62 protein-coding genes and 1 other RNA gene are annotated in these 56607 nt (G+C 47.9%); 36 read left to right on the top strand and 27 right to left on the bottom strand.

Annotated elements, in window-relative coordinates:
- Positions 1–19: 19 nt before the first annotated feature.
- Positions 20–448, top strand: coding sequence for a 50S ribosomal protein L13 (rplM, locus tag J3369_RS04690; RefSeq protein ID WP_070123948.1), 429 nt, complete (start codon positions 20–22; stop codon positions 446–448).
- Between the two features lie 12 nt (positions 449–460).
- On the top strand, positions 461–853 hold the full coding sequence (gene rpsI / locus J3369_RS04695) for a 30S ribosomal protein S9 (RefSeq protein ID WP_119500166.1): 393 nt from the start codon (positions 461–463) through the stop codon (positions 851–853).
- A 130-nt stretch (positions 854–983) separates the two neighbouring features.
- On the opposite strand, the gene J3369_RS04700 is transcribed toward rpsI, so the two are convergent.
- Entirely contained in the window at positions 984–2423 is a 1440-nt protein-coding gene (locus J3369_RS04700) for an amidohydrolase (RefSeq protein ID WP_349584364.1), read from the bottom strand.
- Between the two features lie 491 nt (positions 2424–2914).
- Here J3369_RS04700 and petA point away from each other — a divergent pair, with 491 nt between their 5' ends.
- The 8 genes from petA (at position 2915) to J3369_RS04740 (ending at position 9109) form a co-directional block, all read left to right on the top strand.
- Complete coding sequence (gene petA, locus J3369_RS04705; protein WP_119500168.1) at positions 2915–3544, top strand: ubiquinol-cytochrome c reductase iron-sulfur subunit; 630 nt, start codon at positions 2915–2917, stop codon at positions 3542–3544.
- A 2-nt stretch (positions 3545–3546) separates the two neighbouring features.
- Positions 3547–4812 (top strand): cytochrome b, encoded by a 1266-nt coding sequence (locus J3369_RS04710; protein WP_119500169.1) that lies wholly within the window; start codon positions 3547–3549, stop codon positions 4810–4812.
- On the top strand, positions 4809–5543 hold the full coding sequence (locus J3369_RS04715; protein WP_349584366.1) for a cytochrome c1: 735 nt from the start codon (positions 4809–4811) through the stop codon (positions 5541–5543). The genes J3369_RS04710 and J3369_RS04715 overlap by 4 nt, the downstream gene beginning before the upstream one ends.
- A gap of 112 nt (positions 5544–5655) precedes the next feature.
- Positions 5656–6288, top strand: coding sequence for a stringent starvation protein SspA (gene sspA, locus J3369_RS04720; protein ID WP_119500171.1), 633 nt, complete (start codon positions 5656–5658; stop codon positions 6286–6288).
- Positions 6285–6743, top strand: coding sequence for a ClpXP protease specificity-enhancing factor (locus J3369_RS04725; protein WP_502877410.1), 459 nt, complete (start codon positions 6285–6287; stop codon positions 6741–6743). The genes sspA and J3369_RS04725 overlap by 4 nt, the downstream gene beginning before the upstream one ends.
- 177 nt (positions 6744–6920) lie before the next feature.
- Positions 6921–7595: a spondin domain-containing protein gene (locus tag J3369_RS04730; protein WP_349584573.1), complete on the top strand. Its 675-nt coding sequence runs from the start codon at positions 6921–6923 to the stop codon at positions 7593–7595.
- A gap of 8 nt (positions 7596–7603) precedes the next feature.
- Positions 7604–8308, top strand: a complete 705-nt coding sequence (locus J3369_RS04735; protein ID WP_349584369.1) for a spondin domain-containing protein — start codon at positions 7604–7606, stop codon at positions 8306–8308.
- A gap of 63 nt (positions 8309–8371) precedes the next feature.
- Complete coding sequence (locus J3369_RS04740) at positions 8372–9109, top strand: response regulator transcription factor (protein ID WP_349584372.1); 738 nt, start codon at positions 8372–8374, stop codon at positions 9107–9109.
- Positions 9110–9161: 52 nt separating this feature from the next.
- Here J3369_RS04740 and mgtE read toward each other — a convergent pair whose 3' ends face one another.
- Both mgtE and J3369_RS04750 read right to left on the bottom strand, forming a co-directional pair.
- A complete protein-coding gene (gene mgtE / locus J3369_RS04745; RefSeq protein WP_303573685.1) occupies positions 9162–10520 on the bottom strand; it encodes a magnesium transporter in 1359 nt (452 codons plus the stop codon).
- A 140-nt stretch (positions 10521–10660) separates the two neighbouring features.
- A complete protein-coding gene (locus J3369_RS04750) occupies positions 10661–11416 on the bottom strand; it encodes a helix-turn-helix domain-containing protein (RefSeq protein WP_349584376.1) in 756 nt (251 codons plus the stop codon).
- Positions 11417–11530: 114 nt separating this feature from the next.
- Between J3369_RS04750 and J3369_RS04755 the strand changes: the two genes are divergently transcribed.
- The 3 genes from J3369_RS04755 to yiaA are packed head-to-tail and all read left to right on the top strand — an operon-like array spanning position 11531 to position 13053.
- Positions 11531–11872, top strand: a complete 342-nt coding sequence (locus tag J3369_RS04755) for a hypothetical protein (RefSeq protein ID WP_303573682.1) — start codon at positions 11531–11533, stop codon at positions 11870–11872.
- Positions 11869–12642 (top strand): DUF2145 domain-containing protein, encoded by a 774-nt coding sequence (locus J3369_RS04760; RefSeq protein ID WP_349584378.1) that lies wholly within the window; start codon positions 11869–11871, stop codon positions 12640–12642. The genes J3369_RS04755 and J3369_RS04760 overlap by 4 nt, the downstream gene beginning before the upstream one ends.
- 18 nt (positions 12643–12660) lie before the next feature.
- A complete protein-coding gene (yiaA, locus tag J3369_RS04765) occupies positions 12661–13053 on the top strand; it encodes an inner membrane protein YiaA (protein ID WP_303573680.1) in 393 nt (130 codons plus the stop codon).
- Between the two features lie 17 nt (positions 13054–13070).
- On the opposite strand, the gene J3369_RS04770 is transcribed toward yiaA, so the two are convergent.
- From J3369_RS04770 to J3369_RS04825, 12 genes are all read right to left on the bottom strand, one after another.
- Entirely contained in the window at positions 13071–13814 is a 744-nt protein-coding gene (locus J3369_RS04770) for a substrate-binding periplasmic protein (protein WP_349584381.1), read from the bottom strand.
- A 53-nt stretch (positions 13815–13867) separates the two neighbouring features.
- Positions 13868–14140 carry an HPr family phosphocarrier protein gene (locus tag J3369_RS04775; RefSeq protein ID WP_303573678.1) on the bottom strand — a complete coding sequence of 91 codons (273 nt, stop codon included), beginning with the start codon at positions 14138–14140 and terminating at the stop codon, positions 13868–13870.
- On the bottom strand, positions 14140–14985 hold the full coding sequence (gene rapZ, locus J3369_RS04780) for an RNase adapter RapZ (protein WP_303573677.1): 846 nt from the start codon (positions 14983–14985) through the stop codon (positions 14140–14142). Before rapZ ends, J3369_RS04775 begins: the two co-directional genes overlap by 1 nt.
- Positions 14986–15032: 47 nt before the next feature.
- Positions 15033–15476 carry a PTS IIA-like nitrogen regulatory protein PtsN gene (gene ptsN, locus J3369_RS04785; protein ID WP_119500182.1) on the bottom strand — a complete coding sequence of 148 codons (444 nt, stop codon included), beginning with the start codon at positions 15474–15476 and terminating at the stop codon, positions 15033–15035.
- An 8-nt stretch (positions 15477–15484) separates the two neighbouring features.
- Positions 15485–15772 (bottom strand): ribosome hibernation promoting factor, encoded by a 288-nt coding sequence (gene hpf, locus J3369_RS04790; RefSeq protein ID WP_119500183.1) that lies wholly within the window; start codon positions 15770–15772, stop codon positions 15485–15487.
- Between the two features lie 32 nt (positions 15773–15804).
- Positions 15805–17289 (bottom strand): RNA polymerase factor sigma-54, encoded by a 1485-nt coding sequence (locus tag J3369_RS04795; protein WP_303573676.1) that lies wholly within the window; start codon positions 17287–17289, stop codon positions 15805–15807.
- A gap of 95 nt (positions 17290–17384) precedes the next feature.
- Positions 17385–18110: an LPS export ABC transporter ATP-binding protein gene (lptB, locus tag J3369_RS04800; protein WP_303573675.1), complete on the bottom strand. Its 726-nt coding sequence runs from the start codon at positions 18108–18110 to the stop codon at positions 17385–17387.
- Between the two features lie 5 nt (positions 18111–18115).
- A complete protein-coding gene (gene lptA, locus J3369_RS04805; RefSeq protein ID WP_349584388.1) occupies positions 18116–18685 on the bottom strand; it encodes a lipopolysaccharide transport periplasmic protein LptA in 570 nt (189 codons plus the stop codon).
- Positions 18654–19217 carry an LPS export ABC transporter periplasmic protein LptC gene (gene lptC, locus J3369_RS04810; protein WP_119500187.1) on the bottom strand — a complete coding sequence of 188 codons (564 nt, stop codon included), beginning with the start codon at positions 19215–19217 and terminating at the stop codon, positions 18654–18656. Before lptC ends, lptA begins: the two co-directional genes overlap by 32 nt.
- Positions 19214–19768, bottom strand: coding sequence for a 3-deoxy-manno-octulosonate-8-phosphatase KdsC (gene kdsC, locus J3369_RS04815; protein WP_349584391.1), 555 nt, complete (start codon positions 19766–19768; stop codon positions 19214–19216). Before kdsC ends, lptC begins: the two co-directional genes overlap by 4 nt.
- A complete protein-coding gene (locus J3369_RS04820) occupies positions 19768–20739 on the bottom strand; it encodes a KpsF/GutQ family sugar-phosphate isomerase (protein WP_303573672.1) in 972 nt (323 codons plus the stop codon). The genes kdsC and J3369_RS04820 overlap by 1 nt, the downstream gene beginning before the upstream one ends.
- A complete protein-coding gene (locus tag J3369_RS04825; RefSeq protein WP_349584394.1) occupies positions 20740–21696 on the bottom strand; it encodes a calcium/sodium antiporter in 957 nt (318 codons plus the stop codon).
- Positions 21697–22206: 510 nt separating this feature from the next.
- Between J3369_RS04825 and J3369_RS04830 the strand changes: the two genes are divergently transcribed.
- From J3369_RS04830 to murA, 7 genes are all read left to right on the top strand, one after another.
- The gene (locus tag J3369_RS04830) at positions 22207–23007 is read left to right on the top strand and encodes an ATP-binding cassette domain-containing protein (protein WP_303573670.1); all 801 of its coding nucleotides are present in this window, start codon (positions 22207–22209) and stop codon (positions 23005–23007) included.
- A complete protein-coding gene (gene mlaE / locus J3369_RS04835) occupies positions 23004–23780 on the top strand; it encodes a lipid asymmetry maintenance ABC transporter permease subunit MlaE (protein ID WP_119500193.1) in 777 nt (258 codons plus the stop codon). The genes J3369_RS04830 and mlaE overlap by 4 nt, the downstream gene beginning before the upstream one ends.
- Positions 23781–23789: 9 nt before the next feature.
- Positions 23790–24272 carry an outer membrane lipid asymmetry maintenance protein MlaD gene (gene mlaD / locus J3369_RS04840; RefSeq protein WP_119500194.1) on the top strand — a complete coding sequence of 161 codons (483 nt, stop codon included), beginning with the start codon at positions 23790–23792 and terminating at the stop codon, positions 24270–24272.
- A gap of 83 nt (positions 24273–24355) precedes the next feature.
- The gene (locus tag J3369_RS04845; protein WP_303573932.1) at positions 24356–25015 is read left to right on the top strand and encodes an MlaC/ttg2D family ABC transporter substrate-binding protein; all 660 of its coding nucleotides are present in this window, start codon (positions 24356–24358) and stop codon (positions 25013–25015) included.
- On the top strand, positions 25012–25320 hold the full coding sequence (locus tag J3369_RS04850) for an STAS domain-containing protein (protein ID WP_119500195.1): 309 nt from the start codon (positions 25012–25014) through the stop codon (positions 25318–25320). The genes J3369_RS04845 and J3369_RS04850 overlap by 4 nt, the downstream gene beginning before the upstream one ends.
- Before the next feature lie 30 nt (positions 25321–25350).
- Complete coding sequence (locus J3369_RS04855; protein ID WP_119500196.1) at positions 25351–25608, top strand: BolA family protein; 258 nt, start codon at positions 25351–25353, stop codon at positions 25606–25608.
- 14 nt (positions 25609–25622) lie between these two features.
- Complete coding sequence (gene murA / locus J3369_RS04860; RefSeq protein WP_349584401.1) at positions 25623–26885, top strand: UDP-N-acetylglucosamine 1-carboxyvinyltransferase; 1263 nt, start codon at positions 25623–25625, stop codon at positions 26883–26885.
- Positions 26886–26928: 43 nt separating this feature from the next.
- Here murA and J3369_RS04865 read toward each other — a convergent pair whose 3' ends face one another.
- The 4 genes from J3369_RS04865 to J3369_RS04880 all read right to left on the bottom strand — a co-directional run bounded on the left by J3369_RS04865 (position 26929) and on the right by J3369_RS04880 (position 30107).
- Positions 26929–28158 (bottom strand): ATP-binding protein, encoded by a 1230-nt coding sequence (locus tag J3369_RS04865; RefSeq protein WP_303573667.1) that lies wholly within the window; start codon positions 28156–28158, stop codon positions 26929–26931.
- A 1-nt stretch (position 28159) separates the two neighbouring features.
- On the bottom strand, positions 28160–28864 hold the full coding sequence (locus J3369_RS04870; protein WP_349584404.1) for a response regulator: 705 nt from the start codon (positions 28862–28864) through the stop codon (positions 28160–28162).
- Positions 28864–29151, bottom strand: a complete 288-nt coding sequence (locus J3369_RS04875) for a DUF3019 domain-containing protein (protein WP_349584407.1) — start codon at positions 29149–29151, stop codon at positions 28864–28866. Before J3369_RS04875 ends, J3369_RS04870 begins: the two co-directional genes overlap by 1 nt.
- Before the next feature lie 92 nt (positions 29152–29243).
- A complete protein-coding gene (locus J3369_RS04880) occupies positions 29244–30107 on the bottom strand; it encodes a MipA/OmpV family protein (protein WP_349584410.1) in 864 nt (287 codons plus the stop codon).
- A gap of 530 nt (positions 30108–30637) precedes the next feature.
- Between J3369_RS04880 and J3369_RS04885 the strand changes: the two genes are divergently transcribed.
- A complete protein-coding gene (locus J3369_RS04885; RefSeq protein WP_150154233.1) occupies positions 30638–30862 on the top strand; it encodes a hypothetical protein in 225 nt (74 codons plus the stop codon).
- Positions 30863–30924: 62 nt separating this feature from the next.
- Here J3369_RS04885 and J3369_RS04890 read toward each other — a convergent pair whose 3' ends face one another.
- From J3369_RS04890 to J3369_RS04900, 3 genes are all read right to left on the bottom strand, one after another.
- The gene (locus tag J3369_RS04890; RefSeq protein WP_303573931.1) at positions 30925–31929 is read right to left on the bottom strand and encodes a trypsin-like peptidase domain-containing protein; all 1005 of its coding nucleotides are present in this window, start codon (positions 31927–31929) and stop codon (positions 30925–30927) included.
- Between the two features lie 240 nt (positions 31930–32169).
- On the bottom strand, positions 32170–33540 hold the full coding sequence (locus J3369_RS04895; RefSeq protein ID WP_349584413.1) for a DegQ family serine endoprotease: 1371 nt from the start codon (positions 33538–33540) through the stop codon (positions 32170–32172).
- Between the two features lie 80 nt (positions 33541–33620).
- Positions 33621–34061, bottom strand: a complete 441-nt coding sequence (locus J3369_RS04900; protein WP_119500202.1) for a ZapG family protein — start codon at positions 34059–34061, stop codon at positions 33621–33623.
- A gap of 396 nt (positions 34062–34457) precedes the next feature.
- Here J3369_RS04900 and zapE point away from each other — a divergent pair, with 396 nt between their 5' ends.
- The 4 genes from zapE to J3369_RS04920 all read left to right on the top strand — a co-directional run bounded on the left by zapE (position 34458) and on the right by J3369_RS04920 (position 38705).
- A complete protein-coding gene (zapE, locus tag J3369_RS04905) occupies positions 34458–35555 on the top strand; it encodes a cell division protein ZapE (RefSeq protein ID WP_349584416.1) in 1098 nt (365 codons plus the stop codon).
- Positions 35556–35678: 123 nt separating this feature from the next.
- Positions 35679–36401 (top strand): YebC/PmpR family DNA-binding transcriptional regulator, encoded by a 723-nt coding sequence (locus tag J3369_RS04910; RefSeq protein WP_349584419.1) that lies wholly within the window; start codon positions 35679–35681, stop codon positions 36399–36401.
- A gap of 105 nt (positions 36402–36506) precedes the next feature.
- An RNA gene (gene rnpB, locus J3369_RS04915) (RNase P RNA component class A) lies at positions 36507–36855 on the top strand.
- 227 nt (positions 36856–37082) lie between these two features.
- A complete protein-coding gene (locus J3369_RS04920) occupies positions 37083–38705 on the top strand; it encodes a PKD domain-containing protein (protein ID WP_349584422.1) in 1623 nt (540 codons plus the stop codon).
- A gap of 51 nt (positions 38706–38756) precedes the next feature.
- On the opposite strand, the gene J3369_RS04925 is transcribed toward J3369_RS04920, so the two are convergent.
- On the bottom strand, positions 38757–39215 hold the full coding sequence (locus tag J3369_RS04925) for a hypothetical protein (RefSeq protein WP_303573659.1): 459 nt from the start codon (positions 39213–39215) through the stop codon (positions 38757–38759).
- Positions 39216–39632: 417 nt separating this feature from the next.
- Here J3369_RS04925 and J3369_RS04930 point away from each other — a divergent pair, with 417 nt between their 5' ends.
- The 5 genes from J3369_RS04930 to J3369_RS04950 are packed head-to-tail and all read left to right on the top strand — an operon-like array spanning position 39633 to position 45900.
- A complete protein-coding gene (locus tag J3369_RS04930; protein ID WP_349584425.1) occupies positions 39633–40385 on the top strand; it encodes an RNA polymerase sigma factor in 753 nt (250 codons plus the stop codon).
- Positions 40378–40989 (top strand): hypothetical protein, encoded by a 612-nt coding sequence (locus tag J3369_RS04935; RefSeq protein WP_349584428.1) that lies wholly within the window; start codon positions 40378–40380, stop codon positions 40987–40989. The genes J3369_RS04930 and J3369_RS04935 overlap by 8 nt, the downstream gene beginning before the upstream one ends.
- A 3-nt stretch (positions 40990–40992) precedes the next feature.
- On the top strand, positions 40993–42468 hold the full coding sequence (locus J3369_RS04940) for a peroxidase family protein (RefSeq protein ID WP_349584431.1): 1476 nt from the start codon (positions 40993–40995) through the stop codon (positions 42466–42468).
- A gap of 6 nt (positions 42469–42474) precedes the next feature.
- Positions 42475–42942 carry a hypothetical protein gene (locus J3369_RS04945; protein WP_119500210.1) on the top strand — a complete coding sequence of 156 codons (468 nt, stop codon included), beginning with the start codon at positions 42475–42477 and terminating at the stop codon, positions 42940–42942.
- Positions 42943–42963: 21 nt separating this feature from the next.
- A complete protein-coding gene (locus tag J3369_RS04950) occupies positions 42964–45900 on the top strand; it encodes a CHAT domain-containing protein (protein ID WP_349584434.1) in 2937 nt (978 codons plus the stop codon).
- Here the strand turns inward: J3369_RS04950 and J3369_RS04955 are convergent.
- Both J3369_RS04955 and J3369_RS04960 read right to left on the bottom strand, forming a co-directional pair.
- Positions 45897–47060 (bottom strand): O-antigen ligase family protein, encoded by a 1164-nt coding sequence (locus J3369_RS04955; protein ID WP_349584437.1) that lies wholly within the window; start codon positions 47058–47060, stop codon positions 45897–45899. The two genes, J3369_RS04950 and J3369_RS04955, sit on opposite strands and share 4 nt — an antisense overlap.
- A 188-nt stretch (positions 47061–47248) precedes the next feature.
- Positions 47249–47893 carry a hypothetical protein gene (locus tag J3369_RS04960; protein WP_349584440.1) on the bottom strand — a complete coding sequence of 215 codons (645 nt, stop codon included), beginning with the start codon at positions 47891–47893 and terminating at the stop codon, positions 47249–47251.
- A gap of 885 nt (positions 47894–48778) precedes the next feature.
- On the opposite strand from J3369_RS04960, the gene J3369_RS04965 reads away from it, so the two are divergent.
- Genes J3369_RS04965 through J3369_RS04980 form a run of 4 tightly spaced genes read left to right on the top strand, consistent with a single transcriptional unit; the run spans position 48779 to position 52612 of the window.
- The gene (locus J3369_RS04965) at positions 48779–50176 is read left to right on the top strand and encodes an undecaprenyl-phosphate glucose phosphotransferase (RefSeq protein WP_303573652.1); all 1398 of its coding nucleotides are present in this window, start codon (positions 48779–48781) and stop codon (positions 50174–50176) included.
- A 45-nt stretch (positions 50177–50221) separates the two neighbouring features.
- Entirely contained in the window at positions 50222–51895 is a 1674-nt protein-coding gene (locus J3369_RS04970) for an ABC transporter ATP-binding protein (protein WP_349584443.1), read from the top strand.
- A gap of 1 nt (position 51896) precedes the next feature.
- A complete protein-coding gene (locus tag J3369_RS04975; protein WP_303573650.1) occupies positions 51897–52160 on the top strand; it encodes a PqqD family protein in 264 nt (87 codons plus the stop codon).
- 5 nt (positions 52161–52165) lie between these two features.
- Positions 52166–52612: a lasso peptide biosynthesis B2 protein gene (locus tag J3369_RS04980; protein ID WP_303573649.1), complete on the top strand. Its 447-nt coding sequence runs from the start codon at positions 52166–52168 to the stop codon at positions 52610–52612.
- On the opposite strand, the gene J3369_RS04985 is transcribed toward J3369_RS04980, so the two are convergent.
- Positions 52609–54297, bottom strand: a complete 1689-nt coding sequence (locus tag J3369_RS04985) for an asparagine synthase-related protein (protein ID WP_303573648.1) — start codon at positions 54295–54297, stop codon at positions 52609–52611. The two genes, J3369_RS04980 and J3369_RS04985, sit on opposite strands and share 4 nt — an antisense overlap.
- A 376-nt stretch (positions 54298–54673) precedes the next feature.
- Here J3369_RS04985 and J3369_RS04990 point away from each other — a divergent pair, with 376 nt between their 5' ends.
- Positions 54674–55321: a PEP-CTERM sorting domain-containing protein gene (locus J3369_RS04990; RefSeq protein WP_303573647.1), complete on the top strand. Its 648-nt coding sequence runs from the start codon at positions 54674–54676 to the stop codon at positions 55319–55321.
- 11 nt (positions 55322–55332) lie between these two features.
- Positions 55333–55488, top strand: a complete 156-nt coding sequence (locus J3369_RS04995) for a lasso RiPP family leader peptide-containing protein (protein WP_119500220.1) — start codon at positions 55333–55335, stop codon at positions 55486–55488.
- 92 nt (positions 55489–55580) lie between these two features.
- Here the strand turns inward: J3369_RS04995 and J3369_RS05000 are convergent, their stop codons facing one another.
- Complete coding sequence (locus J3369_RS05000) at positions 55581–56546, bottom strand: hypothetical protein (RefSeq protein ID WP_349584448.1); 966 nt, start codon at positions 56544–56546, stop codon at positions 55581–55583.
- Positions 56547–56607 lie beyond the last annotated feature (61 nt).

Below are 56607 nucleotides of genomic sequence, written 5' to 3' on the forward strand. Positions count from 1 at the left end.
TTTTTCGGGTGATTTTGAAATGAAAACTTTTGTTGCTAAACCAGAAACGGTACAACGTGACTGGTACGTGGTAGATGCCACTGACAAAACTTTAGGTCGTCTTGCGACTGAAATTGCACGCCGTCTGCGTGGTAAACATAAAGCTGAGTACACTCCTCACGTTGACACTGGCGACTACATCGTTGTTATCAATGCAGAGAAAGTGACTGTAACCGGTAATAAAGCGAAGGGCAAAATGTACTACGCGCACACTGGTTACCCTGGTGGTCTGAAAGAGACAAACTTTGAAAAACTGATCGCTCACAAGCCAGAAATGGTTATTGAGAAAGCAGTTAAAGGAATGTTACCAAAAGGCCCTCTGGGTCGTGAAATGTTCCGTAAAATGAAAGTTTACGCTGGTGCAGAACACAAGCACGCAGCTCAGCAACCACAAGTTTTGGACATCTAAGGAGCATTTGACATGGCAGATACTCAATACTACGGCACAGGCCGCCGCAAAAGTTCTACTGCTCGTGTGTTCCTGCGTCCGGGTACAGGCAGCATCGTAGTTAACCAACGCGCGCTGGATACGTACTTTGGTCGTGAGACTGAGTGCATGGTTGTTCGTCAGCCTCTCGAGCTGGTAGAAATGACTGAAAAGTTTGACGTTTACGTTACTGTAAAAGGTGGCGGTTCAAACGGTCAGGCTGGTGCAATTCGTCACGGTTTGACTCGTGCTCTGATGGAGTATGATGAAGCGTTACGTCCTGCACTGCGCAAAGCTGGCTTTGTTACTCGTGACGCTCGTCGCGTTGAACGTAAGAAAGTTGGTCTGCACAAAGCACGTAAGAAGCCACAGTTCTCCAAGCGTTAATTCGCTTACTACTGTTATCAAAAACCCGGTCATCGACCGGGTTTTTTTATGCCTGTATTTTATTTACTGATAAGTTTGTCCGGTGTTTCTGCTGCACGCTGAAACACCGGAAATACTCTGATTAGTCGCGTTAATCTCGGTAATTCAGCGCCGGCTTACGATCACCCAGCAGAGCTTCATATTCCACGTCTGATGCACGACGGTCAAATTCTGCTTTTGCTTCTTCAATGACAGCAGGTTGTTCGAATAATTTTATCGCAGTGAGAGCCAGTGTGCTGGCCGCAAGCGTCATACCTTTCTTGCCGATGGACATGCCTCCGGCAGCAACCGCCTGCCAGCTGTGGGGTGGTGTACCCGGAACCCAGGTTGCTGCACGCAATCCGGCTGTAGGTACCTGCCAGCTTACATCACCCACATCTGTTGACGCAGACCAGACAGGGATATCCTCTGAAAACTCAGCAACCTCACTTTGCTGGCCTTTCGCTTTCATGGCCGGTTTACCCAGTGACGGACGAATTTTATCAGCGAAGTTCTCTTCTTCAGCGCTGTAACTGATCCCGCCGAATGCGTGCATACTGCTATCCATCTGGCGGGCCAGCGTCAGATTAGGCAGAATGTTCCATGTGCCGCCAACAACTTCCTCTTCCATTTCTGTTTCCGTTCCCAATGCTGCGGCTTCTGCTATTTTCTCCAGACGTTTCCATAAAGACAGTACCACTTCAGGTTCAGGGGAGCGGACGTAATAATAGACTTCAGCAAAATCGGGCACGATGTTCGGAGCAGCACCACCATTTGTGATCACGTAGTGGATGCGGGTGCGGTCAGGTACATGTTCACGCATCATGTTCACCATCATGTTCATTGCCTCTACTGCATCCAGCGCGGAGCGGCCCCGTTCCGGCGCAGCCGCAGCGTGAGCTGCAATACCACGGAAACGGAACTTTGCACTCTTGTTGGCCAGGGTGGAAGAGGCTTCGGCAGAGTTTCCGTCTCCCGGATGCCAGTGAAGCGCCACATCAACATCATCGAATAAACCTTCACGTGCCATATACACCTTTCCGGAACCACCTTCTTCCGCCGGCGTACCATATACCCGGATTTGACCACCGGTACCGGTGGCTTCCAGCCAGTCCTTTACAACCAGCGCAGCACCCACTGAACCACCGGCAAACAGGTGGTGGCCGCAGGCATGACCGTTGTGCATGCCGCTTTGTGGTTTTTTCTCAGGAATCGCCTGCTGGGACAAACCGGGTAGAGCATCCATCTCTGCCAGCATGCCGATGACCGGACCATCGCCACCCCAGGTGGCTACGAAAGCGGTGGGCATGCCTGCTACGCCGGCTTCAACGTTAAAGCCGTGCTCACGGAGGACAGTCTGCATCAATGCTGAGCTTTGTGTTTCTTTATAGCCAACTTCGGCCCAGTTCCACAAAGAGTCTGAAATGTTCTCCATTTGAGATTGATGATCAGCAATGGCGTTTTTTACAAATGTTGCGTCATCTTGCGCAGCAAAAGTGAAGTGTGTGCAAAAGGGCAGGGTGACCCAGAGAATTTTACTGAGTGTTCTCATGATATTAGTGACGCTCCTTGCTTTAATTAACCGGTTAATTGTGAATTTCGGGGCGGAGGTTTAATTATTATTAAATTCCCGCCGGAAAAACGGTTTTCCGAAACTGATAGACTATACTGAAGTCCGGCTGAAGATTTGACTCCGGTTCCGGCTTATTATTGAAATTGAACGGCAATCCGTTCGTGTTTCATCATTGTGTGACAATCACCATACATCATGTCACTTCAATGATAATAACAGGACAGGAATCATTAAATTTTTAAAAGGTCTTTGATTAAGCGCAGGTTATCGTTTTTTAATCGTTGATAAAACCTTGTAACAATAAGGGCTTTTCACTTATCATCTTTGGTCGAAATAATTATAAAGCATTGTAACGCTCACAGCAGACGGGCGCTGACAGTGCAAATCAAGACAGGCCGACTGATACCGGTACGTAACTTTAATGTTAAAAAGTTGCTCCGGTATCAAAATCCAAATCTGGAGAATTGTGGATGAGTAACGTATCAGTAGATGCAAAAGACTCTGCACTCAACGGAAGCCAACCGGACAACACCCGCCGCCGTTTTTTAACGGTAGCAACTTCGGTGGTTGGTGCTGTTGGTGTTGCAGGTGCAGCGGTACCTTTTGTTACTTCCTGGAACCCGAGTGCGAAAGCCAAAGCCGCCGGCGCAGATGTTGAAGTGGACATCAGTGCGATTGAGCCGGGTCAGTTAATTCGTGTTATGTGGCGAAGCAAACCGGTCTGGATTGTACGCCGTACCCCGGAAGTGCTGGAAGAACTGGCCACTCACGAAGACAGTCTCCGCGATCCTGAGTCTGAAACAGAGCAGCAACCTGCATTTGCTAAAAACCGTTACCGTTCTCTGAAAGAGGAATACCTCATTCTGGTAGGTATTTGTACTCACCTTGGCTGTTCTCCGCAATACTTGAAAGACGGTGCCTTCGAAGAAGCCGTAGAGGGTGTACCCAGCGGATTTTTCTGTCCTTGTCACGGTTCCAAATTTGATATGGCCGGTCGTGTATTCCAGGGGGTGCCTGCACCGCTTAATCTGGTGGTTCCGCCTTATCAGTATGTTAACGACACCACCGTTATCATCGGTTCAGAAGCGGAGGCAGTTTAATTATGAATGCTTTTTTAAACTGGATTGAAGAACGTATCCCGATGATGCGGGTGGCGAATATGCACGCCATTCAATATCCTGCTCCACGTAATATGAACTTCTGGTACGTATTTGGTTTTCTGGCCACCATCGTGCTGGTCAACCAAATCGTAACCGGTATCTGGTTAACCATGAACTTTAACCCGACGGCGGAAGGGGCTTTCTTCTCTGTCGAGTACATCATGCGAGAAGTCGATTTCGGCTGGATCATCCGTTACATGCACAGTACCGGCGCGTCTGCGTTCTTTATTGTGGTGTATATGCACATGTTCCGCGGCATGATTTACGGCTCCTATCAGAAACCCCGTGAGTTGCTGTGGGTTTTCGGTATGTTTATCTACCTCGCGTTAATGGCTGAAGCCTTCATGGGCTACGTACTTCCCTGGGGCCAAATGTCTTACTGGGGCGCACAGGTTATCGTGTCTCTGTTCGGTGCGATTCCGGTGATTGGTCCTGACCTGGTCATCTGGATTCAGGGCGACTATGTTATTTCCGGAGCTACGCTGAACCGCTTCTTTGCCCTGCACGTTATTGCCCTGCCACTGGTCATCGTCATTCTTGTGTTCCTGCATATCATTGCACTACACGAAGTGGGCTCTAATAACCCTGACGGTGTGGCAATCAAGCACAAGAAGGGCTCTCTGCCTGAAAGTGAAAAGACTAAATACGAAATCCACGAATACTACACCAGTAAATACGACATCGCAGATGATGTGGTGCCCTTCTTCCCGCACATCGTGCTTAAGGATTTAGTGGCGTTCAGTATCTTCCTTTTCGTATTCTGCTACATCATGTTCTTTGCGCCGGAAATGGGGGGCAAGTTCCTTGAACATCCAAACTTTGAAATTGCTAACCCGCTGAAGACGCCGGAGCATATTTTCCCTGTGTGGTACTTCACGCCTTTCTACGCCATCCTCAAAGCGGTACCGGATAAGCTGTTTGGTGTTATTGCTATGTTTGGTGCCATCGCGGCCCTGTTCGCACTGCCGTGGCTTGACCGTGGACGGGTGAAGTCATGGCGTTACCGCTGTGGCCTGCACAAAGTCAACTTGCTGCTTTTCGCTGCGGTATTCGTATTCCTGGGTTACCTGGGCGGTACACCACAGGAAAACTGGAAAATCATTGCTTCTCAGGTGGCTACCGTGTTGTATTTTGGTTTCTTCGTGGCACTGTTCTTATACAGCAAAAATGAAACAACGAAGCCTGTACCAGCGAGGATCCCGAAATGAGAAAACTAATGTTGTTACTGGCATTCCTCGTACCGGGTATGGCGATGGCTGCCAGCGGAAATGTCCATCTGGACAAAGCGCCTGTTGATTTAACCGATAAAGCGTCGTTACAGCGCGGTGCCAAAATCTTTATGAATTACTGCCTGGGTTGCCACTCTATGCAATACCAGCGCTATCAGCGTACCTTCACCGATTTAGGTATTCCTGATGAGATTGGTCAGGAAAACCTTCAGTTTACCGGTGAGAAGGTGACGGATTACATCACCCGCTCTATGCCTGAAGAAGCTGCTGCTACCTGGTTTGGTGCGGCGCCGCCTGACCTGACGCTGGTGAACCGCGTCAGAGGTTCCGACTGGATTTATACTTACCTGCGCAGTTTTTATGTTGATGAAAGCCGTCCGTTTGGTGTGAACAATGTGGTATTCAAAGATGTAGGCATGCCTCATGTCCTTCAGCCGCTTCAGGGCACGCCCCGTTTAACCCATGAAGAAACCATGGTTGACGGTGAAATGAAAGAGCAGTTTGTGGGTATTAAAACCGATGGCGACGGTGCGCTGAGCACAGAAGAGTATGATCAGGCGATTGCCGACCTGGTTAACTTCCTGGCATACAGTGGCGAACCGTTCCGTCTGCAATCCGAAGCTATCGGAAAGTGGGTACTGGTGTTCATTATTGTGCTGTTCATCTTCGTTTTCTTACTGAAGAAAGAATACTGGAAGGAAGTGCACTAATTTCTGTTAATTTGTGTATAATACGCAAGGGGGCATTCCGCCCCCTTTTTTAGCATTTGTTTCTGGTCGCAATACGGCCGGGCAAGGTAACACTCTCGACGGAGGAAAATGAATGGCCGTAGCCGCGAATAAGCGTTCAATCATGACGTTGTTCTCAGATACTATTGACATATATAGTCACCAGGTTCGTATTGTTTTGGCGGAAAAAGGTGTGGGTGTTGAAATTAGCTACACTGATCCAACTAACCTGCCTGAGGATCTGATTGATCTGAACCCCTACGGTACTGTGCCAACCCTCGTTGACAGAGAGTTAGTGTTATATAAATCCCATATCATCATGGAATACTTAGATGAGCGCTTCCCTCATCCTCCATTGATGCCGGTATACCCTGTTTCCCGTGGTCAGAGCCGCCTGATGATGCACCGCATCGAACAGGACTGGTATTCTCTGGCTGCACGTATTTTCCGTAATGAAGGTGATGTAGAAGCTGCCCGTAACGAATTACGTGAAGCGTTACTTTCATTAGGTCCTATTTTTGCTGAGATGCCATTCTTCATGAGTGAAGAGTTCAGCCTGGTTGATTGTTACCTGGCACCGCTGTTGTGGCGCTTACCTGCGTTGGGGATCACCCTGACCGGTAATGGCAGTAAAGAAGTGAATGCATACATGAACCGCATTTTCTCACGCAGTTCTTTCAAAGCTTCTCTGACTGATCAGGAACGCGAAATTCATAATCCGTTATGAGTAAAATGACATCCAATCAGCCGTATTTGCTGCGTGCATTTTACGAATGGATTGTAGACAACCAGTTAACGCCATACATTGTGGTAGATGCCACGGTGGAGCGTGTTGATGTTCCGCAGGAATTCATTAAAGACGGCCAAATTGTGCTGAATGTTTCTCCTGCTGCGTGCGTTAACTTCTCGCTGGATCTGGACGCTATTTCATTTCAGGCTCGTTTTGGTGGGCAACCCCGCCAGATCTATATGCCTTGTCACGCTGTGCTGGCAATTTATGCCCGTGAGAATGGCGCAGGAACTGTTTTTGCCGTTGAAGATGAAATGCAGGCGCCTGAACAGTTGAGCGATGACGATACTGACACGCTGAACGGACCGTCTTCCGACGTTACCGATGGCGATTCTGAGAACGCGCCGGTGCCGCCGAAGAAAGGCAAACCTACGCTGAAAATCATTAAATAAAAAATCCGGCCTACGCGCCGGATTTTTTAATTCTGTTTAATACTGTTTCTTAAAAGTACTGCTGTTGTGATCTGGCCGTGAGCAAACCGGGAGGATCCTGCGCCAGGATAAATTCTCCATATAACAACAGAGAGCTTTATCATGGCAAACAGAACCCTTCGCTACACAACCCTCTGCATGGCCACCCTGCCGGCATTTACTTTAAGCGCCGCTGAAGTCGAAATATCAGTGGAAAACCTCACCCGGGGTATCGCATTCACACCTTTATTCATAGCAGCACACAGCAGCGACACCCATCTGTTCGTGACCGGTGAAACAGCAAGCACAGAATTGCAGGCTATGGCGGAAGGCGGTGATATCTCAGGGCTGGAAACAGTGGCGGCCGGAGCGTCTGCTGATATAGTCAGTAATCCTGCTGGCGGATTACTGATGCCGGCAATGACCACATCTGCCATGGTGACCACCACTGACGGCAATACCCAACTGAGTCTGGTAGCCATGTTGTTGCCCACCAATGATGGCTTTGTCGGTTTAGACAGCTGGACCATACCGGAAACTCCCGGCACCTACATGATTTACCTGAATGCCTATGATGCCGGTACCGAGGCCAATGATGAAGTTCGCGGGAGCGGCGTACCCGGTGAAGCAGGTATGCCGGTTCCTCCTCCTCTGGAAGCGTTAGTAGGTACGGACGGCACCGGGATGAATGCCACTATCACCAATGCGACCGTTCATATCCATCCCGGCAATCTGGGAGACGATATGCTCAGCGGTGGCATGAGTGATGTTCAAAACAAGGTACAGCGCTGGCTCAATCCCGTAGCCAGAGTGGTTGTTACGGTAAGTGAATAGGAGTGGATATGATGAATCAACGGATAACTCGCCTCAGCGCACTGACCGTCGCTTTATTCACCCTGGCGGCGTGTTCAGATGACGATGATGAAACCATCGTTGAACCCCGGGCACCTGAAATGCGGACTTATGAAATAACCGTAACCAATCTGACAGCTGCACAACCATTCTCGCCGGTCGCGGTGATTGCCAGTGACTCTGTGACTCTGTGGCAAACCGGAAGCGCTGCATCGGACGGACTAGCCATGCTCGCCGAAGGAGGAGACAGCAGTGCACTGACAGAACAGGGTGAGACACTGGTTGCAGAAGCCGGTACTGAGGCATTGCTGCCCGGAAGCAGTGAAACCTTTATGCTTACCATGGAAGCCAGTGATTCTGCTTTGTTGAGTGTTGTCACTATGCTGGTAAATACCAATGACGGATTCACAGGAATAACCGGGTTGGATTTATCTGCGCTGGTGACAAATGACACGCTTACCATGTTGCCCCATGTCTACGATGCGGGTACAGAAGAAAATACGGAGTCGGCGGGCACTATACCCGGTCCGGCAGATGGCGGGGAAGGTGTCAGCGACGGCAGAGAGGCCCTTGATGCTGTCACATTTCACGGCGGCGTTGTCAGTGCAGAGGGTGGACTGACAGACTCTGTTCTGGGTTCAGAACACCGTTTTGACAATCCGGCGATGAAATTAATTATCACCCGGATGGAATAAAATACAGGCACCTCCGGTCTGTTTCTATGCGAGTCATTGCATATGAAAACAGCCGGAGGGAAGATGATTTTGTTAACTCAGCATGATCAGGCTCAGTCACAGCGGATCCGCAAGTGTCTGGAGGCACTGGGACACCAGTGTGTGACGACGCTTAACGACCCCTGTGAGGCAATCGCGGCAAATCAGTTTAGTCTGGTGGTTCTGGATATTGTATTGCCCGGCCGCTGCGGACTGGACGTCTGCCGTCAAATCCGCCGGCAATACCCTCTGCTGCCTGTCATTATTGTTACCGCATCTCAAAGTGAAACTGACCATATCCTCGCGCTGGAACTCGGCGCCGACGATGTGGTGATGTTGTCGTGCCACGACAGGGTTTTACAGGCAAGAGTGAAAGTGCAGCTACGCCGCTATCGTCCTGATGATGAGAAAAAGCCGTCGGGTTGCCATCTTTTGCAGTCTGGCAGGTTATCTCTGGATATCAGATCCCATCAGGCAAGGATTGGCGAAAGTGCTCTGCCGCTTACCGCTACGGAATTTACGTTGCTTACGCATTTTGTCCGTCACCCCAATCAGGTATTCAGCCGTAATCAGCTACTGGAAACAGTGTGGGGTCATCAGCTCGACTGCTATGAACATACTGTGGTGTCACACATTAACCGGCTCCGAAGTAAGCTGGCTGCAGATAAGAGCGTGGCTGCTATGCTGGAAACCGTCAGGGGAGTAGGATACCGCTTTACGCCCCGGCCGCCGGTGAGTAGTCGCCGGCTGCATCATGTGCCGGCTGCATCATGTGCCGGCTGACAGATATCCGGCAGCCACATTTTAAGACGTGGCTGCCGGGCCGTGAATATGCTCAGGTTAAAAGCAGTGACGCAGTTCCCAGGAAGGCAAATATACCCACTACATCAGTAATGGTTGTCAGAATAACGCTGCCGGCCAGGGCAGGGTCGATTTTCAGACGTTTCATGATCATGGGTAAGGTTGCACCGGATAGCGCAGCGGCAATCATGTTGACGAGCATGGCGAAGGCGATAACGAGGCCAAGCATAAGATCCTGCTTCCACAGACCTATTACAGAAGCGATAAGTACTGCCCACATCACGCCGTTTAACAGGCCGATTGCCAGCTCTTTATTAACCAGCCACTTTGCGTTACTGCCATTAACATGGCCCAGTGCCATACCACGGATAACCAGTGTGAGTGTCTGGTTACCGGCTACACCACCCATGCTGGGAACGATGGTGTTCAGAATAGCAAGCACGGCCATCTGGCTCAGTGTTGCTTCAAATAAGTCGCTGACCGCTGCGGCGAGGAGGGCGGTAACCAGATTCACAGCCAGCCACACGGAGCGGCGCTGGGTAGATTGTAACACCGGCGCGAAAGTATCTTCTTCGTCATCCAGACCGGCCATACTCATCATCGAGTGTTCCGCATCTTCGCGGATAATGTCGACCACGTCATCGATGGTAATACGACCGGCAAGGCGATTTTTCTCGTCCACAACAGGGGCTGACAGCCAGTTGTAACGTTCAAACAGACTGGCAACCTCACCGTCAGGCATATTAACAGGGATCGCTTCGGGATCATCATCCATCACCTCTGACACTTTATCGTCGGGATCCGCTGTCAGCAGGCGTGCTACCGGCACAATGCCCACCAGATTATCTGTGCGGTTGACCACGTAAAATGTGTCTGTGTTTTCCGGTAAATCCCCTTTCAGTCTGAGATAGCGCAATACCACATCAACGGTTACGTCAGGGCGCAACGTAATGGTGTCGGTATTCATGATAAAACCGGCGGTTTCTTCACCGTAAGACAGTGCCTGTTCTGCCCGGTGTCTGTCCTGAGTATCCATAGACTGCAGAATATCCTGCAATACTTCATCCGGCAGACTGCTTAAAGTCTCCGCCAGGTCATCGGTATCCATTTCTTCAAGGGCATCAACAACCTTCTCAGGCACCATCTTGCTGATAATACCGTTACGTACATCTTCTGACAGTTCTTCTAAGATATCGCCGTGAAAATCGCCGTCTATGAGGTCCCAAAGTTCATCACGGGTTCGGGTCGGGCTGGATTCAAGGATCAGGGCAACATCGCTGGGTGGCAGCTCATGCAGCATTTTGCGCACAGAAACAAAACGGCCGTCATTTAACGCCGCATTAAGAGCCCATAGCTGGCTTTGTGCTGATTTGCTTTCGAGTGCTTCTGCCACGGAAATCCTTTGAGAAACAAACAGGGAGGTAGATAAAGAATACCTTACCCTCCGGAAACTGTCATCGGGAAAGCGGCGTATATCTGCCTGCGAATCGCCACAAACCGTCCGTTTGCGCAAATTGTGAGCATCGGGGCGATTTATTGCTGTTGCGCTTCGCTTTGCTCTCTGCGCATCTTTTCAAACAGCGAGGGTTCCCAGGGGCGTACCGCCAGCAACATACCAATATGCGTTCGTTCTGAAACCGGTAAAGACGAGTCAGCATCGTTTAATTCTGCCGCTTCCGTTGACAGTTGCTTCAGGCGCTTTTCAATGATCCGGATGGATTCCTCTGAATAGCGGCCACGGATGTATAACCTGAACAGCCAGGGTTCACCCCGCTTCGGCGCCATGAACTTCACCATAACTTCCTGTTCCATAAACTGTGCTAGCGGTCCTCCCGGGATCCAGCGGAAATTCTGGCCAATGCGCAGACGGTACCGGTTGCCGGGCAAAAGTTCTATCAGCCTGAGTTTATCGAGCTTTGCCAGCAGCCTGACACCTTCCAGCGGGTCTATCGCATAATGCCCGGTGATATCGTCAAACTGCCATCCGTCCCTTACCAGCACGGCCATAAGCAAAAGCTTCGGGTTAGCCAGTAACTCTTTTTCCTGTTCTTCAGTTAACTGGGACAGGGCAGGCTGTTCCCGTTCGCTGAGTTGGAACAGTTCACTGAGGGTCAGGTCCATCACATCGCAAATTTGTGCCAGTCTCTCCAGAGTAAAGGCTTCCTGTGCAAAACATCTTTTCATGCTTGCCTCACTCAGGTCAAGGCGCTCCGCCAGTGATTTATAAGTAAACCCCCGCTGCTTCAAACAGCGCTTCAGGGTACCGATGAGTTGCTTAATCTGCTGCATAGTATTAATAAGTGATACTTTTGGTGTTGAAATAGTCTACATCAATTATTTGAGTTTATTAATGTTCTTCTCCGGACTACTGTGAATACACAGTCACTACTGAGGAACTGAAAAATGAAACATGGATTGATATCAGGTTTAGCAATACTGACACTGAGTTGCGGTGTAATGGCCGACGACTCAATACAACACAGCGGTCAGGCAAGTAAACACAGTGTGCTTGCAGCAACGGAAAGTGTGCAAACAACAGCATCAGTGGCCAGCGCGGTATCGGTTGCACCGGTCGTGTTAAGTGTGGGAGTGGCAGTGATTGCGGCAGATTCAGCGCACTCCGTTCACCATAGCATTGAGAAAAGCAATAAACCTTTACCGGTGACAAAACGGGTGATTACTGCAGACCCTGCACCTAACGTGGTGATAAACCAGACTATCGTGACACAGGGGAAAGCTCAATGAGGTCCGCGATAGCAATGCTTGCGTGTCTGGCGTTGCCTGTATTTGCCGGCAGTCAGGAAGAAGCACCCCGCCGGTATGCGCCGGAGGCGATTATAAAATTTGCAAAGCAAACTGAGCATTACCTGGCTGAGCAGGGAGCCTATGCGGCCATTATTGCGCGGGTTGGACGGGCGCCTGAAGACTTGCCTCAAGGTATTTCATTTACCCATACGGCAATTGCGCTGTATTCCGATATTACGCTGGATGACGGCACGGTAGAGCAAGGATATGCAATACACAATTTATATCAGCTGGCAGATAAGCCGGGTACAAGTGTACTGAAAACGGATTATCCGGTGGATTTCTTTTGGGGAGCAACGGAGTTAAAAGCCGGCATAATTATTCCCGATTGGGAAGTGCAGCAGAAAATCGTTGCCCTGTATGCGCAGGACAAAGCGAAATTGCTGCACGAACCGGCCTATTCCGTTATTGCGAGTCCGTTTACGGAAGGAAAGCAAAATTGCACTGAGTACACCCTTGATGTGCTGAATGCTGCTATTTACGGCACCACTGACAGTCATCGCCTTAAAAACAATACGCAGGCATGGTTTAAAGCACAGCCGGTGAAGGTTAACAAAATGAAGTTGCGGTTAGGCAGTTGGGTGAGCAGCGGTGTGTCTTTAAGCGACCACCCGGGCGCGATACAAACCGCTACGTTTACCACTATTGCAAATTATGTGGAAAATAATCAACTGGTGGCACATCAAACCGTGCTGTATGCCAGTCACTGATACAAAACGGAGATCATCATGAACGCAAATAAACCTACGAAAGCCTTTTTTATTGCTTCTGTTATTGCACTGCTGACAGGATTTGCCGCTTATATCACCGGACTCCTGAATGCCGATATGCCACTTAATGAAAAAGGCTACTACTTTGCCGTATTTCTGTTTGGACTGTTTGCTGCTGTGTCTGTTCAAAAAACAGTGCGGGACAAAATGGAAGGCATACAGACAACGAAAATATACCTGATGTTGTGCTGGTTTGGCCTTGGTGCTGCTATTGCACTGTTAGTGATTGGTCTGGTAAACGCCAACCTGTTGCTAAGTGAAAAAGGATTCTACGGGATGGCTTTCGTCCTGAGTTTGTTTGCCGCGATAACGGTGCAAAAAAATGTCAGGGATAATACGGCAGCAGAATAAGGTGTGAGGTTGAAGGCTCAGATCGCAGGATCCGGGTCTTTAACATAGCCAGACAGGACGTGATTGAATTTATCGATGAAGCCCGGGTCCACAGATTGTTTACTGAACATGAAGTGGACGTCCTGTACGTTCACGGGATTATCACTGATTTCCAGTTCGAGATGCAGCAGTTCAGCATTAAAGCTAATCACTCTGATATCGTCCAGCACCAAATCGACACGGCCTCTGTCCAGAAATTGTAGCCGCCGGTTAACGGAATCCAGATGAATAAGCTGTGCGCTGTACTGTTCAGTGACTGTGTTATTAAACCAGTCGCCGTACCATCCGCCGGTGTTTAACGCCAGGGTTTTGCCTTCCCGGAGTAACGTTTCAAGCGATTTGCCGGCATATTCGTCTAGGTGGGAAGGGTGAAAGGCAAAGCTGATGGTTTCTTTGCGGTAGGGAACAGAAAAATAGTTTTTCAGCGCTCTCGCCGGTGTGAAAGCCGCACCGGTGACTACATCAATTTGCCCCAGTCCTAATTGCTGAGTAACCCGTCTTTCAGGCAGGATCTGGCTTTCCAGTGCATAATCCAGCTTGCCTAAAACCGACTTTAACAATTGGTAGTCTTCACCGGCCGGCTGATTATTGTCTGTTATATACAGGTAAGGAGGCCAGGCTGTACCACCGGTTATCAGACTTTTTTTGTGCTCAGCACACCATACAGAGCTTTGATAAGCCATCGCTGTCAAAAAGATGATTAAACTGATGAAACGTTTCAACGGGTTTGCCTTTAAGCCTTCGCCGGCACTACACACTCAGTGGAGTGCAGGCGTTATTCATCTTCGTTAAATCTGCCTGCAATTAATGCCTCAACGGCATCCATTGCAGCTTCAGCATCAGGACCTTCAGAGATCACAGTAACCTGTTCCCCCTGATGACTTTCCATCATCATCAGTCCCAGCACACTATTGGCATTCGCCTGCTTATCGCCTTTTTGTAAAAGAACTTCGGCATCGAACTGATTCGCCAGTTGCACCAACTGCGTTGCAGCTCTGGCATGCAGCCCCAGTTTATTAACAATAGTCAGAGATTTCTCTATACGCATTATTTACTTTGCTCCCTGTGGCGGAGCTGGACATCAGGATGAGATTCCCGGAAATTTTTCGCCAGTGATTCCGCTACATAAACTGAACGGTGCTGTCCGCCTGTACATCCGATAGCGACTGTCACGTAACTGCGGTTGTTCCGTTCAAGATGTGGCAGCCAGGTCGTGATGAGGTTCTGAATCTGCCAGATAAATTTGGTCACTATAGGTTGGGAACTGAGGAAAACCTGAACCGGTGTATCCAGGCCTGTCAGGTGTTTTAAATCCGGCTCCCAGTGAGGGTTTGGCAGAAAACGGGCGTCAAACACATAGTCTGCATCTTTGGGAATACCATGTTTAAAGCCGAATGATTCAAATACCAGAACAAGTCGTGAGCTTTTCTTACCGAGGATCCGCTCGCGAATTAATTCTGCCAGCTGGTGAATGCTCAGAGAGTCGGTATCAATATTCAAATCCGCTCTTTCTGCTACGGGGGCCAGTAATTCCCGTTCTGTCTGAATGGCATCAGACAATGACTTATTCAGTTTAGCCAGCGGGTGTAACCGGCGGGTTTCACTGAACCTGCGCACCAGCATATCGTCACTTGCGTCAATATATACGATGGTGACAGTCCATGACTGAGGCAGGTAGTCGAGAATTTCAACCAGCTCAGAAGGCTCTTTAGGCAAGTTCCTGACATCAATACTCACAGCCACCTGCTCGTATTCATCGGCGACAGTGTGTGTCAGGGCTGGTAAAAGATTAACCGGAATATTATCGACGCAGTAATACCCCAGATCCTCTAGGGCACGAAGTGCTACTGATTTTCCTGAACCTGAACGTCCGCTGATGATGATTAACTTCACGCCCGTTTCTCCTGAAGTCACATGTTGTCGGTGCGTATTACACTAAGTTACTGTAATGCGCGAATAATATCATCACTTGTCTGAGCTTTGCGGATAGTTTTTATGGTTTCTTTATCACTGAGTTTACCGGCAACCATGGCCAGAGTTTGTAAATGTCCTTCGGTTTGTTCTTGAGGGACAAGCAAAGTAAAGAAAATATCCACAGGTTTATTATCGATAGCATCAAAATCGATGGCGGGCGTGCTGGTAACCACAATGGCAATGACTTTTTCCAGTCCGGCCAGACGGCCGTGGGGGAGGGCAATGCCGTTACCTATACCTGTGCTGCCCATTCGCTCACGGGCCAGCAGGCTACTTAACACGGTGGCTTCATCAACATCGGGGTTATTTTTAGCTGCAATCCCGCTGATGATTTCGAGAATGCGTTTTTTGCTATTGCACTGGACCGCACACTCGGTGCGGTCCAGGCTGACTATGGCTTGTATATCCATGAATTCAATTAATGCTTTTTAAGCTTTTCCTTGTGTTTCAGGACCTGCCTGTCGAGCTTATCGACCATGCTGTCAATGGCAGCGTACATGTCCTGATTTTCGGAAGAGGCGAAGACTTCCGCGCCGCTAAGATGAACCGTTGCTTCTGCTTTTTGGCTAAGCTTTTCAACATTTAAAATAACGTGCACATTTGATATGTGGTCAAAATGACGTTCCAGTTTGCTGAACTTAGTATCGACATAATTACGCAAAGAATCAGTGATCTCAATGTGATGACCAGAAAGGTTGATTTGCATATTTCGTCTTCCTTATTTTGAGCAGCCTTAAGTTAGATAAGGCTTTTGCGTTGGTTAGACGGCGGGATCGATAAGGATTCCCGGTACTTTGCTATTGTTCGCCGGGCAACCATAATGCCTTGATCGGCCAACAACGAAGCAATCTTGCTGTCACTCAGCGGCTTGCCTGGATTTTCAGCGGCAACCAGCTTCTTAATCAGGGCGCGAATCGCTGTAGATGAACACTCACCACCTGATTCAGTGGCAACGTGGCTGGAGAAGAAATACTTCAACTCGAAAATACCACGGGGCGTGTGCATGTACTTCTGCGTTGTTACCCTGGAAATAGTAGATTCGTGCATATCTACCATTTCTGCGACATCATTCAGCACCATTGGTTTCATCATTTCAGGGCCATGCTCAAAAAAGCCCATTTGTTGCTGAACAATACAATTTGCTACTTTCAGCAGTGTATCGTTCCGGCTCTCAAGGCTCTTAATAAACCATTTGGCTTCCTGCATGTGAGAGCGGATAAATTGTGAATCACTGCTGTTTCGTGCTTTACGGCTCATTGCAGCGTACTGCTGATTAACACTGAGCTTAGGCAAGCTGTCGGGGTTTAATTCTACTACCCAACGGCCATTTTTCTTAGCAACCGATACATCCGGAATGACATATTCGGGCTCTTTCGTAATTAATGCACTGCCCGGACGGGGATTCAGCGTTTGCAGCAAACGCATCGCTTCCCGTAATTGATCTTCTTTCAGGCGGGTTTTACGCATTAATGTACGGTAATCTTTGCTGCCTAACAGATCGGAATGCTCTCTGAGCAGCAGTTTCGCTTCTTCCAGCCACGGTGTTTCCGGTGCAAATTGCGCCAGTTGCACCAGCAAGCATTCCTGCGGTGTGCGGGAGCCGGAACCGAGAGGATCAAAGAGCTGAATACGTTTGAGTACGCACTCAACCTCATCTTCTTCAACGGGCTCTTCCATATCGTCACTGTTTACGCTTTGCAGAATGTCGTCAACGGTAACCGTGAGATAACCGGACTCATCAATGGAGTCAATAATCGCCAGTGCGATGGCGCGGTCTATGTCAGAAAAAGGTGTCAGACGCATTTGCCACAGCAGATGGTCCTGAATATTTTCGGTGGTTTCACCCTGAAAGATTTGTTCGTCATCGCTACCGGAAGGGCCGGGCGCGGGGGCTGAAGACGCAGAAATGTACTCATCCCAGGTACTGTCGATGGGCAACTCGTCCGGTAAATCATTCTTTTCCAGTGCTTCACCGGTATCCATGCTGTCAGAAGATGATGCTGATGCAGACTCCTGCATGCTGTCATCATTATCGATGTTATTTTTCTCAATTACATCGTTGTCGGAGCTGTCGTCGACTTCCAGCAAAGGATTAGAATCGAGGGCTTCCTGAATTTCTTGTTGTAAGTCCAGCGTAGACAACTGCAATAGCTTGATCGCCTGCTGAAGCTGAGGCGTCATTGTCAGTTGTTGGCTAAATTTTAACTGTAAAGATGGTTTCATCTACGTCTTATATAAACTCTAAAAAGGACATCCGGTTGTAGCGGTGTGAGTGCCGGTGGCGAAATCTCCGTTAAATGCTCATCCCGATATCTTAACTATAGCCTGAATTGCTCACCAAGGTATACATCACGAACTTTTTGATTACTTAATACCTGTTCTGCGGTGCCCTGAGCAATCAGTTCTCCATGACTGACGATATAGGCCTCTTCACACACATCAAGGGTTTCCCTGACATTGTGGTCGGTGATGAGGATACCGATACCTCTGTCCCGTAAGTGCTGAATGATCTTCTTTATATCATTAACCGAAATCGGGTCAACTCCGGCGAAGGGTTCATCGAGCAAAATAAATTGCGGATTGGCTGCCAGTGCGCGGGCAATTTCAACCCGGCGGCGTTCGCCACCCGACAAACTCATACCTGTACTATTACGTATATGGTTAATATTAAATTCATCAAGTAGTGCATCCGCTTCCTGTTCACGTTGATGATTTTTTAAGTCTTTACGCGTCTGCAATATCGCCATGATGTTTTCATGTACGGTCAGCTTTCGGAAAATGGATGCCTCCTGGGGTAAATAACCAATTCCCCGGCGGGCACGCTCATGCATTGGCTGGTGCGTCAGCTCCTGCTCATCAATGAGGATCTTGCCTTTATCGAGCGGCACAAGACCCACAATCATGTAAAACGTTGTGGTTTTACCTGCGCCGTTAGGACCCAGCAGACCTACTATCTGTCCGGTAGAAACCGATAAACTAACGTCACGGACGACCTGGCGTGATTTATACGACTTTGCCAGGTGAGTCGCACTCAGGGTTGCCATGTAACTTAGTTACCCTCGTTTTCGTTTCTGTCTGAAGACTTGTTGTCTTCCTTCAGCTCTTTAACTGTGTCAGGACGGAAAACCGTGGTTACACGGCCGTTGCTGTTACTTTCTCCGCCGGTTGCCAGAAGTTGCTCTTTTGACATGTCATAGGTGATGCTATCTCCCTGGACCATGCTGGTATCTTGCTGGATTTTTGCATCACCTTGCAAGGAAATAAGTTGTTTAGCTACTTCGTAGCGAATTTCATTTGCACTGGCTTTTACTTTGGCCCCGTCATCCAGCGTTTGAGAATAACTGGCTGGTTTTCCGCGGGCGATAAAAATCTCTTTCCCTTCACCATCACTGGCGATGGCTTCCACTTCATCTGCGGCAATAATGAGAGAACCCTGGGTTATCTTCACATCGTCTTTAAAAACCGATTTCTTCTTTTTACCGTCGATAAACTGTGACTTGGCATCCACGGTAATCGGCTTTTCAAAATCACCGGAGCCGGCCATTGCCTCACCGGCAGCAGCAAGCAGCGCTATTGCTGCGAAAAGGCTAACTGCCCGGGGAATAAATTGTCTGCACATGATCAATTAACTCATATTGTTGGGTACGCAGGTTTGCATTGAAACCGTTACTTTTAATGATGGTCTGTACACCGCGTATATCTACCGGCTGATCTGAAGTCATGGTTTTGTCATCCAGATTTACCTTAATAAAATTGGTTGTAATGGTCTGGATAAACTCTTCAGGATTCAGGCTTTTTATCAGCACATTGTCTTCCAGCTGGATCAGATCATCGTTGTAGAGTGTGCCTTCATCAGCGGTGACTTGCCATGGGGCCTCGTCATCATTCACATAGACAGTGTATTTGGGTTGGTCGAATAACACAAAGCCTAGTTGGTCGTAATGCTCCATAGAGGCGGCAAAGACTTCGTGGTTGAGTTTGCCTTCTTCGTTATACAGTGTGGTTGTCAAATTCTTTGCTTTATAGGCAGGGCGTAAGGCGTCTGCACCGGCTTTTTTCGCCGGAGCCTGCTCTTCTGCCATCCAGACCGGAAGGTACATCAGCAGCGCCATAACAAACAGCGCAGAAATACTGATCCCTAAACGGTTCATATACTGGCTCCGTGTATGGTGTCCAGCGTGCCGAGCGCTTGTAATATCACATCGCAGACTTCCCGTACTGCCCCGAATCCACCATTTTTTGTGGTGATCCAGTTCGCTTCACGGGTGACGGCCGGATGGGCATCTTTCACCGCAATCTTTGTTTCGGCAAACCGGTACATGCCAAGATCCGGCATATCATCACCGATGGCAGCGACCTCTGATGGCGCCAGGTTCAACTTTTCGCACAACTCCGCCATAGCAGTGGCTTTATCTTCCTGACCCTGAATAATGTGCTTCACATTCAGGGCGATCATGCGATTCTTTACAATGGCCGAGTCGCGGCCGGTAATGACAGCAACGTCCAAACCACTGTTAATTAATGCCTTAACGCCATAGCCATCGCGGGTGTGAAAGGCTTTTAACTCTTCACCATTGTTGCCAAGATAAATTCTGCCGTCAGAAAATACGCCGTCGATATCACAAACGAGCAGTTTCAGCCCTTTGAGTTTTTCAAACCGCTCTTCACTGATCACGCCGTAAAAAGTGACTTCATGTCCCATCAGAGAACTCCTGCTTTAAGCAACATATGCATGTTGAAAGCGCCCACGGGGTGATCATCTTCATCCACCACCATCAGCGCACTGATCTTGTGTTTTTCCATTAAATTTAACGCTTCCACTGCCAGAGTACCGGAGCGGGTAGTTTTACCGCCGCGGGTCATAACATTGGCTACCGGAGTGGTATGAATGTCGGTTCTGGCGTCCAGGATTCGTCTCAGATCGCCGTCGGTAAAAATACCGCTGAGTTTGCCGCTGTTATCTGTAATACCTGTCATTCCCAGACCCTTAGAAGATATTTCCAGCAAAGCCTGTGAAATGGTTGCCCCGGACGATACAAGGGGAAGAGCGTCGCCGGTCAACATGATATCGCCCACTTTGAGTAACAGTTTCCGGCCCAGACTGCCGCCCGGGTGAGAGAGGGCGAAATCATCTGAGGTGAATCCTTTAGCATCCAGAAGTGCAATAGCCAGCGCGTCACCCATTACCAGCGTTGCCGTAGTACTTGAGGTCGGTGCAAGCCCCAGCGAACAGGCTTCTTTTTCCACACTGATATTGAGTACCACATCTGCATGCTGGCCAAGGGTGCTTGATTCGCTGTTCGTCATTGCGATGACAGGCACAGACAGCCGCTTGACCACGGGAAGCAGATTCACCAGTTCGCCGGTTTCTCCGGAATTTGAAATGGCCAGCAATATGTCTGTCTGACTGAGCATACCGAGATCGCCATGATTGGCTTCGCCCGGGTGCATGAAAAAGGCCGGTGTGCCTGTACTGGCAAGAGTCGCAGCAATTTTACGCCCGATGTGGCCTGATTTCCCCATGCCGCACACGACTACTTTGCCTTTGCATTCAGACAACAAGGTGCAGGCTTGCTCAAATTTACTGTCCAGCCGGGATGCCAGTGCACTTACTGCGCTGGTTTCAATTTCTATGACCCGTCTGGCTGACGCGATATACGGTGAATTACTCATTTAACCAAATAACCAGAATTGATACGCCAAAAAGCATAGTACAAAGATGCCACCTTCCAGGCGGCCTAACTGGCGTTTGCCGATAAAATTAAAGCTCAGGAAAAATAATAACACTGTGAGACCAAACATCACCCACATGTCTCTGTTATACACATTCTCGTCCAGTAGCCCGGGAGCAATGAGTCCAGGCATACCTAATACTGCCAGCAGATTAAAGATATTCGAGCCGATAACATTTCCCAGTGCCAGGTCGCTTTCACCTTTCAGTACACCGGCCACACTGGCGGCCAGCTCCGGTAAGCTGGTGCCCAGCGCTATGATTGTCAGACCGATCACCAGGTCGGACACACCGAAGAAATGGGCGATATCTACTGCTGCATTCACCATAAAATGGGCGCTGAGAGGCAGTAACACAATACCCACGCCAACCCACAACACCGCAGAACCGGTATTTACACCGTCAGGGATTTCTCCGTCGGTTTCTTTCACCAGCGGATCTTCCTTATCCACTTGTAACGATATCCACGCCATACCTGCGAGTACAAATACAAACAGGCCGAGGAGAATCATGCCTTCCAGGTGAGCCAGTTTGCCGTTATTAAGAAAGAACATGGCAAGCACGGTTACACCAAGGAGAACCGGAAATTCACGTTTTAATGTAGAGGATGAGACGACGAGCGGTTTTACCAGGGCCGTGATACCCAGCACGAGAGCAACATTGGTAATATTCGAGCCCAGCGCATTACCTACCGCTGTGTTCATATTGCCATTTGAAGAGGCGATAGCCGATACAACAATTTCCGGTGCTGATGACCCCATAGCAACAATGGTTAAACCAATCATCATGGGGGAGATTCCGATATTTTTTGCCAGTGCGGAAGCGCCATAAACGAAGCGGTCGGCACTCCAGCTAAGTACAGCAAGACCCAGCAGGAAAATACAGATAGAAAGTATCACAAGTTACCATTCGTCCTTTGTTTTTTCGGATTGTCGCAAAAAGTACAGCATTTGCATACGGTTTAGATAGAATACCTGCTAATACGGTTGCAACTGGTTATAAGTGCAACAGTTGCTGTTGCTTTTCCGCTATCTGCAAGCATATTTCTGCTCTGTATCAACAACATCAATGTGATAAATCATCCGGATTGTCAAAAACTGTCAGCATGATGACAAAAGTGTAATCGCGCTGAGACGGGTATTTTTACGTACCAAACGAAGTGGTCAATCTTGAGGCTGGCTCTGATGGCATGATTCTAGCTGACAAGCTTGCCGGGACCGGAGAAATTTGTGCAGACAGTGGCAATAAAAGCAAGCGTAAAGTTTTCGAAAAATGCGAACACACCTTGTAACTTTTTCGTTTTGGCGGCTGTCCTCAAATGAAGATACAATGGTGTATGTAAAATCGGGTAGTAGCATTTTCTGCTACCGCCGGCAAAGAACATAAAGGGAAGGCGCGTCTTCAAGAATATGGGAAATTTAGTGGAAATAGACAACATGACATTCCGGCGCGGATCCCGCGTTATCTATGACGGAGTGTCGATTGTTGTTCCCAAAGGCAAGATTACAGCGGTAATGGGCCCGAGCGGAATCGGCAAAACGACGTTGCTGAAATTGATTGGCGGGCAGCTCCCGCCGGATGAAGGCGATATCCGCTTCGATGGCGACAGTATTGTTTCTATGAGTCGCAGCGAGTTATATAAAACCCGTCGTCGCATGAGCATGTTGTTTCAGAGCGGAGCGCTTTTTACTGACATGACGGTACGCGACAACGTGGCGTTTCCGCTCAAAGAACATACAAAACTCAGCGATGATATTATCAACACCATTGTCGCACTTAAGCTACAGGCTGTAGGGTTACGTGGTGCGGCAGACATGATGCCCAGTGAACTGTCCGGTGGTATGGCCAGACGTGCGGCATTGGCCCGTTCCATTTCTCTGGATCCGGATCTCATCATGTTTGACGAGCCTTTCGCCGGCCAGGACCCCATCTCTATGGGGGTGCTGGTGAAATTGATTCGCGAGCTGAATGATGCCCTTGATGTCACCAGTATCGTAGTGACACACGATGTCACGGAAGTGCTTACCATTGCTGATTACATCTACATTCTGGCGGATAAACGCATTATCGGTCAGGGCACTGCCGAAGAGATTAAAAACAGCGATTCTGCGCTGGTGCAGCAGTTTCTGAATGGTGAAGCCGATGGTCCGGTGCCATTTCATTATCCGGCGAAAGACTTATCCGAGAGTTTGTTCGGGGGTAAGTCATGAAGTTTCTTCAGCAAACCGGCGCTGCAACCATCGCCAAAGTAGCAGCAATTGGCCGTGCAGGCATCATGCTTTCCGGTGCCTTATTTGCAGCTCCCAAAGTTAAGAATATCTCACTGACCATTCGCCAGCTTTATGTTGTAGGTGTGCAATCACTGCTGATTATTCTGGTATCAGGTCTGTTCATAGGCATGGTAATGGCTCTGCAGGGTTATACCATTTTGGTGGGCTATGGTGCCGAGGGCAGCCTGGGGCCAATGGTCGCACTGTCATTGTTACGGGAACTGGGACCGGTGGTCACCGCATTACTATTTGCCGGGCGCGCAGGTTCTGCATTAACTGCTGAAATCGGGTTAATGAAAGCCACAGAGCAATTATCCAGTCTGGAAATGATGGCGGTGGATCCTCTTCGCAGAGTGGTTGCTCCCCGTTTCTGGGCCGGCATGATTGCTATGCCGTCACTGGCAATGATATTCAGTGCGGTTGGTATCCTGGGTGGTCACCTGGTTGGTGTCGACTGGCTGGGTGTTGATGGCGGTAGTTACTGGTCGTTGATGCAATCAACGGTTGAATGGCAAAAAGATGTGGTCAACGGCGTCATAAAAAGCCTCGTGTTTGCCCTGGTTGTGACCTGGATTGCCATATTTAAAGGATATGATTCGGTTCCGACCTCAGAAGGCATCAGTAAAGCCACGACGGAAACCGTTGTTTTTTCATCATTAGCTGTATTGGGGTTGGACTTCGTACTCACTGCCCTGATGTTCGGAATTGAGTAGAGGATAGAAATGAATAAGTACAAAACGGAAGTGATGGTTGGTGTATTTGTGGTGCTGACTATTGCAGCCACCTTATTGCTGGCTTTAAAAGTGGCAAACCAGACCATGACCAACGCAGGCGACACGTATAACCTCTACGCCAAGTTCGATAATATTGGCGGCCTGAAAGTGCGCTCTGCGGTAAAAGTGGGCGGTGTGACAATTGGTCGTGTAACAGATATTCATCTGGATAAAGAAGACTACACGCCGGTTGTGACGCTGAGCATTTCTACCAGTTACGAAGGATTTCCTGATACCAGTTCGGTATCCATTCTGACATCCGGCCTGCTGGGTGAGCAATACGTCGGATTTCAGCCCGGTTTTTCCTTCGACGGGGTTGAAGAGCTGAAAGACGGTGACTATTTACAAGACACCAAGTCTGCGCTGGTGCTTGAGGATCTGATTGGTCAGTTCCTGTTCAACCGCGGCGGCAGCAGCGACAGTAACGAATAATTGAAACAAATTCCGTGATGCGGGGGTCTGATTCTTTAAGGCTGCCGCACCACAACAAGGACACAATTTTAGGAGACTTAGTGTTGAAAAAGCTTTTATTGATTGCCGGCTTACTGGTTGCAAGTGTAACTGGCGGGGTGCAGGCCCAGGAAGTTAACGAACAAAACCCGTACGCACTGGTTCAAGAAGCCGGTCAGAAAACTTTTGATCGCATCAAAGCCAGTCAGGCGCAGATCGAGAAAGATCCTGAAGAACTGCGCACCATCATGAAAGAAGAGCTGTTGCCTCATATCGATTATCAGTTCGCGGCTTTTAAGGTGCTGGGTAAATACTTCAAGTCAGTACCCAAAGATAAATTATCTGAATACGTTCAGGTATTCAGACAGTACCTCATCACGACTTATGCGGTAGCAATGGGCTACTACGATAATCAGAAAGTGACTTTCGAGCCTGAAGGAGACTTTTCAGATAAGAAGTCTGTGACTGTGCGCGCTGTCGTTCAGGATGCCGGTCGCCCGGACATTAAAGTGGCATTCCAGGTTCGTAAGGACAGCCGGACAAACGAATGGAAAGCCTATGACATGGTCGCTGAAGGCATCAGCCTGCTGGACAGCAAGCGCAGTGAATTCGAACCTATTCTGCGTCAGGAAGGCATTGATGCCGTGCTGAAATTAATGCGTGAGAAAATTGAACAGCCTGTGGGCGAGCAAGTTAAGCAGGCACAAGATAAGGATGCTGCGTGAGTCTTTTTCAGCTAGGTGAAAATGGTATTGTGCATATTCACGGTCACCTCGACCGTGATACACTCGCTAAAAATTGGTGGGACATGTTAAGTTCCGCTGAAAAATCCGCTCTGGCAAAGCAGGGGCGCTGCATACTCGATTTAGGGGATGTAGAGCGAATCGACAGTGCCGGTCTCGCCTGGTTGATAAACGCTGTGCGTGACGGCAAAGGCAATCACGTAGATGTAGTACTGGCACAGGTGCCGGAGAAGCTACTGAAACTGGCTAAAATCAGCGACGTCGATACCCTGTTGCCCGTAGAATAATACGTTTCCAAATCTAAGAGTTAGCAGACCATGGAATTATCTGATATTGAAACTTTGCTGAAAGACAAGCTGGGTTTAACTGAAGTACACGTTAAAGGCGAAGGTTCACATTTCACAATTATTGCTGTCAGCGACAGCTTCAATGAAATGAGCCGTGTGCAGCGCCAGCAGGCTGTTTACGGTCCGCTGCAGGACAAAATTGCTGATGGCTCAATGCATGCTATTTCTATTAAAACCTTCTCTGAAGCAGACTGGCAGCGTGAGCGTCAGTTCCACGTACCTCAATAACGGTAAATACATCTGTGGATAAACTCGTAATAAAAAAGAGCCCGCCACTGAATGGCGAAGTACGTATCAGTGGTGCTAAAAACGCTGCGCTGCCGTTATTATTTACCCCGCTTCTTACCTCTGACACGTGTCGTTTTACTAACGTACCTGCACTCAGAGATATCAATACCACCACGGCTTTATTGAAAGAACTGGGTGCAGAAGTCTCCCGGCCGGCAACGAATGAAGTGGTTATCTCATCTGCATCGTTGAACAGTGTGACTGCATCGTATGATCTGGTAAAGACCATGCGTGCGTCCATTCTGGTTTTGGGGCCTTTACTTGCGAAGCAGGGAAAAGCGAATGTTTCCTTACCCGGAGGCTGTGCTATCGGCGCACGTCCGGTGAATTTGCATTTGTCAGGTTTGGAACAGATGGGTGCAAAAATTGAAGTCGACGAAGGTTATATTCGCGCTGAAGTAGACGGCCGCCTGAAAGGGGCGCGTATCTTTATGGATATGGTCAGTGTCGGGGCCACAGAAAACCTGATGATGGCAGCTGCACTGGCAGACGGTACCACTGAGCTGGAAAACGCGGCCCGTGAACCGGAAATCGTCGACCTTGCTAACTGTCTGAATCAGATGGGGGCAAAAGTTAAAGGTGCAGGGACCGATCATATCACCATAGAAGGCGTGGAGCGCTTAAACGGTTGTGATTACCGTGTACTGCCGGACCGTATTGAAACCGGAACGTTCCTTGTCGCTGCTGCGGTATCAGGTGGCAAAGTTAAATGCCTGGATGCTGCGCCGGACACGCTGGAAGCCGTACTTAATAAGTTACGACAGGCTGGTGCCGTCATCACCACAGGTGATGACTGGATTGAACTGGATATGCAGGGCAGAAAGCCTAAAGCGGTGCAGGTGAAAACCGCCCCTCATCCGGCTTTCCCGACAGATATGCAAGCGCAGTTTGTCACGCTGAACTGCGTGGCAGAAGGTTCCGGTGTGATTACTGAAACCATCTTCGAGAACCGTTTCATGCATGTGCCCGAGTTACAACGCATGGGCGCTGAAATCGCGCTTGAAGGTAACAGTGCGCTGACGAAAGGGGCATCGCGATTAAAAGGTGCACCGGTGATGGCCACTGATTTACGGGCATCAGCAAGTCTGGTAATTGCAGGTTTGATTGCTGAGGGTGAAACCCACGTGAGCCGTATTTATCACCTTGATCGTGGCTACGAAGGCATTGAAGAAAAGCTCAGTGGTTTAGGGGCTAACATTACCCGCGAAAAAGAATAATCAGACAAGGACGTCGTTACAGTTTACCTGTTTACGATTGCCCTTACCGGATCTTCGGAAAACGTAATAAAAAGTCAGCGCCACCAAGCTGACTTTTTTGTACCTCACATTCCCCGTCATGCCACAGCATAATGCGCCTGACGATGGCCAGACCCAAACCGGCACCGCCACGCTCACGGCTTCTTGCTGCATCAGGCCGGTAGAATGGGACAAAAATCTTCTCTATGTTTTCTTCGCTTACCCCGGGCCCGTCATCTTCTACATGCAAAACAATGTGGTTACGGTTGTCACTTACCCGGAGCCTCACTTCCGTGCGGGCGTAGCGGATGGCATTTAGCAGCAGGTTTTCAATAGCCCTGCCAATGTAATAATCGTCTCCCAGAACCACTAAACCGTCATTTTCCGCAGTAACTGAAACTGAGATGGCGGTATTTCCGGCAGTACGTTCTGCTAAATTTTCCGCCATTGCCCTTAACGGGATCTGACTGACATTCAGTTCAGGCTGACGTCCGTCGTGGCGCAAATAGTCCAGCATTTCCTGCACCATACGCTCAAGTTCATTCACGTCTTCCCGCATCGCCTTCCATCCTTCCTCATCAGCGGGACGTTCTGTTGCCAGCGCAAACTTAAGCCGCGCCAGCGGGGTACGCAGTTCGTGCGCTACTGCACCGGTCATTTCTTTATGCCGGTTAAATAATTCGGTTACCTGTGCACTGAGCTGATTTAACGCTTTAGCGATAGGCGCAACCACCGAGCGCTTAGGCAGCCATATTTTCCCGAAAGAGCCATCGGCATTAACGTTGCTCAGGCCGCGGGTAATGGTGGTGAGATCCCGCCAGAGAGGCCAGAGCCAGAGTGCAATCAATGCCCCGAGCAGAACGTAGAAAACCGTTGAATACCACAGGGCACGTGAAAGAGAGCCGGTAACCGGCAGGGTCAGTTCATACAGCGTGGCGTCGTCTGCGCGGGCGTATAACTGTATTGAGTCCTGATAGAACAGGGGAACGACTTCGCCGTTTTCCAGCGCCTGTTCCGATGCCGGACTGAAAGCCAGTGAGGCGGCAGGGATCACTCTGGGTTCCAGTTTTGCCCCGGCAAGCCAGGCGGCTCTTTCCTCCGGCTTCCTGGCTACAGTTTCCAGTGCCCTGACAATATCAGTTGCCTCATCACTCAGGCCTTCGTCTGATGTAAAAAATAACGGCTCCAGCGCGGCACTTAACCCCGCCAGGGCAAGCGCGATAAAAAGATAAAGGCTCAGGAAAAGGCGGGTCACTTTAATCCCACGCGTCTGCAACGAAGAAGAAGCCTTTACCCCAAATCGTTTTTATACGGTAAGGGTTGCTGGGATTATCGTGAAGCTTTTTCCTGAGCCTCGACACCCGTACGTCAGCGGAACGGTCGAGGCCATCATATTCTCTGCCGATGATCTCTTCGTAAATGGTGTTCCTGTCCACCACTTCAGAGGGGTGACTGGCGAGCAGCCATAGCATATCGAATTCGTGACTGGTCAGGGTGATTTCTTCACCGTGTAATAATACCTGTCTGGCCGCTTTGTCGACGGTAAGGTTTCCATAAGTCAGAACCGGTTCTCGACCTGCTTCATTGAGCCGTCCGGCAGATTTGATACGACGCAGGAGTGCATGAACACGCGCAAGCAGAACTCTGGGTTCAATGGGTTTGGTGACATAATCGTCTGCGCCGATTTCCAGTCCCAGCACCTGGTCGAAGTCATCATCCCGGGCGGTCATAAACAGCAACGGGCCTTCATAATGACGTCTCAGATGCTTGCAGAGTGTAAAGCCATCATCACCCGGTAACATCACATCCAAAATGACCAGTGACGGCTTTTGCAGCTTTACTGTTGAAATAAGCTGACTACCGTCAGCCATTGCAGTAACGTCAAAATGATGCTGCTGAAGAAAATCTTTGACCAGCGTGCGTAAACGGGCGTCATCTTCCACCAGGACAATATGTGACATCAGAACAGACTCCATGGATCACGAACCCGTTTTCGCTTTTCTTTTTGTTTCCATTTCACCAGCAATTTTTGGGAATAGACAACATCGCCACGGGTATTTTTTATAAAAATCCAGCTGTCCTGCTTTAGCAGGACAGTCTGAGGCGGCAGGATCCCTGTACCGCAGAAAAGCTGCTTCTCATCTGCATAAACACAAAATTCATTATCAACGGCATGCTGTGGTACATGAATAGTGATGCGCATTTCACAGGGCTCTGTTTGTTGTTCTCCAACACATATCTGGGGCATGATCTCCCAACTTTCTCCCTGTGCCGTGTTGCAGAGCAGAAAAGTAAGTAGAAATAATATTGTTATGATCTTCCCTGACACACCCGGCTCCGCTAAAACTGGTATGTCAGGCCGGTGAAGACCGTGAGAATATCATGACCGGTCAACAACGGGCTTTCCGTAACCGCGTCGGGAAGATACTGATAACGGGTAAAGGCCAGTAAGCCCCAGTGTTTGTTAAACTGCCTGGTTACCGCTACATTGACACCCGGCCTGAATCCGCTGCCGGCACTGTACCAGAGCCGCTTATCTGGAGTGTCCTTTCCATCAATACCATAGTAATAGTCGTTAAATGTCCTGTTGTTCCATACCAGTTGCGGACTGATACTGAACAGCCATTTCTGCCAGCGGTGACTGAAACGCCAGGCAATACGGGCCTTTACACCCTGGTGGATCCCTGCGATGTCTTTCTCTACAGAAAATTGCCACTCGTTGGCTGGTGAGCTTCCGGCGTGGAGCCGTACTCCTGCATGTCCGCCATTTCTGCGATCTGCAATACTGTCTACGTTGATCTCTGTATTGGCTTCGGCGGCGGGAGTGACAGCAAGCTGCTCACGGGAAAACAGCTCTGCCGGGGTGGCATCGAAACCTTCATAGGAAAAGAAAGGACGGGCTTCACGATCGATAACCAGATAGGCATCAACAGACAAAACCGGCTGGTTGCTTTGCCATTGATAACCGAGTTCAAAATTATCAAAATAAAAGGACTCAGCGTACCAGGCTATATCGCCAATCAGAACGAGTGACTGTGTACTGCCGCCCCTCAATGGATTAGTCCGGCCGCCAGCACCAACAGCCGCGGCTACCCGCCACTGACCAGTATCAATGCATTCACCTTTACTGTTGCATCCGCTCGCTGCGAGGGCCGGGCCTGTGAAAAGGGTGCAAATAAGAATGAACAAACGAATTTTCAACAAACAAAACTCTTCAGGTGACGTACCGGTAATCTGATGCAGCCAACAGATTAGCCTGCCGGCGGATTGCAAGAAAGGGGCAGTTACAATTTAAAACAAATCTGTACGCTTTGGATCTGACGAAGTGTGTCAGGGCAGGTATGCTGGCTGCACATTTTCTCAAACAGAATTAACAAGTGGTTTACATCGTCAGTAAACGTTACGGGATAGTTCGGGAAAATCACTGAAAAGAATATTAAATAATACTGAATTGCTTTTGCCGGCTGTCAATTTTTTGCAATCTGTGGTACATATACTTTTGTCTGAGTTGACAGTTATCTTTTTAATCTGTCTCCCGGTCGAAAAAGACAAAAAAATAACAAGTCCATAGGCATTTCTGGTTTGTATTAAGAGGTAACTGATTACCCGGCTAAGCATTTCAGAGATTGACCTGACGAATCCATCTCAATTTGTTTGTATAGACACAATACAAGTATGTGATTCAGGGAAATGTCAAAATTAATGGATAAGATTGAATTTATTGGGGTTCGCGCGTGAGTAATGTGATTTCAGTCCGGCAACAGTTCCGGCGGGTACTGAGTACTGATCCAAAGGATGCTATACCAGCAGTGTTGTTCAGCCTGATGGTGGCCACTATCGTATTTATCGGTGAGCCGCCATATGCACTGGCTAAAGAGCCTGATTTAGAAAAAACAGCACAGACAGAGAGGCATTGTCCTGACAATCTTCCCTGCCAGACAATGAAAAACCGGAGTTAAAGCTCCGGTTTTTTGTTTAAGACGAACATCTCCGGCAACAACCGGAAAGCATCAGGGGGTCTTTATGATGCCGGTTGCCCCAGCTCTGCCACTGTTGCTGAAATCATCATATTTTCCCCGCCACGGCTGACGTTCAGTTCGAGTGTTGTACCGGGATCTGTTTCGGCAATCATATCCAGTGTTTTCGATGCACTTTCCAACTGTATGCCGTCAATGGCCAGAATCACATCTCCGGCCCGCAAACCGGCCTGATCTGCAGGGCTTCCGTTGGCTACTGCCGTGACTTCAATACCGGGCGTTCCACGATATTCGCTTCCAAGGAAGCCCAGTTGTCCACGGATCACCTTGCCATTCTGGATGATGTCATCCATTACCCGTCGCGCCAGTTCATAAGGGACAGCAAAGTTGATACCGTCCACGTTACGCACGCCGTTACGGGAATCCCTGACCTGGAAGTTGGCGTTGGTAATGCCTACCAGAGTACCGTTGCTGTCAACCAGTGCGCCGCCGGAGTTACCCTGATTCAGTACCGCATCTGTCTGAATAAAATCGACGTAATTAGACAGTCCGTTGCGTCCTGCGCGGCTGACAATACCATGGGTAATAGTTTGACCGAGATCGAAAGGGTTGCCGATGGCCATGACCATGTCGCCTACGTGCAAATCAGGCTCGTCCATCTGAGGAATAACATGCAGGCTGTCCGCATTCACTTTAAGCACGGCAAGGTCAGTAAGCTGATCAGTACCAACAATCTGGGCTTCCAGAACCCGTCCGTCCTGCACAGCAACAAAAATGCTGTCGGCATTTTCAACGACGTGGTTACAGGTTAACAGATACCCATTTTCTGTCATGATGACGCCGGAACCCAAACTGGCCCGTTCACGTGCACGGTTACGGAAAATACCGGTGTCGTTTTCAATGCTTACACTATAGATGTTTACAACAGCAGGCGCGGAGCGGCTTAATGCAGTGTAATGAGATTGCCTTGCCGGACGGGTAGTGTTACCGGAGAAAAAGTTGTCACCAAAGCCTGTACCGCTTCTTAAATCCGGCATGAAGACCAGCATAAGCGCTGCTACTACAAGGCCCAGTACGATAGATTTGATGATAAATAAAAAGAATTGCTTGCCTGCCACGCCTGACTCATTCCATTTTGCCTCTTAACATTATGAACGAGGCGGGGTTCATTAATGTTAAGGATATCACCTAAATGATTGAATACCAATCAGGTCATCGGTTTAGCAAAAACAAAACGGGCCGGCAGTATTCTCTGCCGGCCCGCTATATCTTCACTGCATTTTTATTGCTTAGCGAATGACCAGATAAATGGTGGCAGTGCCCCGCCTGACATTCAGCGCAATGACATTTTCACCGGAATCATCCAGTTTCTCACGGAATTCCGCGACAGTGGTCACCCGTTGGCGGTTAACACCAATGATCACGTCTTCAGGCTGAAGGCCAATGCGTGCTGCAGGCGTATTGCGCTCGATTTCAGACACTTTCACGCCGTCGTTGCCGGCTTCGTCTTTTCCGTTCACCAGTGTTGCACCTTCCAGCGCAGGGTGAATAGTTGCGGCAGTCACTTTGCTGTCAGCAGCATCGTCGAGCACCACGTTCACGGTTTTTTCTTCGCCGTCACGAATAATCGTCAGATCAACTTCAGCGCCGGCACCCATACTGGCAATTTTGGCAGCCATTTCACGGAAACTGTGAAGACCACGACCATTCACTTCAGTGATAATATCACCGGCTTTCAGGCCGCCTTTTTCAGCCGCAGACTCCGGCGTTACTTCACGAACAAAGGCACCGCGGTTAGCACTTACGCCCATCGCTTTTGCCAGTCCGGCATCCACATCATTGCCGGTAATTCCCAGCAGTCCGCGACGCACTTCACCAAACTCGGCAATCTGATCCACGAGGTTTTTCATCATATTGCTTGGAATAGCAAATCCGATACCTACGTTGCCACCGTTAGGCCCGAAAATGGCTGTATTGATACCCACCAGCTCACCACGCAGGTTCACCAGCGCACCACCGGAATTACCACGGTTGATGGCAGCATCGGTTTGGATGTAGTCTTCATAACCGCCAATGTTCAGGCCGGAGCGGCCCATGGCAGAAATGATACCGGAAGTAACGGTTTGTGACAGACCGAACGGATTACCGATAGCTACTACATAGTCGCCCACGCGCATCTCATCTGAATCTGAAACAGGTAATGCCGTGAGTTTTTCCGCTTCAATTTTCAAAAGTGCGATATCACTTTGTTCATCAGCACCCAGCTTTTTGGCCTTAAATTCGCGGCCGTCACTCAGTTTTACGGTAATCTCGTCGGCGTTTTCAACGACATGGTTATTCGTTACTACGTAGCCTTTTTCCGAGTCGATAATGACGCCGGAACCTAACCCTTTAAAAGGTCTTTCCTGAACCTGCTCCTGCGGGCCGCCAAAGAAGTAGCGGAACATTTCCGGTACCTGCCGCGTGGCAGTTTGAGTACCTTCAACGGAAATGCTCACCACAGCCGGCATGGCTTCTTCAAGCATGGGTGCCAGTGAAGGCACTTCCTGTTTCTTATCATCGCCGAAGAAAGGTAACGCAGCGCCTGCCGTGGCAGACATACCCAAAGTACTGGCGACAACACTGGAGACAACCAACATCTGGCGTAGAGATTTCTTCATATTCGCTTACACTCCTCATGTTTCATGCGATATGGTTACTATCACTGACAGACTCAGGTAAGTGAGAAAAAGTTCCTGAATCAGTCCTTTTCTGCGGTAGAACGACCGGCGTTGCCGACAAACAAACCGGAACTTGCGTTAGCAAAGTCTTTAGGCTGAGTGTCAGAAACCGGTGCAGGTTTGGACTTTTCTCTCCCCTGCATATTGTTACGTAAATAGGTAGTAGCCTGCTCACCATAGAAAGGTACGCCCGGCGCATCACCGTCTTCGCCCTGAGTAAGCAAGGTTTCATAATCAGCAACCTGTTGCTTCAATGCCTGGCATTGCTTTTCAATAGACTCAACCGCCTGACGGGTTTGGTGAATGTGATGTGTCGCTTGCTGTGACATCAGTTCCTTAATGTTTTGCTCTGCCTGTTTTGCCGAACCGGAAGCGCCGTCACGGGTATACATATAGCGGGCAACAAAGAAGCCGATAATCAGGCCCGCAATCAGCAGGGCAACAGGAATTAAAACGTCCATTCATTTCTCCAAAAATCTCTGTGTTCATAACTATTTGAGTTAAGCACAGTAAAACAATCACTCATGCCGACTATAGCAAGTAATGAGCGTGAATGCGCATTGCGAATTGTTGCAAAATGCGGATAAGACGATAAAGTTTGATTTCGTCGTTTTTTTCGACGATTCAAAGCAAATCATTGCCTGTAAACCTTATCTGCAGCCCGGCATTGCGTTATGATAGTGTCTTATTCAGGTTTATACGGTATTTGGTTTTACTTCGACCAATACCACCCCGCATAACACACAGCGCTGCGATTCTACCTGTATTTATACGGAATTTAAGATCAGATTTTGTTTTTTCAAGGAGGTCGGTGCAGCGGACCTTCTGCCTACCTTCTATCGGGAGTAGTTTCGGCGATGACGCCATGGGAAAAATATCAGCAAGATTTGCAGTTGCCCACGTTTAAACATGATCCTGCGCAGGAAAATGCAGTCAGAGCGCTTCAGCGGTTATACGATGATCTCATCAAAGCGCCGTCATCTTCCGGATTCGGTGCAAGTATCAAAAAACTGTTCGGCAAGCAGCCAGTATCAAAGCCGGTAACCGGTATTTATTTTTACGGCGGAGTAGGCCGGGGTAAAACGTATCTGGTCGATACCTTTTTTGAATGTCTGCCATTCAGTAAAAAATCACGGGTGCATTTTCACCGCTTTATGCACCGCGTTCATGACGAGCTGAAAACCCTGCCTAATGAACCGGATCCTCTGAAAATTGTGGCTGACAGACTGGCCAGTGAAGCCCGCGTGATCTGTTTCGATGAATTCTTTGTGTCCGACATCACCGATGCCATGATCCTTGGCACCCTGATGGAGGAGTTGTTTTCCCGTGGAATAACCCTGGTGGCGACATCGAATATTGTGCCTGATGAACTGTATAAAAACGGCTTGCAGCGTGCCCGCTTCTTACCGGCTATTGATCTCATTAATAAACACACTGAAGTCATTAATGTGGACAGTGGTATTGATTACCGGCTTCGTACTCTGGAACAGGCAGAAATTTTTCATTCACCGCTGGATGCCGATGGCGATAAGCACCTGCATGAGTATTTTGAGCAACTGGCACCGGAAAATTATCAGACCGGCGAGATGATAGAGGTGAACAACCGTAAAATACCTACCCGCCGCAGTGCTGAAGGGGTGTTGTCAATCGAGTTTTCCGCACTTTGTGAAGGGCCGCGCAGCCAGAGCGACTACATTGAACTGAGCCGCTGTTATCATTCGGTGCTGGTTGCCAACGTGAAGCAAATGGGAGCAAATAACGATGACACCGCCCGCCGCTTCATTGCGATGGTGGATGAATTCTACGAACGCCACGTTAAACTTATAATGACCGCCGAGGTGGGACTGGAGCAGCTGTACACTGAAGGCCGGCTGAATTTTGAGTTTCGCCGTTGCCTGAGCCGCCTGAAAGAAATGCAATCCAGAGAATATTTGGCGCGGGAACATTTGCCCTGAGTTGGCGGGAACGCAAAACTGTTAACTCAGCGGCAAAGCCGGTAAACTGCACGACAATTTTTAAACTGTGCCTGAATTTTTTCACGGGCATTGTCAGATAAAAGTACGATACAGAGACCTAAGATGGGCAGAGCATTTGAAGTAAGAAAGAACGCCATGGCCAAAACGGCTGGCGCAAAAACCAAAGTTTATTCTAAATACGGTAAAGAAATTTACGTGTGCGCGAAGAACGGTGGTCCTGACCCGGATACCAACCTGTCGCTTAAGCGTCTGATGGAAAAAGCGAAAAAAGATCAGGTACCTGGCCACGTTATCGAAAAAGCCATTGATAAAGCTGTAGGTGGTGCCGGTGAAGATTTCGTGCCTGCACGTTACGAAGGCTTCGGTCCGGGTAACTGCATGGTGATTGTTGACTGTCTGACTGACAACAATAACCGCACAATTACCGACGTTCGTAATTGCTTCACTAAAACTAATGCCAAAATCGGTGGTCCCGGTGCAGTAGCTCACATGTTCGATCATCAGGCGATTTTCCAGTTTGCCGGTGATGATGAAGATGCTGTGCTGGAAGTATTAATGGAAGCCGATGTAGACGTGACTGAAGTGGAATGTGAAGACGGTAAAATTACTGTTTATGCACCCCATACAGAATTCTACAGTGTGAAAACCGCTTTGACTGAAGCGTATCCTGATACCACATTAGATGCCGAAGAAATCAGTTTTATTCCGCAGACTGAAATAGAGATCAGCGAAGAAGATATGCCTATGTTTGAGAAATTCATGGACATGCTGAACGACTGCGATGACGTGCAGGACGTTTATCACAACGCCATTACGCCGAACTAAGCTGTACAGAACAATTTAAAAAGGACTTCCGTTTGAAGTCCTTTTTTTGTTTGTGAATAAGCATTATTGTCGCTTACGTGTAAAAACTTCTGTAGAATGCGCGCCGGAGCTGGCCTGGCAATCGCTGCTCTCGCAAGAGAGGGGAGGAAAGTCCGGGCTCCACAGGGCAGGGTGCCAGATAACGTCTGGGCGGCGTGAGCCGACGACAAGTGCAGCAGAGAGTAAACCGCCTAAGCGCGTAAGCGCCGGTAAGGGTGAAAGGGTGCGGTAAGAGCGCACCGCGCCACTGGTAACAGTGTGTGGCATGGTAAACTCCACCCGGAGCAAGACCAAATAGGCCTTCTATACGTGCGGCCCGCACGGAAGGCGGGTAGGTTGCTTGAGCCTGTGAGTAATTGCAGGCCTAGAGGAATGATTGTCCACGACAGAACCCGGCTTACGGCCAGCTCCCATTTCTAAAAACTCCAAAAAAATCTTTCAGATCCTATCCCGTTGAATTGGCTGGTTTTCGGTCGATGTTTCATAATAAAGTATCAGTTAAGATAATATTTACCTGTAGAGAACTAATACAAATCGCGCTTTAATACGTAGGCATCGGGACAAATTAATTTGCAGGACAGAATAGCCAGAGGTTATCTGAAGCAAATTATTACAATAGGTATTTACCCATAAGGAGATCTCATGGGACAGGCAAAGTTAAGCATTCTCGCTACCGCAGTTGTGTTGGGATTAACCGGTTGTGGTGGTTCAAGTTCAAGTGTTGATGATACCCGCGAACCGACAAATACCGCGCCGGTTGCCGAAGCCGGCAGTGCGCAGGACGTGGCGACAGGCACCGAAGTTTCTCTGTCAGGCGCAGGCAGCTCTGATGCCGATGGTGATTCTTTAACATACACGTGGGCATTTACATCCGTGCCTTCAGGCAGTGATGCAACCCTATCCGGCGCGTCCGCTGTTTCTGCTGCATTCACACCGGATGTAGACGGTGAGTACATCGTTTCTCTGATAGTTAACGACGGCACAGTAAACAGTGCTTCCGACACTGTCGTGGTAACTGCCAACGCTGCGAATACCGCGCCGGTTGCTGATGCCGGTGCCGATCAAAACGTTCCGACTTCTTCAGTTGTTACTTTAAATGGTGGAGACAGTACAGATGCAGATGGCGACAGTCTGACTTTCAGCTGGTCGTTTTCTTCCCAACCTGCCGGCAGCACTGCTGAGTTAAGTAATGCTGCGTCTGCATCACCTACCTTTACTCCGGATGTTGACGGTGAATATACCATTGCTCTGACAGTCAACGACGGCACTACAGACAGTGAAAGTGACGACGTTATTGTCACCGCCAGTACCGAAAATTCTGCGCCTGTAGCAGAAGCCGGTGCTACTCAGAACGTTACACTGGCAACCCTGGTAACATTAGACGGTTCCGCCAGTAGTGATGCTGATGGTGATACACTGACTTATTCCTGGACCATTGCTTCAGCACCTGAAGCTAACACCGCAGTACTTGGCGGAGCAACGACAGCTGCCCCGACCTTTACGCCGGATGCAGAAGGTGAATATGTTGTTTCACTTATTGTAAATGACGGCACGGTTGATAGTGCTGAAGATAGTGTGACTATTAATGTGGCGAGTGGTAACTCGGCACCTGTAGCGAATGCGGGTGAAGATCAGAATGTTGCAACTGGCGATACTGTTCAACTCGACGGTGCTGCAAGTACTGACTCGGATAATGATGCATTAACTTACGCATGGAGTTTTGTTTCAAAACCCACAGACAGTACAGCGACACTAAGTGACGATACTGCTGCAGATCCTACATTCACTACAGATTTGGCGGGTAGCTATGTGTTGTCGCTTGTGGTTAACGATGGCACGGTCAGCAGTGCTGCAGACAACGTGCAAATTGAAGCCGTTGATCCACGGGTGAGATTATTCCGCAAGAGCGGTTCGTCGGATACATATAATGAGTTCAGCGTAAGCTCTCAGTTTGCCGGTAACTTCTCCCGTGAAGTCTCTGATCCGGCTCCTGAGTCTGTTACTCTGGTTACCCTGAAGTTGCTTGCCGAAGGTGGCGATTTCACCGTAACAAATGTGTCAGCCTCAGATTCACGAAACGTAGTTGTCCCATTCTTTAGTGGTATCGAAAATGGTACGGTACTGACTAAGGGCACCGAAGTGATTGTGACTCTGGACTCTCCGCCTACAGGTGGTCAGGCAACCTCATTGACCTACACATTTGAGATTGAAGAAACAGGCGAAACATTCCTGGCGGTATACCAGTTCAGTACCACTACACCATAATGTGATACTCACTGAAAAACTAACAAAAATGCGCTCTTATGAGCGCATTTTTTATTGGAAGCGTTTGTGATGAATCGTGTTGTCGTTTGCGCTGTTGAGCATGAAATCAGGTACTGAACGATAGCCGGGTGAACTGTTTGCACCGTTGTTTTGTTGTGCACTGTGCCAGCTGAATTGGAATAATGTCATCTTTCCATCCTGACCGGATGCGATAATAACCGGCGTTTTCTTTGTCAGTGCGCCGCAACTTTCCGTAATTAAATCCTGAACCTTTTCTTCAATAACGGCTTGTAACGAGGTATTAAGGAACACGGCATTACATACATTAACCTGTGCGGCTAATGAAAGTGCACTGGTGGCACTGAGAGGCATAACACGGCTGGTCAGTCGCAAAGGGTCATTGTCTTCAGTGGCTCTCAGTTCATTTATCCAGTCGATATTCACCGGGAGCCAGTGGATGTCGTGCTGAGACGGGGTTAACTGCCGGCAGGTTTGTTTGACTGTGCTCATAAGATTGCCTGCAAACGCCCTGTGATGCTCACCAAAACCGTGAATAACAACTGCTATGACGTGGTTTGACATCTTGTCCTCTCTGACATTCTTATTTATTTAAAGTGTTTATGCAGATACCAGTGAGCCATTCAGGGGTTTTCTCTCACACTTTTTAAGAATAAATCTCATTAATTTTCAAATAATCAATGGTGGTTGAAATTTGTGCTTTCTCTGCAGGTTTTGTGTTTCAATGGCTTAGCTGACACAAGATAGCCTTATTGTGTTTTTTTTCTTATATATAGATTGCTGTAAATAAGCCTTTAAGAAGCGGTCGCGATCTGCGATAGGCATTGATTTAACTGGCGTTAGCCGATATGGTTGGAAGCACAAAAGCAATAAAGCACTCAAAAATTTTTACCCGGATTAGGAACACCCGTGACGCACCCCGCCGCACTTATTGAACGCATCGTTCAGGGTGATAAAAATGCAGAAAGGCAGCTCGTAGAAAATTACTATCAGGGGCTGCTTTTTATTTTATACCGACAAACCGATTCATTATCGCTGGCTGAAGATCTCACTCAGGATACATTCGTCGTTGTTCTCAGAAAATTGCGGGACGGTGATCTCCGCAATCCGGATGCGCTGTCTTCTTTTATTCGCCAGACAGGCATTAATACGCTGATTGCCTACCGGCGTCTGCAAACCCGCAGACAAACTGATGTTTCCGATCTTACCGATACGTTTGCTGCGCAAAACCCGACTTTGCTGCACCAGCTGCATGAGCGTGATGCGTCAAATCTGGTTCTCCGGGTGCTAAATCAGTTGGGTACAGAAAGAGACCGGGAAATTCTCAGTCGTTTTTATCTGCATGATGAGGACAAAAGCACGATTTGCGACAGTCTGGATTTGACGCCTGCTCACTTTGACCGTGTATTATTTCGTGCAAGACAGCGTCTCAGACAACTTATCGAAGGTGATGATGAAGCTGCTTCCAATGTCAGGCAGATTATCGATGGTGTCATCGTGCTGATGCTGCTTGCGCCGGCAGGCGGGCAGAATGCTTTTTCTTCGCAATTTATCTCTTTTACGGAAGAGGTGAGAGTTTCCGTCTCTCACAAGCACTCTAATGGACAGAATGGCCGGATACCACAATCAGGCCAAAAAACTGACCAGGCCTTTTATGTCTGAAAAATATAATGATGAATTCACCCGGCGTTATCTTGCTAAGCAGCTGACTCCTGATGAAGAAATTGCCTTTGAAGTTGCTATGCTCGATTCAAATGAGCTGACAGAACAAGTGATACTTAGCCAGTCACTAAGTCAGGCTGTACCTGATGTGGCCGTATTACCTCAGAAAGTCAGAAAGACAGCCTCGTTGCCAGCATGGGGAGCTTTTGCTCTCGCCGCCGGAATCTCAGCCTGGATTTGGCTACCGGCAGCTCTGGTAACATCCGGACCGGAAGTGAGTCCGGCAATTGTTTATCTTGAAGATTTTCGTAGTCACGTGACTCAACCTGTGACTTTACATTTCAATGACGGTGAGCAATTTAAAGTCATCGTCAGTGATGCACCGCCAGACTTTAGCGGCTCTGTTTTCGCTCTTCTTACCAGTGCAAAGGGAGAGGAAATTGAGTCGCGGCTATTGAAGCCGAATGACAATAATGAAATCACGCTGGTTATCCGTGCCGGAGATATTGTTAACGGAAATTACCAGCTGATTCTGTCCCGTCATGGCGGCAATAATGATAATACTGAGATCAACCGGTTCTCCCTGGAAGTAAAAAAGGACTAAAAAATGGGTGGTGAAGATAGGGACTATCTTTTCGGAAAAACACGGATGCCGCTGCCTGATAAAGAGGAAATTGCAGAGATGGTGGCTGCAATTATCCCCTGGTCCGATCCCATTTCCGAAACGCCTGAGGCTCCTTACACCTCTGCTGGCATGCAAGCGTTACTGACACCTGCCAGTGAAAACCTTGTTCACCCTCCGGAGCAGGCAGAAAGCGAAAAAGTTGTCAAAATTCCTCTGAATCCCGGTAAGTTACCGGCAGGCTTTACTTATTGGGGGCAGTGGATAGCCCACGACATTATTTCACCCACTCATCCGGCACAGAATCACTATTCATCAAGGCAAGTCTCTCCGGCATTGAATATGGACAGCCTCTACGGTGAATCAGGGGGCTTACCTCCGCACTGGCTTACCGATGAGCAGGGCTTTTTCAGATTGCCTGACAATGACTGGGACTGTTTGCGTGATAATTGCAATACGCCCCTGCTGTTTGAACCCCGTAATAATGACAATACGATAATTCTTCAATTTCACAGCCAGTGGCAGCGCATTCACAACCGTATACTGGGAAGCTTATGTCAATCGCCGGAGCAAGCGTTACCTCACCTCTGCGAGGACGTATCCAGGTTTCGTAAAGCGCAACAAATCACTGTCGCTTTGTTTCACCATCTGGTTATTCATGAATGGTTACCTGCTATTCTGGACCGGCAAGTTTATGACTATTACTTTTCTGAACAGCCGCCCGCTGTCACCATACTCGGGAGCGACGAATACATATCAAGAGTGCCCTATGAATTCAGTCACGCTGCGTTTCGTTTCGGACACAGTATGGTGCGCGAAACCTATAAACTTCGTGGAAATGACAGTTTCACATTACATGCACTGCTGACTCATCAGGCTGAAAGAGGAAAGGCCATTCCGCCCATTGACTGGTCATTGTTTTTCGGCGAGTTTGCTCAGGAAGTTCAGCCTATTAACTTAATTGTAGTGTCCGGCATGGGTGGGATACCGGTTTCCCGTAATATCGCAGAGCGTAATATTGCCGCTGGCATGAAAGCAGAATTAATGACTGTTCAGGAGTGTAAACAGTATCTTGAGGGAGAATACCCTGAACTATTTAAGGGTTGCGGATTGACTATGAACGACAGCGAGTCACTGCTGACAGAGTTGAAGATGGATCCGATGAACCAGGCATCACTGTTTTATACCCTTCACAGGGAAAACCGCCTTCCGCTCTGGCCATTTCTGCTGGCCGAATCTTCCGCTCAGGAGGACAATCCGGGGCACAGAATGGGAAAACTGGGCAGCGTAATCATCGCTGATGTATTACTGCATGCCATCAATGCTGCGAAAAAACAGTTATTCCCATTGAAAGAAACACAACAAGAACTCGCCATCTGTCTGGATCAGTTCAGCAGGCAATGTGGCGTAGAAAACGCAGCATCTCTTACTATGTCTGCAATTTTATGTAAAAAGGAGTAAACCACCGTGGAGTCTTTGAAGGACGGATACTGGCAAACCAGTAAAGCCGGCGTCAACTATGTTAATCACCGCACAATTGTCCCTTCTTTAAGTAGTTATCACCCTGAAGGGCTGGGACAAAACTATCCGGTAAAGTTCATCTTTGATGAGAAAAAAGGCACTTACCAGGTGGTTCTTGGCGGGTTATGGAATGGTACCGCGCAAGCTATTATGAAACTAAGCGAATTTAAGGTTATTGATAAATCGGGTATTTTTATTTCTAACACGATTCCTTTAGATGCCGCGCAAGGCACCGATGTGGCAGGTTTCAAATCGGTACGGGTATCAATTGTTGCCTATGAATATGAGCATGAAGAAAAAACGGTACGGGAGTACACGTCAACACTTGCCTGGTTGAGAGATGGCCCGGCGGTCAATGACGGTGATCCGTCAGAGCTCATTCTGACAAGCTATCGCTGGAAACACGACGACTGAAAAAACGGCAGGAACTGACGAATGCGTTTTTCTACAAGGAATTCATTTATTGCAGGTATGCTCCGCAGAGCAGGCCTTGCAGCACCGGTCTTCTTTGTATTTGCGACGTCAGTTTTTGCTTCTTCTTCAGCTCCGCACACGTTGTGTGATGAACCGGCCGGATGGGCTGCGCTTAATCAGGTTTACGGGCAGGATGGCGTTTTCTTTCAATGTACCGGCCTTTCCGCGTCGGCATTAAACGTTAATGACGTTCAGCAGGCCTCTTTGTTGGCTTTGCTGGCTAAGTTTGATACCGGGTATGTTCAACAAGGCCTGTCGCTGCCTGATGACTTAGCGGATCAAATCGGGGCGCAGTCTGTCAGTAGTAATGACCCTTACTATCATGAGTGGTTGATAAGAAATCTGCTGATAAAACTGGAAAATATGGCCTACAGGGAAGCAGCTTCGCTTGCGGCGGAAGCTATTTCACGGGATGTTTTCGCCGGGTCTGCTTATGAAAACACAGTCAGGCTGATATACCTTCAAAGCACGTTTTCTATAGACCAATACGATAAAGTGAAGCAGATTTGTACTTCCCCGGATCTGCTGGCCAGCGTCAAAAATAATCAGCAGGAAGCTGTATTCTACGGGTTTTGTGGCTTTAATGATGTACTGTCTGAGGACTCGTCAGTCAGAGAGTCCGGATACGCACAGTTGCAACTTGGTAGCGCGAGGATAATGGCTGATACCGATCCTCATCTTTGTGCACAAATCAAAAACGGTCTGGCGAGTTATTATCAGTCGGTAGCAGATTTGCCCCGCACTGAACAGTTTCTGGAAGAGGGTATTGCCTGTTTACCAGCTCCGGAAAATTTGCAACAGCAGGAGATGCAGGACGATCTCACCAATAATCTGGCATGGGTATACCGGCATCAGGGGAAGCTGCCTGAGTATCTTGCCACGCTCAGAGAGTCGGTTTACCGCCATACTTATAATCTGGCACCGGAGAAGCTTATCGTCAGCTATGCTAATCTGGGCAGGGCTTATATGCTGGTGGGAGATATTGAAAAATCTGAACGATATTATCAGCAGGTATTGCAGGTAAGTAATGCAGAAAACTTCACTACCGATTTCGTGGATACACTTATATCTCTTGCCGGCATCGCGATTTCGAAAAATGATCTGGCATCCGCTCAAAGTTGGCTGGACGAACTGGCTCCTCTGCAGCGCACCAGACTTCAGGAATCACGATACGAGGTTTTATTTGCAAGAATAAGAGCAAGATTGTCGCCTGCAGAATTTGACGAAGATGCCTGTGTAAGAGCATTAGGGCATCTCACCGGCCAGTATTCTGTGACTCAACGTTCACAGCTGATGAGTGACTGGCTGGAGGTGCTGTTACTGGTTAAGCGTTACGGGATGGCTAAAACACTGATAGAAGACATCAGCCAGCATCGCCGGATGACATTGTCAGTGAGTCTGGCGCTTGCGAATGCCAGAATGACTCTGTTAAAGGCCGGGGGGAGCGAGCATCTTCCTGAAATCGCCGGCATTTTTTACGATGCATTCGCCAGTATTACGGAAGCTTCAACAAAATTCAGCAGTAATGAAACCGGTATGAGCTGGTTAAGTCAGTCCCGCAGACTGATCAACAATTACTTATCGGCCATTCTGCCTTCAGACGATGAGCGCATTATAGAGGAAGCTTTGTTTATCTCTGAAAGGTTCTCCGCGATTGTTTTCAACCGGCACAGAATGGCCCTGGCCAGCCAGAGTTATGAAAAAGTGGATGAGACATTGCAAAGCGAGTGGATGTTGGCAAACGCCGCTATGCCTGACCCTCAACCTTCAGCAGATAATGATGATAAGCAATTTCTCAAAGATAAACTCTGGGAGCGTGTTCAACTGGCCGGCCAGCAAAGGGAGCTTAGTGATAGTGAGCCTGTGCAGACATTCTCGTTAGATAAAATCCGTCAGAGCCTCGGAAATAAGCGGGCTATCCTGAAAATTTTTGCACTGGAGAATAAGAGTTGCGCCTATCTTATTTCAGGCCCTTACATAGAACAACAATGTGCATTCAGCCCGGATGCGCTGACTGCGTGGATAAGCGGCAGGCTGACGGAGTATCATGGCTTTAAAACCCTGTATTTACTGCCTGAAGGGCCGTGGAGAAATAGTTCTTTTGCCGCTTTGAATGATAAAACCGGAACCCGTTATCTGGGGTTTGAAATGGGGATCGTCAGGATCTTGTCTCTGATGGACTATCAGAGCGCCAGAGATGAAAACAGCGCCGCCGGTAATATTGTTGCTTTTACCAATCCCTCGAATCCGTCACCTGAATATATGTCTGACAGTGAGGCAATGCAGTGGCGCGCAGGGTTTCCTCCATTACCATGGACAGCGAGAGCAGCAGATGTACTGGCAACTTCCTTTCCTAAAGTCCCCTTACAAGTGTTTACCGGTGATGATGCAACAAACGAAAGCATCACTTCCGCGGCTGCTAGAGATGCTTCCTTATTGCATGTAGGCAGTCATGCCTGGTATTCGCCGGAGTCGCCGGAAACCGTGGGGCTGGTTACTGCAACAGGCGATGAAAATGAACATCAGGGCTATATCTCCTATGAAAATCTGTTCTCTCATGTTTTTCACAACCGTTTAGTGGTTATCAGTGCCTGTGAAACGGAAATGGGCAAATCCTATCAGGGGATCGGGATGAGAAGTTTAAGCCACGGATTTCTCTATCAGGGGGCCGGAGCAACCATTTCAACGCTCTGGAAAGTGCCGGACCGGGCAACAGCTGAATTTATGCAATATTTCTATGTTTCTTTGGCCGGTAACGGAGGCGACATCGCGGATGCCATGCGAAATGCCAGGGTGCTGCTGGCGTCAAAGCGTCGATTCCGCGATCCGAGATATTGGGGGGCCTTCGTATTTACTGTTACCGGTCCTGACTACGAATTCCTGTCATTAGAGCATTAATCTGCTTTTATTCCGGAGCCCGGTACGGCAAACTTTTCGCACAGTACGAAAGCTGCTGTCAGTACCGTTATAAACAGCAAAGGCAGGAAGTATATTCCTGCATTAGTATCATAAGCGGCCTGAATTAAATAAGTCGCTATCGCTGCCCTGCAACCTGTCAGCAGGCCATTGAAAGCACAATCTACAGGCCTGAAAATCCGCCAGAGCATGTACCCCAAAGGCATCGCCAGTATCAGGAAACCCACAATACCTGTTGTCGCCATGGTTTCGAGGTAGTCATTGTGAGCCCGCTTAGACATCTTAGAAATGCCCAGTGCCATCGGTTTGTAGACATGCTGAATATAAGGGTAAGTACCGGGACCTGTGCCTGTCACCGGATGATCACTGATAACACTGATAGCAGTATTTCTGAGGTGCATTCTGCCATTGTCGGCCATTTTCTGGTGAGCAAAACGGTCATATACCGATGACTGCATGAAAAGAACAGCAGCTGCGAGTAACATTACCGCACCGGCAGCAATGCGCTTTACAGACAACCATTCTTTTACAAGTGATTTATGACGCAGCAGGAACATTGCGCCGGCGAGTCCTGACCCGCCGGCTAAGGCGACAATAACGCCACGACTGCTGGTATTGATAAGGGTAAGAGTAAGCACTATCAGAGTCAGAATCAGCGTTACAGTAACCATTCGGGTGCGGCGGCCCCTGATATTATCGGCCAGCACACCTGCAGAAAGTGCAATACCAAAAGCAATGTAAAGTGCATATTGGTTTTTATAGCTGAAGGTCCCTCTTATGCCGTCTTGCCACTTCAAATCCCATGGCGGAATGTTACCCACCAGTTCAAATTGACCTCCACTGAAGAAATTGAGCAAAGAATACAGTGCTGTGATGGTGCATCCGGTCACCAGAATAATAATTAGTTTGTGCAATCTCTCTTCAGAATGGCAGAGAAGCCATACCGAAGGCAAAAGTAGTGCTATTCCGAGAAATTTTATCCATTCAATCAGACTGGCCTGATAGTAAACAGACAGCCGTACTTCATTTTCCTGGCCATTTAACGTGTACCAGTGGCTCATGTGAGGGGACAAAAAGTCAGTGACGGTAGCGGGAAGCGGGATCAGATACAAGGCTGCGTATAAAAGCCATGCCGCGAACATTATTAAAACGTAACGGATGCTGCCTTTAAAATGGAATGAGGATGAGAGAACGGAGAGTGCAAAAAAAATACTGATACAAGCCGCGGCAAGCACCTGTTCCCATTTTAAATCAAGTCCGTGAAACCAGGGGAAAACTACAAACAGACTACCCAGTAATACGAGGGCGGCGCGATTTATAAACCTGTTTATCATTGATTTGTACCCGGATTGCCGGTAATCGCTTTTAATTTCGCCGTTGTTGCTCTGTCAGGTGAAATTTTTAAAAAAGGGCGTATCACATTATGGGTTTTCATGGCCTGAATCAGAATACGTTTCACCGGCTGTTGTCTTAATCCGCTTTGAATAACAGGAAGGGCGAGCTCCTTAATATCTGCAGGTAATTCCTCCCAGTGCGCAATCAGATAGCGACCCGCATTGATTTGCACTTCTTCTTCATTTGGCGCCAGCGGTAGCCATGTGCTGAGTAAATTATGGTATGCGGTGACAGGTTGATCGTTTAAAGATGCATTCGCCATGGAAAGGGCAAATGCCTGATAATGTGCCGGCTGTAGTGCGTGAATTCTGGTGATAAACGCGTTAAAAAACTCCGGCCCGTTGTTTTCACCGCCAACCCGTGCAATCTGCAATTTATGCAGGGCAAGTGAAGCCTGCAGATACGGGATCTCTGCTTCTCCCGGTTGCCGCATTGATAACCCGGTTAATGCTTCGCTGTAGTTTTCAAACGGAATGAGTGAATCTCCGGGACCCGGGAGCGCTGACCGGGACAACGCTTTTTCACCGGAAATCGTTTCAGTCAGTCGGTGTAGTTCGACGTAATCTGACGCTAAAAACAAACACCAGCCGGCAAAAAGTAATGAGCCCGAAGCCAAAATTAGCCTTGTAAGCGATAGGGTAAGCAGCCCGAGTCCTTGATTTTCTTTGTTATCCAGAGTGACCTGATTCAAAATAGGGTACGCCATAAGTAAGACTGATGAGGCAACCGGCGGGATAGCGACCGGTTTACCTGGTATATTTGTATTCTCGCGACTTGTAATCCATAGCAACGAGTATTCCAACTTTCGCAGCCAATGGAAACATTCAAAAGGTGGAGCTTATGTTGAAAGGTATAGGTAAAGAGCAAATGTAATTAAATTACACACTTTATGTCTTTAAGTAGGATCTGTATCCTCAAAGTGTCGCAAAAATTTACACCGATAACATTGAAGCCCCTAAAAAAATGTTTTTAGGAAAGTTGAACATTTGCTCTAACGGCCCTTTAAACACCCAACAATTGTTTCGTGCCAGCTACTTAACGGCAAGTATTTAATTTGAGCCTATCTGTTTTACATTTATAAATGTTTCAGAAAGTAATGCAAAGTGTTTTTGTTTTGTTAATTTTTGGTGCGACTTTCACCATAATGTCAGCATTCTTTACAAACTGAAGTAAAGGTACAAAATCCGGACAGTAAAATAAGATGAAAATGGTCAGTTTCTGATGCTTACATCAATATGTAACAATATCCTGTCAGGTTCACTTTAATATAAATAAGATAATTCACGCGGTTACTTCATGGGTTTTTCACGGAAGAGAGAAATAGCCTTTAATTGAAAAAGTTGGTATTTGTTTTGCTTTGCTTAGACTAATGGAGCAGGCGCATTCACGAGACTTCAAACAAATACCGTGAGTAACCGAATCATAGTTACCCAAAAATTAACGTTACACGCAAGGATGGTTCATCATGGGAAACGGCTTCGTTAGAAACAATATTAATCAATTTGCCGTAGTATACCGCTTTGTTGATTTTCTGATCATTCAGCTCACTTTACTGGCTGCATGTAATCTGTATGGTGTGCCCATTGACGTGCACTATCATTTGCTTGGCCTGATCGGAAGTACTACCTACCTGCTGTCTGCAGAACTGTTCTGGCTGTATCGTTCCTGGCGCTCAGGTACCTCAAAAGAACTGATTTTTTACACAGTTGTAAGCTGGTTTGTCAGTACTGTCGTGGTGCTTTCCTATCTCTTCCTTTCTAAAACGTCTGACGACTATTCCCGCGTTGCGTTGTCATCATGGGTTATCGTTGCCCCTGTTTTCCTGTGCTCCTGGCGTATGTTTATGCGGGCATTTTTGTATCATGTGCGCAAGAAGGGCTTTAACAGCCGCTCTGTTGGCATTATTGGTATGAATGAGAATGCTGTTGCGCTGGCCAATGAGCTGAAACGTAACCCTCATACAGGTTTCAGGATTGACGGTATCTTTGATGATCGTGATACAGACCGTCTGGCTATTCCTGATGGTATGAAAGTAGAAGGCTCAATTAACGACGCCATTGCAGCGGTTAGAAATGGTGAGTTTGATCAAATCTTCATAACATTGCCGATGACAGCCAACAAACGCATTGAACAAATTCTGCATCAGTTGGGCGATACAAACGCTGAAGTTCATTTTGTTCCGAATTTCTTCATGTACAACATGGTTCATTCCCGTCTTTGTAATATTGGTAATTTACAAACAATCAGTGTGTTCGACACACCCATGCGCGGAGCGACAACTGCAATTAAACGTGCTGAAGATATTTTCCTCGCAACGTGCATTCTGGCTGTCATTGCCGTCCCTATGCTATTTATCGCAGCGGCTGTGAAGCTGACATCTAAAGGTCCGGTCATTTTCAAACAGAACCGGTACGGGGTAGACGGGAAGAAAATTAAAGTATGGAAATTCCGTTCTATGACCGTCACTGAAGATGGTGATAAGGTTACTCAGGCAACCAAAGGCGACGCCCGGATTACTAAAGTCGGTGCATTTTTACGCCGCACATCGTTGGATGAATTACCCCAGTTCATTAACGTTTTGCAGGGCTCAATGTCTGTTGTCGGTCCCCGTCCTCATGCTGTCGCGCACAATGAGATGTATCGTAAAACCGTTAAATATTACATGCTGCGTCACAGAATCAAGCCGGGTATCACGGGTTGGGCGCAGGTAAATGGCTGGCGTGGTGAAACAGACACCGTTGAAAAAATGCAAATGCGTGTGCAGTACGACCTGGAATATATTCGAAACTGGTCTTTGTGGCTCGACTTTAAAATTGTTATCTTTACTTTCTTTAAAGGCTTCGTGGGCAAAAACGTTTATTAACGGGTCTTCTCCCGAAGTCAGTTGCAGTAACAGTATCGGATAAACATGTGGACTAAAAGCCTGTACTTTGGCAGGAACATATTTCGGCACTACAGGCTTAGTTTTCTGTTTATCTTCGCCATCCTGATGGCAGAAACTGCTCTTAATCTTGCTATTCCTTATGTTGTTGGTAAACAATCAGCCGCCGCAGTAAACAGCAATTTCACTTCTTTAAACGAACTCACACTTTACCTTGCAGCATGGTGTGTGCTTTTCGCTGTTCAGTCACTCCTGAAATTCTTTTCTACTTACCAGTTGAATGTATTGGGGGCCAGGTTAATGGCCAACCTCAGCTGCAGGTTATATGACCACGTGCAAATCATGCCGATGAAGTATTTTCAGAATACGAATAAGGGCGATGTGTTGTCGCTGCTTACCTACGATTTAGGAACAGTGAGTTATTTCGTTACCAGTGTGCTGACAACCTTACTTCCCAATGTACTGGTGCTGGTGGGAAGTGTGATCATGATGTATCTGATTGAACCACTGGTCGCCGTGCTTATCATCACCCTTGTGCCTCTGGTTTATGTTGTGACCAAGCTGGTTGGCAGGCAGATTCATCCTTTGTCCAAACAAATCGTCCAGAAGCAGGCCGATACTCTGGCGATTGCCAGTGAGAATATCAGCACAATTTCCCTGATAAAGTCGTTTAACCGTGAAGAGGCAGAGTCCAGCAGGTATAAATCTCATACAGGTGAAGTACTGTCATTAAGAACCAGACAATTTCGTTATCAAGCCATGCTGCCGCCGCTGATTCAGTTTCTCGCCTCAGTGTGTATTATCACAATTATCGGGGTATGTTTGTTGCAGTTTAAAGCGGGCAAGATTGATGTATCAGATATTGTCAGTTTGCTTCTTTACGGCATGATTTTTACACGGCCCGTAAGTGCGCTCGCCGGGTTATACGGGCAGACGATGCAGATGAGTGGTGCTTTATCACGTTTACTCGCAATGCACGCTCAGGAAAGGGAGCCTACAGAAACAGGGCTTGCTGAACTGGCTGCAGAAAGAGGCGAGGTGCGATTCGACAATGTCTGTTTCTCCTATCAGGACAATGCAGATATATTGTCGGATATTTCTTTTACATTAAAAGCCGGTGAAACGGCGTTGATAACGGGTGAGAACGGAGCAGGCAAATCTACCTTGTTGCACTTACTCATGCGCTTCTTTGAGCCGTCCAGAGGACATATCAGCATTGACGGACAGGATATATTCAAAGTCAGCACAACGTCAGTGCGGGCTTGTATAGGCCATGTCTCTCAGGATGTCGTATTATGCAATGGCAGCATTCTTGATAACATTACTTACGGTGTTGAGAAACCAGAACCGGATGATATCGATAAGGTATGCAAATTGTCCGGACTTACTCAGATTGTGGCGAAGATGCCGGCAGGAATGAGCACATTAGTCGGCGAGGGCGGAATCAGGTTATCTGGCGGACAAAGACAACGTATCGCTCTGGCCAGAGCATTACTGAAGCGGCCGAAAATCTTATTGTTCGACGAACCTACATCGATGCTGGATGAGGGAGGAAGGCACCGTTTTAAAGACGAATTTGAACATCTCTTTAAGCACTATACGGTATTGATGATTTCCCATGACCCTACAATTGCCGATGTGGCAGACCGGTTGTTTGAATTGCAAAACCGGACATTAACTGAATTGGTAGTAAAGGAATAACATGACAGCTTATAAATTGAAAGAAGACGTCCTCGCTCAAAAAGTCGTCGATGAAATGGTGATCCTTGAGCCGGAGAACGGTGAGTATTTTACAGTTAACGGTGTCGGCACCGAGATGATTTCATTGCTTGAAGAGGGCAAAGATGAGGATGATGTGGTATCAGCAATGGTATCCCGTTTTGATGTATCTGAAGATGAAGTCAGGAAGGACTACGCTGAGCTTGTGACTTCGCTCCTTGAACAGGGTCTCATTGAGAAAGTGTAAGCATAATGGCAGGTGCTTTCTTTCGATTACCTTTGAGCCATAAAAAGCTTTTTATTAAGGCATGGCTGATGTTTCTGATATGGGACTGGCGTATTTCAAAACAGCCGTATCAAAAATGGAAAGGACATATTTTTACCCCGGATCAATTTCAAAGTACGAAAACGCCGGTTCCTGAATCGTTTATCTCTGTCATTGAGAAGGCGGGCAGGCATCATATCCGGAAAATGAATTGCCTGAGAAGGTGCCTGGTGACCATGTCATTACTCAATGACCTTCAAATTTATCCCGGGTTACATTTCGGGGTGCGGGTAACGGCGGGGAAAACGGAGGCCCACTGCTGGCTGACACATGACGGCATAATCATTAATGATAGTCATGATGTTGTTAGCACTTATACAGAATTGAGAACGAAAAAAGGAAGTGAGCAGGCTTTTCTCAGCGCTTTGACTTAGACATGAAATGCCTGAATCCAGCGCTGGGTCAGGATGACAAACAACAGGTCCACATGCACACCGCCATGCCGGTTATATATCGCATCATCAAAAGCTTTAAGCACTTTCTTATTATCAATCAGTCCACGATCGCTCAGATACGGGTGTGACAAACATTCCCGGAGTTCACCAGCATTTTCTCTGACAAGATTGCCGAAATGATGATCAAAGGTGGTTTTCGTTTGACGCCAGCATACTGAATCCGGCAAGTGGCGGCTCATCGCATTACGTAAAACGAATTTGGGATAAGGCCCGCGTATCAGTTGTGAGGGTGGCACTGCAAAAGAAAACTCAGCAAGCCGGTAATCGAAGAAAGGATGCTTCACCTCTATATCAAATTCGGCAGCAATGGCATCGTAAGATCTGACAGAATTGAACGTGGTAGTCGTTTTGAGCGCAAAGTATCTGGCATGGCTGGCTGGTTCTTTGACAGGATCAAAAGGATTATGGAACCCGAAAGCTTCGTTGGCCAGCAGGCGAGATTTATCTGTTAACCAGGCTGGCAGTGGCAGCACACCGGGTGTTTTTCCTTTCAGACGTTTGGCCATATTCAACAAGGCAGTGGGTACGAAAGGTTTAATGAAGAGTTCACGGGCAACAGATTTAAAAGACATGCCAGTTTCAAGGCAGGCTTTGTACACTTCAGTTAGAACACCCCATTCCCCTTCACGTAAACGCTGGGTGTATGCACTGGCATGCCCCCAGCAAATTTCGTCGCCCCCGTTTCCGGTAAACAGTTTACTGATACCCATTTGCTTTAAATCTGAGAGTTCATCCCGGTAACGGGGAGACAGAACAATACCCGGATGATCAAAATGTGGCGGGTAAAGACTTAGAAAATTACGATATCTTGATTTGTCCACATCCTGAAAATGAAACTCTTCTAACTGAAGATATTCGCGCATGTCACGGATTAATTCTGTCTCATCTGATTTAGGATCGTGCTTATAGTAATGCGAAACCGCAATACATCGGCGTTTATGCTGCTTCTGATACTGGTGTACAAGAGAGATAACCGAGGTAGAGTCCATCCCGCCGCTCATCTGGCAACCCGCTACTTCTGTTGTTCCAGTGTATTCTTCCACCACAGAAGTAAAGAGTTCGCGAAAGGCAGTCGCATACTCATCATCACTGGTGAGTCTGATCCGATTTTCCGGTTCAATATCCCAATATTGATGACTTGTTACCTTATCCTTACTGCATCGCAGGTAGTGGCCTGCCGGCAATATCTGCAGCCCTGAATAAATACTTAGCTGAGGGACTGGCTGACCGGCAAGCCATCCGGCTATGGCAGTGTCTGAAAGTACCGGCTTTAGTCCGGATACATCCAGCGCATGGGCGCCGCTGTTACTGATGACGGTGAAATCAGGTGTAGACACGAAGTACAGAGTAGTCAGAGAAAGCGCGTCCGTACCGATGATAACAGCATCATTTTCGAGCTGTATAAAAAATGGACAGTTTATAGATGCTAACTTTTCTGCAGTCCGCTCATCTGCCTGAACGGGTAATTTTGTGTCACCACTGTTTGAAAAACCACTAAGTCTGCCGTTGCGAACAAAGCAATGGGTAAAAAACTGGCTTTCAAGCCCGCAGGACTGAAGCGGACCCGGGGACTTATGGCTGTATATGAAGAGAAATGGTTTCACAAAGTTCCGTCTTGTTGCGTAAATGCACCATTACTGAGCGATCAGACATAGTAACAGGTTCTGCTGAGTATGCCTGAATGCTAACATTAATAAATTCAGGAGAAAAATTAACATTGCCAATTTAACTTCATAATTTATAATCTGTTTTCTGCATCAATACGGGAGAAAAATTGGTGCAGCAGATAGGATCTGAAAGGATCTGTCTGAATTTTTTACAGATCTGTTTGTGAATATCATCCATTAACATCAAATTCACATTACTATTTTTTAAATAATTGAAAATAATAATATTTTCAAATGTGGCGTGATGCTTGCTTTTCTATTGTGTACAACAATAATTTATACCACGTAGTTTTATACTTACAAGGAATATGGAATGAAAAAGTCGGCTTTACTTGGGGCAGCAGCAGCCCTGCTTTTAAGCGGTCAAGCTTCAGCTAGCTACATCAGCACTGTCACCGGCGCTGACATGGCAGGCATGGAAGTGACTGTTACTTACTCTGACCTGAGCACTGAGACGTTAACTTGGGGTGTAACCTCAAGCGACGCGACTGTACCTTATATGGAAGGTTACAGCGGCGGCGTTACCGGTACTTCGTGGTCTTTAACACAAACTGGCGATACTATCGCTGATCAGCCTCCTGGTGCCGCATATGTTTACGGTGCATGGACTTTCACCTATGACGGTACTGGCCTGAGCATTGCATCTGTTTATGTTGATGCATATGCTGCTGATGTTGTTTTTGATACTGTTTCAGGCGATGCGAGTGCTAATGGTTCTCTTGCTGGTCGTGAACTGGTTACAGACGGTTATGTGTTAGATGCTTCATACTCAATGAATATTGAAGACGAGCTTTTTGGTGGTTTAACACTGAGTGGCGTTAGCGGCAACCTGATGGACGCTGCAGGCAGCTTCCAGTTTGTTGTTGATACAGACAAAGTAGCTGTACCAGCACCTGCAACTCTGGGTATCTTTGCCGCTGCCCTAGGATTTATGGGCTTCAACCGCCGTAGAAAGGCATAAGGATAGAAAACATGAAAACTTTTGAAAATGCTTCTGAAAGCAAACAAGAGTATGTAAAGCCGGAACTGCAAAAAGTAGGTACCCTGGCTGAACTGACTGAAGGTTTCGCAGGTAGCATTCCTGACGAACAAGGCGGTCAGACTAAGCGTAACCCATTCCAGGGTTAAGCTGATCGAATAAAAAAAGGCCAGTCATACGACTGGCCTTTTTGTTTTGCTCTGCAGCATGTTTCCATACCCATCATTCAAGCGCTGCGTCTCTACCCGTTCTTTGCTGAAATCCATTCATTAATTTGCCTGCAAACTTCAGTCAGTCGTTCAAGTCCATCTGGATATTTTATTTCATAAACCGGAAGCGTATTTATCAACGTTGCAAGCGAGCTAACCCTTTGTTTGTCAATTCCCAGTGCTTTATAGGCATCACCCAGCATGCTGTTTTGCATGAGTAATATGAGCGCTTTACTATTGGCTATGCGTGTTATTTCAACTGGTCCGGTATAATTCTCAGCTCTGTTGAGAAAATACAATGCATTTATTTGAGCGGGCTTATCTTCTGACTTCTGCCCGGCGAAAGTTATTTCATTTTTTGCGAAGCGATCGTGTACTTTCTTAACTGTTGTTTTATCGAATGAGGCACTGTCTGCAAAATACTCTGTGCTGTCTGGCCACAGACGAACTTTAGGCCAGCTGGGATATACTGAAAAAGCATTGCCGTCAGAAAACAGGGCTGCCATGTCATCAGTCGTGAGAGTAAATCCTTCGTGAGTTAAAGCTGTGGTTAATGTCGACTTCCCGGTCCTGCTGGGAGCAAGAAACAGATGCGCCTGTCCTTCTTTTACCAGCGTGTTAGCATGCAGGCAAAGGTGACCTTTTTGTTCAAGAAAAACAGATAAACCGATAGTTTGCAGGTAGTGAGCAGGTCCTGTGCCGTTGGCATGCCAGTCTACTTTAATGCCTTCTTCAGTGAATTCGAACGCGCCTTTGCCTTCGCAATCAATCATCAGCACCTGCCGGTCATTTTCCCGGTGAAGCTCTATAACTGACGTATACCTTTCACCTTTGTCGGTCAGTTTCCATATTACACTTTCTTGTGATGGTGATTCGACTTTGCCATTACTGAGCCGCAGTGCGTATTTGTTCTTTATTACCGGCTTTGAATCCGTAAATAAACTCACCCCGTGCAAGGGCACACTGCAAAGTGAATAAAGCGCCGTATTGTTATCCATTCCATTTCTACTTCAGATATTGAATTGCCGCAACACACTTAGCAGTGCTACTCCGTAAAGC

The sequence above is a fragment of the Alteromonas sp. NFXS44 genome (assembly GCF_040148705.1).
In the GTDB taxonomy this organism is placed as follows: domain Bacteria; phylum Pseudomonadota; class Gammaproteobacteria; order Enterobacterales; family Alteromonadaceae; genus Alteromonas.

Bases quoted from the DNA above. Each gene is read 5' to 3' on its own strand.
- J3369_RS04795 (WP_303573676.1), bottom strand. From the start codon at position 17,289: ATGAAACCATCTTTACAGTTAAAATTTAGCCAACAACTGACAATGACG.
- J3369_RS04750 (WP_349584376.1), bottom strand. From the start codon at position 11,416: ATGCAGCAGATTAAGCAACTCATCGGTACCCTGAAGCGCTGTTTGAAG.
- J3369_RS04940 (WP_349584431.1), top strand. From the start codon at position 40,993: ATGGGTGGTGAAGATAGGGACTATCTTTTCGGAAAAACACGGATGCCG.
- lptA (WP_349584388.1), bottom strand. From the start codon at position 18,685: ATGTGCAGACAATTTATTCCCCGGGCAGTTAGCCTTTTCGCAGCAATA.
- ptsN (WP_119500182.1), bottom strand. From the start codon at position 15,476: ATGGATATACAAGCCATAGTCAGCCTGGACCGCACCGAGTGTGCGGTC.
- J3369_RS04735 (WP_349584369.1), top strand. From the start codon at position 7,604: ATGATGAATCAACGGATAACTCGCCTCAGCGCACTGACCGTCGCTTTA.
- J3369_RS04855 (WP_119500196.1), top strand. From the start codon at position 25,351: ATGGAATTATCTGATATTGAAACTTTGCTGAAAGACAAGCTGGGTTTA.
- J3369_RS04995 (WP_119500220.1), top strand. From the start codon at position 55,333: ATGAAAACTTTTGAAAATGCTTCTGAAAGCAAACAAGAGTATGTAAAG.
- sspA (WP_119500171.1), top strand. From the start codon at position 5,656: ATGGCCGTAGCCGCGAATAAGCGTTCAATCATGACGTTGTTCTCAGAT.
- J3369_RS04890 (WP_303573931.1), bottom strand. From the start codon at position 31,929: ATGCTGGTCTTCATGCCGGATTTAAGAAGCGGTACAGGCTTTGGTGAC.
- J3369_RS04955 (WP_349584437.1), bottom strand. From the start codon at position 47,060: ATGTTCGCGGCATGGCTTTTATACGCAGCCTTGTATCTGATCCCGCTT.
- lptC (WP_119500187.1), bottom strand. From the start codon at position 19,217: ATGAACCGTTTAGGGATCAGTATTTCTGCGCTGTTTGTTATGGCGCTG.
- J3369_RS04760 (WP_349584378.1), top strand. From the start codon at position 11,869: ATGAGGTCCGCGATAGCAATGCTTGCGTGTCTGGCGTTGCCTGTATTT.
- J3369_RS04700 (WP_349584364.1), bottom strand. From the start codon at position 2,423: ATGAGAACACTCAGTAAAATTCTCTGGGTCACCCTGCCCTTTTGCACA.
- J3369_RS04950 (WP_349584434.1), top strand. From the start codon at position 42,964: ATGCGTTTTTCTACAAGGAATTCATTTATTGCAGGTATGCTCCGCAGA.
- J3369_RS04725 (WP_502877410.1), top strand. From the start codon at position 6,285: ATGAGTAAAATGACATCCAATCAGCCGTATTTGCTGCGTGCATTTTAC.
- J3369_RS04895 (WP_349584413.1), bottom strand. From the start codon at position 33,540: ATGAAGAAATCTCTACGCCAGATGTTGGTTGTCTCCAGTGTTGTCGCC.
- J3369_RS04875 (WP_349584407.1), bottom strand. From the start codon at position 29,151: ATGCCCCAGATATGTGTTGGAGAACAACAAACAGAGCCCTGTGAAATG.
- J3369_RS04910 (WP_349584419.1), top strand. From the start codon at position 35,679: ATGGGCAGAGCATTTGAAGTAAGAAAGAACGCCATGGCCAAAACGGCT.
- J3369_RS04965 (WP_303573652.1), top strand. From the start codon at position 48,779: ATGGGAAACGGCTTCGTTAGAAACAATATTAATCAATTTGCCGTAGTA.
- J3369_RS04715 (WP_349584366.1), top strand. From the start codon at position 4,809: ATGAGAAAACTAATGTTGTTACTGGCATTCCTCGTACCGGGTATGGCG.
- kdsC (WP_349584391.1), bottom strand. From the start codon at position 19,768: ATGGGACATGAAGTCACTTTTTACGGCGTGATCAGTGAAGAGCGGTTT.
- petA (WP_119500168.1), top strand. From the start codon at position 2,915: ATGAGTAACGTATCAGTAGATGCAAAAGACTCTGCACTCAACGGAAGC.
- mlaE (WP_119500193.1), top strand. From the start codon at position 23,004: ATGAAGTTTCTTCAGCAAACCGGCGCTGCAACCATCGCCAAAGTAGCA.
- hpf (WP_119500183.1), bottom strand. From the start codon at position 15,772: ATGCAAATCAACCTTTCTGGTCATCACATTGAGATCACTGATTCTTTG.
- rpsI (WP_119500166.1), top strand. From the start codon at position 461: ATGGCAGATACTCAATACTACGGCACAGGCCGCCGCAAAAGTTCTACT.
- J3369_RS04830 (WP_303573670.1), top strand. From the start codon at position 22,207: ATGGGAAATTTAGTGGAAATAGACAACATGACATTCCGGCGCGGATCC.
- zapE (WP_349584416.1), top strand. From the start codon at position 34,458: ATGACGCCATGGGAAAAATATCAGCAAGATTTGCAGTTGCCCACGTTT.
- J3369_RS04755 (WP_303573682.1), top strand. From the start codon at position 11,531: ATGAAACATGGATTGATATCAGGTTTAGCAATACTGACACTGAGTTGC.
- J3369_RS05000 (WP_349584448.1), bottom strand. From the start codon at position 56,546: ATGGATAACAATACGGCGCTTTATTCACTTTGCAGTGTGCCCTTGCAC.
- mlaD (WP_119500194.1), top strand. From the start codon at position 23,790: ATGAATAAGTACAAAACGGAAGTGATGGTTGGTGTATTTGTGGTGCTG.
- J3369_RS04935 (WP_349584428.1), top strand. From the start codon at position 40,378: ATGTCTGAAAAATATAATGATGAATTCACCCGGCGTTATCTTGCTAAG.
- J3369_RS04920 (WP_349584422.1), top strand. From the start codon at position 37,083: ATGGGACAGGCAAAGTTAAGCATTCTCGCTACCGCAGTTGTGTTGGGA.
- lptB (WP_303573675.1), bottom strand. From the start codon at position 18,110: ATGGCAACCCTGAGTGCGACTCACCTGGCAAAGTCGTATAAATCACGC.
- J3369_RS04925 (WP_303573659.1), bottom strand. From the start codon at position 39,215: ATGAGCACAGTCAAACAAACCTGCCGGCAGTTAACCCCGTCTCAGCAC.
- J3369_RS04730 (WP_349584573.1), top strand. From the start codon at position 6,921: ATGGCCACCCTGCCGGCATTTACTTTAAGCGCCGCTGAAGTCGAAATA.
- yiaA (WP_303573680.1), top strand. From the start codon at position 12,661: ATGAACGCAAATAAACCTACGAAAGCCTTTTTTATTGCTTCTGTTATT.
- J3369_RS04975 (WP_303573650.1), top strand. From the start codon at position 51,897: ATGACAGCTTATAAATTGAAAGAAGACGTCCTCGCTCAAAAAGTCGTC.
- J3369_RS04970 (WP_349584443.1), top strand. From the start codon at position 50,222: ATGTGGACTAAAAGCCTGTACTTTGGCAGGAACATATTTCGGCACTAC.
- J3369_RS04990 (WP_303573647.1), top strand. From the start codon at position 54,674: ATGAAAAAGTCGGCTTTACTTGGGGCAGCAGCAGCCCTGCTTTTAAGC.
- rplM (WP_070123948.1), top strand. From the start codon at position 20: ATGAAAACTTTTGTTGCTAAACCAGAAACGGTACAACGTGACTGGTAC.
- J3369_RS04870 (WP_349584404.1), bottom strand. From the start codon at position 28,864: ATGTCACATATTGTCCTGGTGGAAGATGACGCCCGTTTACGCACGCTG.
- J3369_RS04775 (WP_303573678.1), bottom strand. From the start codon at position 14,140: ATGCGTATAGAGAAATCTCTGACTATTGTTAATAAACTGGGGCTGCAT.
- J3369_RS04980 (WP_303573649.1), top strand. From the start codon at position 52,166: ATGGCAGGTGCTTTCTTTCGATTACCTTTGAGCCATAAAAAGCTTTTT.
- J3369_RS04740 (WP_349584372.1), top strand. From the start codon at position 8,372: ATGATTTTGTTAACTCAGCATGATCAGGCTCAGTCACAGCGGATCCGC.
- J3369_RS04820 (WP_303573672.1), bottom strand. From the start codon at position 20,739: ATGAGTAATTCACCGTATATCGCGTCAGCCAGACGGGTCATAGAAATT.
- J3369_RS04900 (WP_119500202.1), bottom strand. From the start codon at position 34,061: ATGGACGTTTTAATTCCTGTTGCCCTGCTGATTGCGGGCCTGATTATC.
- J3369_RS04710 (WP_119500169.1), top strand. From the start codon at position 3,547: ATGAATGCTTTTTTAAACTGGATTGAAGAACGTATCCCGATGATGCGG.